A 55,174-nucleotide genomic window follows, 5' to 3' on the forward strand; every position below is an offset into this window, starting at 1 on the left:
TGCCTTTGCCACGATCGGCTATCGATTGGAGCAGGAGCTGGGCGTGCTGACGTTTGCTGAGCCTGCGGTGGCGGACCCGGCGGTACGGGAGTTTCTGCTGCAGCGGGACATGGCCGCTGCGGCGGTATTGATGAAGGAGATTGTGGGCCCGGACTTTCGCCTGACGCGGTTTACCCGGTGCAATGGCCGTCCTGTGGCGCGCAGCAAGGGGGAGGTGGAGCAGATCCTCGGCCTGAGTCCCGCCTATCGGGCCGCGCAGCATGGCTTGGCCTTCGACCGGCGCTTCCTGACCCGGGCCTTGCCCCAGGCCAATCCACTGACGGTGTCGATGTGCGAGCAGATGTGTGCACAGTTGCTGGAGCGTCGTTCAGCGCCTCAGGGGGCTACGGCCCTGGTGCGCCAGTATCTTGAGGCCGCCCCCTCCGGCAGCGCACCGGACCTGCCAAGCATGGCGCGGTTGAGTCGGACCAGCGCGCGTACCCTCAAGCGTCGTTTGCGGGAGGAGGGCACGTCGTACCGGCAATTACAGAGCCAGCACCGCAGCGCTCGAGCCTTGGAGCTATTGGGCAACCCGGCCTTGAGCCTGACGCAGATTGCCGAGCGGCTGGGCTTCAGCGATCTGTCGAGTTTTTCCCAGAGCTTCAAGCGCTGGTTTGGCGTCGCGCCCAGCGCCTATCGCCAAGGGCCGCCGGGATAAAGGCCCCGGGGGCGGCCGCTGTGGCTATAATCGCTGCTCGTTGTATTTCCGCCATCCATGTCGAGACTGTCATGACTATTTCCCTGTACGCCGCTTCCGTTCCTGTCTTCAAGCAAATGCTCAACGCCTTGAGCGATGTACTGCACAAGGCCGAAGCTCACGCCACGGCGAAGAATATCGAACCCAATGCCCTGCTCCAGGCGCGCCTGTATCCGGACATGTTCCCGCTGGTGCGTCAGGTGCAGATCGCCGTGGACTTCGCCAAGGGCGTATCGGCTCGCCTGGCCGAGGTCGAGCTGCCCAAGTACGACGATACTGAAGTCACCTTCGCCGACCTGCAGGCGCTGATTGCCAAGGTCCTGGCCTTTATCGAAGGCATCCAGCCTTCGCAGATCGATGGCAAGGAAGGCATCGAGATCGTCACCCGTCCGGGCACTCCGAAAGAGAAGCGCTTCAGTGGCCAGTCCTACCTGCTGACCTACGGCCTGCCGCAGTTCTTCTTCCACGTCACCACCACCTACGCGATCCTGCGTCACAACGGTGTGGAAGTGGGCAAGCGCGACTACATGGGCGCGTTTTAAGGCGTCCTGCTGAAGAGCGGCACGACCCTTTCAGCGCGCATAAAAAAGCCCGCCCAGGTTGACCCTGGCCGGGCTTTTTAGTGGCCGTGAATCAGGCTGAGGCTTGCGCCTTGTCTTCCTGGGCCATGCACGCGGCGGCGGTGAAGAGCACGTCGGTGGAGGAGTTCAGCGCAGTTTCCGCCGAGTCCTGCAGCACGCCGATGATGAAGCCCACGGCCACCACTTGCATGGCGATTTCGCTGGGGATGCCGAACAGGCTGCAGGCCAGTGGAATCAGCAGCAGCGAGCCACCGGCGACACCGGAAGCGCCGCAAGCGCAGATCGCTGCCACCACACTGAGGAGCACGGCGGTCGGCAGGTCGACGGCGATGCCCAGGGTGTGCACGGCGGCCAGGGTCAGCACGGTGATGGTGATCGCCGCGCCGGCCATGTTGATGGTGGCGCCCAGGGGGATGGACACCGAATAGGTATCTTCATGCAGGCCCAGGCGCTTGCTCAGCTCCAGGTTGACTGGAATGTTGGCCGCCGAACTGCGGGTGAAGAACGCGGTGATGCCGCTCTCGCGCAGGCAGGTCAGTACCAGCGGGAAGGGGTTGCGGCGGATCTTCCAGAACACGATCAGCGGGTTCATCACCAGGGCCACGAACAGCATGCAGCCGATCAGTACCGCCAGCAGGTGCAGGTAGCCCAGCAGCGCAGCGAAGCCGGATGTGGCCAGGGTCGAGGCCACCAGGCCGAAAATCCCCAGGGGGGCGAAGCGGATCACTACACGTACGATGACGGTGACCCCGTTGGACAGGTCGTCGAGCACCGTGCGGGTGGTCTGGCCGGCGTGGCGGATGGCCACGCCCATGCCGATGGCCCAGGCCAGGATACCGATGAAGTTGGCGTTCATCAGGGCGCTGACCGGGTTGTCCACCACACTCAGCAGCAGGCTCTGCAGCACTTCGCTGATGCCGCCGGGAGCGGTGATGGCGACGTCCTGGGTCGACAGCACCAGGGCGGAGGGGAACAGGCTGCTGGCGATGACGGCTACCACGGCGGCAGCGAAGGTGCCCAGCAGGTAGAGCACCAGGATCGGCCGGATATGGGTTTCCTGGCCGTGCTTGTGGTTGGCGATTGAGGCCATCACCAGCACGAACACCAGGATCGGCGCCACGGCCTTGAGCGCCGAGACGAAGACCTTGCCGATAAAGGTGGTGGACTTCGCGGCCTCGGGTGCCAGCAGGGCCAGGGCGATACCGGCAATCAGGCCGATAACGATCTGCGTGACCAGGCTCAGGCGTTTGAGGAATTGCAGAAAGGAAGGGGGGGAAGCGCTCATAGCGGTATCTCTGTTTATTTTAATGTGCAGTGCATGCCGGGTGCCCCGGGCCGGAAGTGGCCCGGCTGCAGCGGCACCCATGGCTGCGGTGGTCAATGGCAACCGGCGATCGGGCGACTTGAGTGGCAGTGCGCGATCAGGCCTGTTTTTGGCAGGGGGCGGACTTTATCACAGCAGCCAGTGCTTCCCGCGTCGATGTGACGATCTGCCACTTGGCGCAACAAGAAAAGCGGCGACGTGGCGGTTGCCCTGACCCGTACTCACTCTGTTAATATTCGTCACCCCCTTTTCCTATCCAGTCAGCGGGCCCTTCGGGCTATCGCTGCTGTCGCCGTTTCTGGAGTTCTTGATGTTGTTGCCCATCCTGCTGTTGTCGGCTGCGGGTTTTACCGTGCTGACCACGGAATTCATCATCGTCGGCCTGTTGCCGTCGATTGCCCGGGACTTGCAGGTCAGCGTGTCCCAGGCCGGCTTGCTGGTGACCCTGTTCGCATTCACGGTCGCCGCTTTCGGGCCCTTCCTGACCGCCTACTTCGCGCGTTTTCCGCGCAAGCAGCTGTTTATCAGCGTGCTGTTGATGTTTGGCCTGGCCAATACCCTGGCGGCGCTCGCACCGAATATATGGGTGATGTCCCTGGCGCGACTGGTGCCGGCCCTGGGGTTGCCGGTGTTCTGGGCCCTGGCCAGCGAAACGGCAGTGGATATCGTCGGCCCGGACTACGCCGGGCGCGCCATTGCCAAGATCGGCTTCGGCATTGTTTGCGCCACGGTGTTCGGGATTCCCGTGGGCACCCTGATCGCCGATGCCTTTGGCTGGCGCAGCGCCTTTGGCCTGCTCGCTGTGGTGGCCTTCGGCAAGGCCTTGCTGCTGTGGGTCTACCTGCCGACAACCAAGGCGCATAACCAACAGGCGAGCCTGCGTTCGCAGTTTCGCATCCTGCGCAGCCCGCTGATGCAGGGGCATGTGCTGCTGTCGATTCTGGTGTTCAGCGGCATGTTCACTGCCTACACCTACCTGGCGGATATTCTCGAGCGCCTGGCGGGCTTCAACGGCACCGTGGTGGGCTGGTGCCTGATGGGCTTTGGCGCGGTGGGGTTGATCGGAAATTCCCTGGGCGGCCGGGCTGTGGACCGGCATCCGCTGATCGCTTCCATGGTGTTCTGTGGGTTGATGATCGGCGGCATGCTGGCCCTGGTGCCGAGCATTCATTCGACTCTGGGGTTGGCGGCAGCCATGGGGGTCTGGGGCGTGACCCAGGCAGCCCTGTTCCTGGTCAGCCATGTGCGGCTGATCAAGGCGGCGCCGCAAGCGCCGGCGTTCGCTGCGTCGCTGAACATCGCCGGGGCCAACCTGGGGATCGGCCTGGGGGCCATGGTCGGCGGTCGGGTGATCGACACCTTGGGGCTGGGTAGCCTGGGATTTGCAGCGTCCTGCTTCATTGTGCTGTCCATTGCCCTGGCGTTGCTGCTGATGAAGCTCAAGGCGCCGCACGCCTGTCCTTCCTGATCAGTGGTTGATGGGGGTGAACAGTTCCCGTCGGGCCCCTTCGGTAATGGCGACAATGCCGGGGTGCTTGACCTTGCGCTCCACGGAAATGGCGTAGAACGATTCAGTCACGGCATCGGTCTGGCCAATCAGATGCACGCCGTACTGTTGCCGGACCTCATCGGCAATCACGCTGGGGGCGATAAAGATCCCACTGCCGGACTGGCCGAAGGCCTGCATCAGAGCGCTGTCATCGAATTCGCCGATGATGCGCGGTTGCAATTGCTGTTCGGCGAACCAGCGCAGTAGGCGGCTGCGGACCACGGTTTCCTGGCCCGGGATCAGCAGCGGGGCGCCGTGCAGGCCCCGGGGAAAGTCCGCGCCGTGCAATCGCGCCAGTTCCTCGGTGGCGAAGAAACTGACGCCGCATTCTCCGAGTTTCTGGCTGTAGCCCTTGATGTCCAGATGCGAGGGCATGGGGCTGTCGGAGATCACCAGGTCCAGGCGTTGGATGGCCAGGTCTGCCAGCAGGCGCTCTAGTTTGTCTTCGCGACAGGTCAGGCGAATCGGGTCGCTGAGTTCCATGGTGGGCGCGATCAGGCGATAGACGATGGACTTTGGCACCACGTCTGCCACGCCGACGCGGAACTGGATCTGTTGCTCGTCGGGTCTGGCCCGAAGCATGGCTTCGAGTTCACCACCGAGCTGGAACATCTGTTCGGCGTAGGGCAGGGCCTGGCGCCCGGCTTCGCTCAGTTCCAGTTGGCGTCCGACCCGGTGAAACAGCTCGATGCCATAGGTCTGCTCCAGCAGGCTGATCTGGCCGCTGATGGTTTGTGGGGTCAGGTTGAGCTGCTCGCAGGCGCGGACGATGCTGCCGGTCTTGGCTACAACCCAGAAATAATGCAGTTGGCGGTAGTTGAGCATGGTGACTATCAGTTCGTGAAAAACGAAGTATAACTGCTAAAAATACGAATTTTCCTGAAGTATTACTCTCCTTAGAATGCCCCGCTATCGACGGGGCCCCACTTGGCCGCGCCCGTTCTATCGAGGAATACGGTATGTCATTCAAAAAACTGGGTGCAGCGTCGCTGCTGGCACTGTCTATGCTGACCCTGGCGGCTTGCGATCAGGCGGAAAAAAGCGCGCAACAGGTGCTGGACAAGGCGGCCGAGACTGCCAAGCAAGCCATCGACGATACTCACAAGGCTGCAGAGCAAGCGTTGAGTGACGCCACGCAAAGTGTGACCGGCAAGGAAAAACCACAGGAAGACGCGGCGAAGAAGCCGGAGTCGTCCCAGGAAATCTGATCTTTCATACAACCGATTCAGGATTGACCCATGGATTACCTCTTACAACTCGCTGCTAGCCCCACTGCTTGGGTCGCCCTGGCCACCCTGGTGGTGATGGAAATCGTGCTCGGCATCGATAACCTGATCTTTATTTCCATCCTCACCAACAAGTTGCCGGAAAAGCATCGGGCCAAGGCGCGGCGCATTGGTATTGGCATGGCGTTGTTCCTGCGTCTGGCGCTGCTCAGCACCATCGCCTTCATCGTCCAGCTCACCGAGCCGGTGATCGACGTCATGGGGCAGAGCTTCTCCTGGAAGGACATGATCCTGATTGCCGGTGGCCTGTTCCTGGTGTGGAAAGCCACCACGGAGATTCACCACAGCATGACTCCGGAGCCTGAGGCGGACAAAACCCAGGCATCGGGCGTGGCGATCGGCTTTGCTGCTGCGATTGGCCAGATCCTGTTGCTGGACATGGTGTTTTCCATCGACAGCATCATTACTGCCGTGGGCATGACCGAGCACTTGCCGATCATGATCATTGCGGTGGTGGCGTCGGTACTGGTGATGCTGCTGGCTGCCGAGCCGTTGGCCAAGTTCATCAATGACAACCCGACCGTGGTGATGCTGGCCCTGGGCTTCCTGATCATGATCGGCATGACCCTGATCGCCGAAGGTTTCGGCGCCCATGTACCCAAAGGGTATGTGTATGCGGCGATGGCGTTCTCGGCAGCCATTGAAAGCCTGAACATACTGGCTCGTCGGGTCCGTCAGAAGCGTCAGGCGGCGCAAGCCGAGGGCTGATTCGCAACCATGACAAACGGCCGTCTGCACTCCTTGGAGTCAGGCGGCCGTGTTGTTTTCGGCAGGGCGGGAATGTTGATCAGTGGGCAGTGGCTGGGCGCCGGGCGGCTTTTCCAGTCTTGATGTCAGGGGTGGACTGCTGGGGCCGATGATGGTGACGGCGGGTGATGCGTAGCACGCCCCAAAGCATTGCGGCGGCTACGGCCAGCCAGCTCAGGATCAGCATCACTATCGTCGTTGTCAGGCTCATAAGTGCCTCCTTGATGCCCTGTCCAGGGCACACACTCTTACCAATGGTTAGTCTAGTAGTCTCTGTGTTTCAGGCTATTGACCAATAGTCGAGAGTCTTCGAACACTTCGCTCTATGGTTTTCAATTAACTGCCGCCTAACGCTATACCCTCGCCCGTGAGGGCCCTATGATCAAGGCCCCAGCCGGGACCGGGTCGTCCGGCGTTTGAATATAGAGAGCGATGATGGTGCGGGTATTTCCTCGATTTCGAGCGGCGTTGCTGGTCAGCGCCTGTGTCTTGAGCCTGGTCGGTTGTGCCGGCAGCGTGCAACCCGAGATCCAGCGCTTGCCGGAGCGGGTAGAGCTCAACAGCGTGCCGTTTTTCCGTGGAGAGATGTACCAAAGTGGCCCCGGAGCCTTGGCTGGCATGCTGTCGCAACAGGGCATCGTGATTACTCCGGGGTTGTTGGACAAACCCTTGCACCTGCCTGGCGCCGAGGCGCAATTGCAGCAGAACATGCTAAGCCTGGCGCGTGAGTACGGGATGGTGGTCTATCCCCTGGACGATCATCTAGCGTCCCTGCTGACCCAGGTGGCGGCGGGTTATCCGGTACTGGTGCGCTTTACCGAAGGTTCGACGTTCTGGGCTGAGCCGCGTTATGCGGTGTTGGCTGGCTACAACCGGGACAAGCAAACCGTGTTGCTGCGTGGAGCGAAAAGCCGTCGGCAACTGATGAGCTTTCGTGAGTTCGAGTCGTCCTGGAAGAGCGCCGCGAGCTTTGCGGTATTGATTCAGGCGCCCAACCAGTTGCCAGCCAAGGTCGATCGCCAGCGCTGGTTGAAAGCCGCCGATGAACTGGGGCAGGCCGGTCAGGAGCAAGCAGCAGCCAGGGCCAACAAAGCGCTCGATAGCCACTGAAGCCTGCAGACAACAACGGCGCCATTGGGCGCCGTTGTTGTGCTTGAGTATCAGTGCGAGGCCTGAGGGGCTGCAGTCTGGCGGTTCTTGAGGTTCTTATCGGCCTTGTAGCGCAAGGCAACGTCCGGTACCGAGCCGCTCTTGCCGGTTTCTACCCAGTTGCGGATGCGGCTGGCGTCAGCGAAGTGGGTGTACTTGCCGAAGGCATCGAGAATCACCAGGGCTACCGGGCGATTGCCCATGCTGGTGACCAGCACCAGGCAGTGGCCGGCCTGATTGGTGAAGCCGGTCTTGGTGATCTTGATGTCCCATTTCTCCTTGTTGACCAGGTGGTTGGTGTTGCGAAAGCCCAGGGTGTAGTTGGGCTTGCGGAATGCCACGGTCTTTTCCTTGGTGGTACTCAGCTCGCTCAGTAGAGGGTACTTGCGGGCAGCCACCAGCAATTTGCTCAGGTCGCGAGCCGTGGAAACGTTGTGGATCGACAGGCCGGTGGGTTCCACATAGCGGGTGTGGGTCATTCCCAGTGACTTGGCCTTGGCGTTCATCGCGGCGATGAAGGCCGGATAGCCTCCCGGGTAATGATGGGCCAGGCTGGCCGCGGCGCGGTTTTCCGAGGACATCAGGGCAATCAGTAGGGTGTCTCGACGGCTTAGTTCGCTTTTGAGCTTGACCCGGGAGAACACGCCCTTCATTTCTGGGGTGTCGCTGATGTTCATGGAGATGTGTTCGTCCAGCGGCAGCTTGGCGTCCAGAACCACCATGGCGGTCATCAGTTTGGTCACCGAAGCGATGGGCACCACAACGTCCGGATTGCTGGAATAGATGACTTTGTTGGTTTGCAGGTCCAGCAGCAGCGCGCTGCCGGATGCAATATGCAATTGTGAAGTGTCTCTTGGCGCCGCGGTGGTTTCGCTGGCGTCGACGCTGTGCGCGATCAAGGTGCCGGACACAGCAAACAATAAGCTGAGGATGGAGAGACGAATTTTCACGCGGGCGGACTCGATAATAATGGATATGCCGTTTGGCAACGGGCTTTTTCGGAAAAGCGTTACATTTTATGAGTATGGCTGAAGAACTGTCGATTGTTCTTCAGTGGTCAGTCGAAAACCCTTAAAAACCAAGAAAAAACACCGTTTTTTCCTGAGCGCTACTGCGGTTTCAGAATAGGCTGAGTGCGATCCTGAACGCTAAGATTCAGGGGCGATAAAGAGCGCTGTGGTGTTGTAACGTTGGCGCATAAAAAAACCCGCCATTGGCGGGTTTTTGTGCGCTGTCGAAAACTCAGCTGTGCAGCGATTCTGCGGCGTACAGGGTGTTTTCCAGCAGGCAGGCGCGGGTCATGGGGCCTACGCCACCAGGCACTGGAGTGATCCAGCCCGCGCGGGGCAGGGCGGTTTCATAAACCACGTCGCCCACCAGCTTGCCGTCTTCCTGGCGATTGATGCCGACGTCGATGACGATAGCGCCTTCCTTGATCCACTCGCCCTTGACCAGGCCTGGCTTGCCAGCAGCAACGACAACCAGGTCGGCACGGCCGACATGGCCAGCCAGATCCTTGGTGAAGCGGTGAGTGACGGTCACGGTGCAGCCAGCCAGCAGCAACTCCATGGCCATCGGGCGCCCAACGATGTTGGATGCGCCGACCACTACTGCATCCATGCCATACAGGTCGGCACCGGTGCTTTCCAGCAGGGTCATGATGCCTTTGGGAGTGCAGGGGCGTAGCAGGGGAATGCGTTGGGCCAAACGACCGACGTTGTAAGGATGGAAGCCATCCACGTCTTTGTCCGGACGAATGCGTTCTAGTAGTAGAGAGGCATCCAGGTGCTCAGGAAGTGGCAGCTGTAGCAGGACACCGTCGATGTTCGGGTCATCATTGAGGCGATCAATCAAGCCCGCCAGTGCTTCTTGAGTGGTGTCGGCGGGCAAGTCATAGGCTTGTGAAAGGAAGCCGACCTCTTCGCAGTCTTTACGCTTGTGCGAGACATAAACCTGAGAGGCCGGGTCGCTGCCGACCAGAATCACCGCGAGGCCCGGAGTACGCAGGCCTTGCTGGCGACGCTCGGCGACACGTTTGGCGATCTGCTGGCGCAGGCTAGCGGCGATCGCTTTGCCGTCGATTAGTTGTGCAGTCATGACGCGTGATTAACCATCGAGAGGGAGAGAAAAAGAGAACGTATTCTCGCATGTCGGAACGTGAGGGCAAAGGCGCTTGGTCTGCAAATTCCCCTAACTCCTTTAATTAAATGAATTTTTTTCAAAAAAGAGTTGACGACCTAAAGGCTCGCCTATAACATTCGTCGCACTTGTCGGGCACAGCCTAGCACTGGTTAAGAAAGTCGGGCAGAGTTGATGTTTAGCTTATAACGACTGAAAGCAATTAGTTTGTAATCGTTAAAGAATACAGATTAATAAGGCGCCCGTAGCTCAGCTGGATAGAGCATCCGCCTTCTAAGCGGATGGTCGCAGGTTCGAGTCCTGCCGGGTGCGCCATTAGGCAGCTTTGGCACAAGTAACGCAATATGGTGGGCGTAGCTCAGTTGGTAGAGCACAGGATTGTGACTCCTGTTGTCGTGGGTTCGATCCCCATCGTCCACCCCATATTCGAAGAAGGCGCCAGATTAATAGTCTGGCGCCTTTGCTTTAAAAGATTGTTAAGCGGACGTGGTGGAATTGGTAGACACACTGGATTTAGGTTCCAGCGCCGCAAGGTGTAAGAGTTCGAGTCTCTTCGTCCGCACCAATAAAGTAGCTAGTTAATAGCAGATTACGGCGCAGCACCTGAAAAGGGCTGCGCCGTTTTCGTTTTTGGGTCCGATATGTCTAGTGTTTCCACGCACAGTGGGGCGGCTGGGTTGGGCAATGGTTGGCCTTTGGTCGCTGGATGCTGGGATCTTGGCTATTGGTTGGTGTATGTCAGGGAAGCTCTGGCCGGCTCCTTCTATATATAGAAGGGTTGGTGTAGAGGCTCTGGTTGGATTCGTAGTATTTGCTCTCATGGCGAGGCTCAATCCTTTGTCCTCGCCTTCACATTGTCGGCCGTTTTTTACCCGTTTTCAGTAGGGTGACTTCTTGAGTTTGACCCACTAGAATGCATGCCCTTGATTCTGGGGTCGGAAAACGGCCGGCTAACGTCTGTGCAACGAGGAATATCCATGCAAGTTTCTGTTGAAAATACTTCTGCTCTTGAGCGCCGCATGAGCATCACCGTGCCGGCTGAGCGCATCGAGAGCCAGGTCAACAAGCGTCTGCAGCAGACTGCCCAAAAGGCCAAAATTGCGGGCTTCCGTCCTGGCAAGGTTCCAATGAGCGTGATTCGTCAGCGTTATGAGGCTGATGCGCGTCAAGAAGCAGTGGGTGATGTGATCCAGGCTTCCTTCTATGAGGCCGTTGTTGAGCAGAAGCTGAACCCAGCTGGCGCTCCTTCGGTCGAGCCAAAGGTGCTGGAGAAGGGCAAGGATCTGGAATACGTTGCCACTTTCGAAGTCTTCCCAGAGTTCACGGTTGCCGGTTTCGAAAACATCGCCGTTGAGCGTCTGAGCGCTGACGTAGCTGATGCTGATCTGGACAACATGCTGGAGATCCTGCGTAAGCAGAATGTTCGCTTTGAAGTTGTTGATCGCGCTGCGCAGAACGATGATCAACTGAACATCGACTTCGTGGGTAAGGTTGATGGTGAAGCTTTTGCAGGCGGTTCGGCTAAAGGCACTCAGTTGGTACTGGGCTCTGGCCGCATGATCCCTGGCTTCGAAGACGGTCTGGTTGGCGCCAAGGCTGGTGAAGAGCGTGTCCTGAACCTGACCTTCCCTGAGAACTATCAGAACCTGGATCTGGCCAACAAGGCTGCCGAGTTCACCGTGACTGTTAACAGCGTTTCCGAGCCTAAGCTGCCTGAGCTGACTGAAGAGTTCTTTGCTCAATTCGGTATCAAGGAAGCCGGCCTGGAAGGTTTCCGTGCCGAAGTTCGCAAGAACATGGAGCGTGAGCTGCGTCAGGCCATCAAGTCCAAGGTGAAGAATCAGGTAATGGACGGTCTGCTGGCCTCCAACCCGATCGAAGTGCCAAAGGCGCTGCTGGACAACGAAGTTAATCGTCTGCGCGTTCAGGCTGTCCAGCAATTCGGTGGCAACATCAAGCCGGATCAGCTGCCTGCCGAGCTGTTCGAAGAGCAAGCCAAGCGCCGCGTAGTGCTGGGCCTGATCGTTGCTGAAGTTGTTAAGCAATTCGATCTGAAGCCTGATGAAGACCGCGTTCGCGAGCTGATCCAGGAAATGGCTTCGGCTTACCAGGAGCCTGAGCAGGTCGTGTCCTGGTACTACAAGAACGAGCAGCAATTGAACGAAGTCCGTTCGGTTGTGCTGGAAGAACAAGTTGTGGATACTGTTCTGCAGAAAGCTAGCGTGACCGACAAATCGGTCTCTTACGAAGAAGCGGTCAAGCCGGTAGAAGCACCTCAAGCCGACTGATTTTCTTCTCGTTCGAAGCACACACCATAAGCCAGCCTTCGCGCTGGCTTATGCGTATTCAAGACGTGACTATTTGGGAGTGACTGCAGAGCATGTTCCGTAATTCTTATATTCAGCAGAACTCTGATATCCAGGCCGCAGGCGGCCTGGTCCCGATGGTTGTCGAGCAGTCCGCTCGTGGCGAGCGCGCCTACGACATCTACTCGCGCCTCCTCAAGGAGCGAGTGATCTTTCTGGTAGGTCCTGTAGAAGACTACATGGCCAACCTGATTTGTGCGCAACTGCTATTCCTTGAAGCGGAAAACCCGGACAAGGACATCCATCTCTATATCAACTCCCCGGGCGGCTCGGTAACGGCTGGCATGTCGATCTACGACACCATGCAGTTCATCAAGCCTAACGTTTCAACCACCTGTATTGGTCAGGCATGCAGCATGGGTGCCTTCTTGCTGACGGCCGGTGCCCCTGGCAAACGTTTCTGCCTGCCAAACTCCCGAGTGATGATTCACCAGCCCCTGGGCGGTTTCCAAGGCCAAGCGTCGGATATAGAAATCCATGCCAAGGAAATCCTCTTCATCCGTGAGCGTCTCAACACGCTGATGGCCAAGCATAGCGGGCGCACTCTGGAAGAAATCGAGCGCGATACCAATCGTGATAACTTCATGAGCGCCGAAGCAGCGCGTGAGTACGGGTTGATCGATGAAGTAATCAACCAACGCCCCGCTTAAAATAAGCAGCTCAAAATAGGCTTGGTCAGTTGTTCTGATCAGTGGCGGGCTTGAAAAAGCCCGCAATAGCCTTCATCTTGTGTTGCAAGCCTATCGGATTTGGATCGAACGAATGACTGACACCCGCAACGGCGAGGACAACGGCAAACTGCTTTATTGCTCCTTCTGTGGCAAAAGCCAGCATGAAGTACGCAAATTGATTGCCGGCCCCTCGGTCTTTATCTGCGACGAGTGCGTCGACTTGTGCAATGACATCATCCGTGAGGAGGTGCAGGAAGCACAGGCCGAGAGCAGCGCGCATAAATTGCCTTCGCCTAAAGAAATCAGCGGCATCCTTGATCAATACGTGATTGGTCAGGAACGTGCAAAAAAGGTTCTAGCTGTAGCGGTGTACAACCACTACAAGCGCCTGAATCAGCGTGACAAGAAAAGTGACGACGTCGAGCTTGGTAAGAGCAACATCTTGCTGATCGGCCCTACAGGTTCGGGTAAGACGCTGCTGGCGGAAACCCTGGCCCGTCTGTTGAATGTACCGTTCACGATCGCCGACGCAACCACCCTGACCGAAGCTGGTTATGTGGGTGAGGATGTCGAGAACATCATTCAGAAGTTGCTGCAGAAGTGCGATTACGACGTAGAAAAAGCTCAAATGGGCATCGTCTACATCGATGAAATCGATAAGATTTCCCGCAAGTCTGACAACCCTTCGATTACTCGGGATGTTTCCGGTGAAGGCGTTCAGCAAGCCCTGTTGAAGTTGATTGAAGGTACGGTTGCTTCCGTTCCGCCACAAGGTGGTCGCAAGCACCCGCAGCAGGAATTCCTGCAAGTCGATACTCGTAACATCCTGTTCATCTGTGGTGGCGCGTTCTCCGGGCTGGAAAAGGTTATTCAAAACCGCTCTACCCGTGGCGGCATTGGTTTCAATGCTGAAGTGCGTAGCAAGGAAGAGGGCAAGAAGGTTGGTGAGTCCCTGCGTGAAGTCGAGCCTGACGATTTGGTCAAGTTCGGTCTGATCCCGGAGTTCGTTGGCCGTCTGCCAGTCCTGGCGACCCTGGATGAGTTGGATGAAGCTGCATTGATTCAGATCCTCACTGAACCGAAGAATGCCTTGACCAAGCAGTACGCCAAGTTGTTCGAGATGGAAGGTGTTGATCTGGAGTTCCGCACTGACGCCTTGAAGTCAGTCGCCAAGCGGGCACTTGAGCGCAAGACAGGTGCTCGTGGCCTGCGTTCGATTCTCGAAGGTGTTCTGCTCGACACTATGTACGAGATCCCCTCGCAATCCGAGGTGAGTAAAGTAGTGATCGATGAAAGCGTCATTGAAGGCAAGTCCCAGCCACTGTACATCTATGAAAACAGTGAGCCGACGGCCAAGGCGGCGCCAGACGCGTAAGCGTCGCGCTGTTGGATTGAAAGAAGGGGCCTTCGGGCCCCTTTGCTTTTAGCGTCTTAAAGTGCTGTCTTTAAGCTTGTTTTTTTTACAGGCAGCCCCCATCTTGGTTTCAAGCTTACTTCCATCTGTTTACGGCCGTACGGCCGCCGTAGAGGCGAAATCATGAAGACAACCATCGAATTGCCTCTCCTGCCATTGCGTGATGTTGTGGTTTATCCGCACATGGTTATCCCGCTGTTCGTGGGGCGCGAGAAGTCGATCGAAGCCCTCGAGGCAGCGATGACGGGCGACAAGCAGATTCTCTTGCTGGCACAGAGAAACCCTGCTGATGACGATCCCGGTGAAGATGCACTCTATCGCGTAGGTACCATTGCAACTGTCTTGCAGTTGCTCAAGTTGCCTGATGGCACCGTCAAGGTGTTGGTTGAAGGCGAGCAACGCGGCGCTGTCGAACGCTTCAGTGAAGTTGATGGTCATTGCCGTGCCGAAGTCTCCCTGATTGACGAAGTAGATGCTCCTGATCGTGAGTCAGAGGTGTTTGTTCGCAGTCTGCTGTCCCAGTTTGAGCAATATGTGCAACTGGGTAAGAAAGTTCCTGCCGAGGTGTTGTCCTCCCTCAACAGTATCGACGAGCCAAGCCGCCTGGTGGATACCATGGCCGCGCATATGGCGTTGAAGATCGAGCAGAAACAGGAAATCCTCGAGATCATTGATCTGTCTGCTCGGGTCGAGCACGTCCTGGCATTGCTGGACGCCGAGATCGACCTGCTGCAAGTTGAAAAGCGCATTCGTGGCCGCGTCAAAAAGCAAATGGAACGCAGCCAGCGCGAGTACTACCTGAATGAGCAGATGAAGGCCATTCAAAAGGAGCTGGGCGATGGTGACGAGGGTCACAATGAAATCGAAGAGCTGAAAAAGCGCATCGATGCCGCCGGCCTGCCAAAAGATGCGATGACCAAAGCTCAGGCCGAGCTCAACAAGCTCAAGCAGATGTCGCCGATGTCTGCCGAGGCTACGGTGGTTCGCTCCTATATTGATTGGCTGGTTCAAGTGCCTTGGAAGGCCCAGAGCAAGGTGCGTCTCGACCTGGCGCGTGCCGAGGATATTCTCGACGCCGATCACTATGGTCTGGAAGAGGTCAAAGAGCGGATTCTCGAATATCTCGCCGTACAAAAGCGCGTGAAGAAGATTCGTGGTCCGGTGCTGTGCCTCGTCGGTCCTCCTGGGGTAGGTAAGACCTCTCTTGCGGAGTCGATCGCCAATGCGACCAACCGTAAGTTTGTGCGTATGGCGCTGGGTGGCGTACGTGATGAAGCGGAAATCCGTGGGCATCGTCGAACTTACATCGGTTCGATGCCAGGAAGATTGATTCAAAAGATGACAAAGGTTGGCGTTCGCAACCCGCTGTTCCTGCTCGACGAAATCGACAAGATGGGCAGTGATATGCGTGGTGATCCGGCGTCGGCGTTGCTGGAGGTTCTGGACCCTGAGCAGAACCACAACTTCAACGATCATTATCTGGAAGTTGATTACGACTTGTCCGATGTGATGTTTCTTTGCACCTCCAACTCGATGAATATTCCTCCAGCATTGCTGGACCGGATGGAGGTGATTCGTCTGCCTGGCTACACCGAGGACGAGAAGATCAACATCGCGGTCAAGTACCTGTCGCCCAAGCAGATTCAGGCCAATGGACTGAAGAAAGGCGAGCTGGAATTCGACCCCGATGCGATTCGCGACATCATCCGCTACTACACCCGCGAAGCCGGTGTGCGGGGCCTGGAGCGTCAGATCGCCAAGGTCTGCCGCAAGGCGGTGAAAGAGCATGCGATGGAAAAACGCTTCTCTGTTAAGGTCACTTCCGATCTGCTGGAACACTTCCTGGGCGTGCGTAAATTCCGCTACGGCCTGGCCGAGCAGCAGGATCAGATCGGCCAAGTGACCGGCCTGGCCTGGACTCAGGTAGGCGGTGAGTTGCTGACGATCGAAGCCGCTGTGGTTCCAGGCAAGGGTCAGTTGATCAAGACCGGCTCACTGGGCGATGTCATGGTCGAGTCGATCACTGCCGCGCTGACCGTGGTACGCAGTCGTGCCAAGAGCCTGGGTATTCCCTTGGACTTCCACGAGAAGCGCGACACCCACATCCACATGCCGGAAGGGGCTACCCCTAAAGACGGCCCTAGCGCTGGCATAGGCATGTGCACGGCGTTGGTTTCGGCGCTGACCGGCATTCCAGTGCGGGCTGATGTAGCGATGACAGGGGAGATCACCCTACGCGGTCAGGTATTGGCCATCGGCGGGCTAAAAGAGAAATTACTTGCAGCTCATCGGGGTGGAATCAAGACGGTGATCATTCCTGAAGAGAATGTTCGCGATTTGAAAGAAATTCCTGACAATATCAAGCAGGATCTGCAGATTAAACCAGTTAAATGGATTGACGAAGTCCTGCAAATTGCGCTGCAATACGCGCCGGAGCCCTTGCCGGATGTGGCTCCCGAGATAGTTGCAAAGGACGAAAAACGCGAGTCTGACTCTAAGGAAAGAATTAGCACGCATTAGTACGCATTAGCCTGGGGGGCTTCCTTGACAGCTTTTTAGAGCCCTTGTTATAAAGCGGCTCTTAAGTGTCTGTAGGCCATTCAGCACTCGTTTTTGCTTTCACCAAAAAACTTAGAATCATACTCATAGATATGTAAGGGGACTTAGAGTGAACAAGTCGGAACTGATTGATGCTATCGCTGCATCTGCTGATCTCCCGAAAGCTGCTGCTGGCCGTGCGCTGGACGCAGTAATCGAATCCGTTACTGGCGCTCTGAAGGCCGGTGACTCTGTTGTTCTGGTTGGTTTCGGTACTTTCTCCGTAACGGATCGTCCAGCTCGTATCGGTCGCAACCCACAGACCGGTAAGACTCTGGAAATCGCTGCTGCTAAAAAGCCAGGTTTCAAAGCCGGTAAAGCACTGAAAGAAGCCGTAAACTAAGTTTCTTCAGGGTCTTTGCCCATCCGGGTCGGGGTCATGCCTGATCTGGCAGCGGGGCGCCAGTAGGCCGGTGCATCACCGGCCAATGCCGAGGGTCGCAGGTTCAGCTCTCGTCCGCTCCGCCAGTTACGAGAAGGCGCATCCTCGGATGCGCCTTTCTTCTATCCGGACTCTACCCACACTCCACGGTTGCTTAAATTGAAGTACAGCCGTTTCTGGGGGACGCATGCTGCAGAATATCAGGGACAACTCACAAGGCTGGATTGCCAAAACCATCATCGGGGTCATCGTCGCATTGCTGGCGTTGACCGGTTTCGATGCCATTTTCCAGGCCACTACCCATAACCAGGACGCGGCCAAGGTCAACGGCGAGGAAATCACTCAGAACGAGTTGAGCCAGGCCGTCGACATGCAACGTCGTCAACTGATGCAACAGTTGGGCAAAGATTTCGATGCCTCCCTGCTGGATGAGAAGATGCTGCGCGAAGCCGCGTTGAAAGGGCTGATCGACCGCAAACTGTTGCTGCAAGGTGCACAGGATTCCAAGTTTGCCTTCTCCGAGGGCGCGCTGGATCAGGTGATCCTGCAAACGCCGGAATTCCAGGTTGAAGGCAAATTCAGCCCTGAGCGTTTCGATCAGGTGATTCGTCAGTTGGGCTACACCCGTCTGCAATTCCGCCAGATGCTTGCTCAGGAAATGCTGATCGGTCAGGTGCGTGCCGGTCTGGCGGGCAGTGGTTTCGTGACCGATGCTCAGGTACTGGCGTTCGCTCGTCTGGAAAAACAGACTCGAGATTTCGCTTCACTGAGCATCAAGGCTGATCCGGCAGCGATCAAGCTGACCGATGACGAGGTCAAGGCCTATTACGATCAGCACGCCAAGGAGTTCATGACTCCCGACCAAGTGGTGATTGATTACATCGAGCTGAAGAAGGCTGCCTTCTTTGATCAGGTCAGTGTCAAGGACGAGGACCTGCAGGCGCTGTATCAGAAGGAAATCGCCAACCTGTCCGAGCAACGTCGTGCCGCGCACATCCTGATCGAAGTCAACGATAAGGTGAATGAGGCTCAGGCCAAGGCCAAGGTCGAAGAGATCCAGGCGCGTCTGGCCAAAGGCGAAAGCTTCGAGGCACTGGCCAAGGAATTCTCCCAGGATCCAGGCTCGGCTAATAACGGTGGCGACTTGGGCTATGCCGGTCCAGGTGTTTATGACCCAACCTTCGAGAAGGCGCTGTATGCCCTGAATAAGGATCAGGTCTCGGCCCCGGTGCGTACGGACTTCGGTTTCCACCTGATCAAGCTGTTGGGCATCGAAGCACCGGAAGTGCCGAGCTTCGCCAGTCTCAAGGACAAGCTGACCCGCGACTTGAAAACTCAGCAGGTCGAGCAGCGTTTTGTCGAGGCGACCAAGCAGCTGGAGGACTCTTCGTTCGAGGCCTCCGATCTGGCACAACCGGCTCAGGAGCTGAAGCTGACTGTTCACACCTCCGCGCCATTCGGCCGTGACGGTGGCGACGGTATCGCTGCCAACCGTGCAGTGGTGCAAGCAGCGTTCAGCACCGAAGTCCTCGATGAGGGCTCCAACAGCACCGCCATCGAACTGGACCCGGAAACTGTCGTGGTGCTGCGAGCCAAAGAGCATCGCAAACCTGAGCAACTGCCTCTGGAAAGCGTCGCCAGTGCCATTCGCACGCAATTGGCCAAGGAGCACGCCAGTGCTGCGGCCAAGACCAAGGCTGAAGAGCTGATTGCCAGCTTGCGTGATGGCAAGACCGCGCTGAACAAGCCGGTTGATGGCCAGAACTGGAAAGTCGCACAAGCGGTGACCCGTGGTCAGGATGGTATCGATCCAACTGTTCTGCAGGCGTTGTTCCGCATGAGCAAGCCTGAGTCCAAGGACAAACCGACCTTCACTAGCGTGACCCTGCCTAACGGCAATCTGCTGGTGCTGCAGCTCAATGCCGTCAATGAAGCCGCTGCGCCGACCGAGGAAGAGAAGGCTCAATACCGTCGCTTCCTGGCCTCGCGGGTAGGGCAGCAAGATTTTGCTGCCTACCGCAAGCAGCTGGAAAACCAGGCGGACATCAAGCGTTACTAATGCCTGAACCGCAGTGTTGAAAAGACCCCGGCCGCAATGCCGGGGTCTTTTTTTGAGCTCGGATAAACCTCAGGTGCCGGTGGTGTGCCAGCGCTTGCGCGCATGCAGATAGGCCGCCTGATCGTTGTAACCCAGCTGTAGCGCAATCTGCGTCCGGGATTCGCCTTGCAATTCCAGGTGCATTTCCAGCTCGGCGCGGGTCTGGTCCAGCAACTGGCGAAAACTCAGCCCCTGTTCCGCGAGACGTCGCCGCAGCGTGCGTGGGGTTTGATGCAGGTGGGCACAAAGGCTTTCCAGGGTTACTGGATGGCCAGCCGCCAGGGCCTGACGACAGGCCCTGGCCACCTTGGCTGCCCAACCGCTCAGCCGTTGGTGCAGGGCCACCCGCCGATCCAGCTCTTCGCTCAACAGGTCGAGCATGCCGGCGTGGCGGGTCTGCAGTGGCAGTTGCAGGCTTTGCGGGTCGAAGTAGAAACGGTTGGCCCGGCAATCGAATTCGATACGGTCGCCAAACCAATGCTGGTATTGCGCGTGATAGTCGGGACGCGAATGGCTGAAGCAGGCCAGCACGGGCCGAACCGCAAGACCAGTACCACGCCGCAGTTGAGTGATGGACATGACTCCATAGTGTTCGATCAGGTAGCGGCTCAACTCCGCCGAGGTGTCGATATGGATTTCAACACCAGAACCTCGGGCATCCGTCACCCGTTGCACGCGATCGGTGTCCGAGCCTAACGGCGCATAGCGAACCCAGAATGCCATGGACGCGGCAACATCCGGGCAGTAGAGGCTGGCGTGGGCAATAACGTGCCAGTCCTGGGGTGTGAAGCGTTCGAACAGTTTGAGGCCTATGGCCGGCTCCAACGCTGCCGCGGCGCGCCATAGCTGTTCCAGGTGCAGCAGGTTGTAGTCCTGGTGCGAGGCGGTGCTCTGGTCATTGAGGAAGCGTTGCAAGACTTCGCCGAGGCGTCCTCGATGAAAGCGCGGGGCCGCTCGGTTGGCCGGATCTCGCTGGATTCTGTCCATTTCGCGCATAGAGAGGGCTGCCTTGCTGATCTCTAATGGTCGGGCGTTGCCCATAAGGATTAGAGCGAGAATGCCATGAACCACGATCTGATGACCAACAACCCCCTGTTGATCGTTTCGGCGATCTTTGTGTTTTTCATCCTCCTGGAAATAGCTTGTTCAGCCTTTCGCCAACCCCGTGGCCAGCGCCGCGACGTGCTGATCGAGGCGGTGGGCTCAAGCCTGTTGCTTGGCGTGACCTTTCCTCTGGTGATGTGGGCCAGCGGTGCGCTCATGGGCCTGGCACTGCCACAAGCCAAGGGCATGCTGGCGGATACGCCCTGGGTGCTTGGTCTGCTGTTGTTCCTGATCTTCGATGACATGACCCAATACTGGTGGCACCGCCTGACCCATCGTCTCCCCGCGCTGTATGCCCTGCACCGGGCTCACCATTCAGCGCCCTACATGAGCATTCGCATCGTTTATCGCAACAACAGCTTCTATTACCTGCTGATGCCCGGAATCTGGTTCTCCGGGGTGCTGATCTACTTGGGGCTGGCGCCGGTCTATTACGGTTACCTGATTCTCAAGATGACGGTGATCTTCGCCGCACACAGCAGCGTGGCCTGGGACGACAAGCTGTACCGCATCGGTTTTCTCCGGCCACTGATGTGGCTGGTGGAGCGAGTCTTTTCAACGCCTTCGACCCATTCGGCTCACCATGGCCTGAGCGCCGAGGATGGCGTGACCCACTACAAGGGCAACTTCGGTAACTTGCTGTTCCTCTGGGATGTGCTGTTTGGCACCGCGAAGATCACCCGCCGCCGGCCCGTTACCTTCGGTATCGAGCACTTGGCGCCGGTGAGCTGGAAGGAGGAGCTGTTCTGGCCGTTGGTACGCATTCGCAAAGCCCGATCCGCTGCGCACGCAAAAGTGGATACTGCTTTGCAGACTGGCGCTTCGGCTGAAGGCTAGCGACCTGGCAGGCTCCGTTGCCGCGAGAACGCCCGATTGCCAAGGCTTGGGTCGAGGATCAGCGTCTGACTGGAAAGCCCTGGTGCCGGGCGTTCACCGCCACCACCAGGCTGATCAGCAACAGCGCGGCAATCACCCAGGGGAAGATCGCCACTCCTGGCCCTTGCAGCAGCAAGGCGCCACCCAGGCCGCCACCGGCGATCGCCAGGTTCCATAGGGTGACCAGCATCGACTGCGCAGTGTCAGCGTGCTCGCCTGCGGCCTTGGCCAGTGCGGTTTGCAGCAGGGTGGCCATACCGCCGAAGGACAGCCCCCAGATAGCGGTCGCCCCAAAGATCGCTACTGGCCAGTCACCCAGCAGCCCCAGCATCAGGGTTGAGCCGATGAACAGCAGGCAACTGACCAGCACCAGTTGACGCAGCCAGCGATCGATCAGCAGGCCCACCAGCCAGATGCTCAACAATGCGGCCAGGCCAAATACCAGCAACACCCGCTCGATCTGCTCACCAAGCCCGACCGGCTGAAGAAAGGGCGCGATGTAGGTGTAGAGAATGTTGTGTCCCAGTACATAAGCAAAAGTCACGAACAGCACTGGTCGGATCCCCGGCAAGGCCAGGACTCGAGCCAGCGACAAGCGCTTCTGTGCGCGCAGCCCCGGGAAGTCCGGCACCTGAACCAGTACCCAGCCAATTAGCCCCAGGGTCAGCAAGGTCATGACAGCAAAGCTCATGCGCCAGCCCACCAGGTTGCCCAGCCAGGTTCCAGCGGGCATTCCCACCGACAGAGCCACCGGCGCGCCGAGCATGGCCAGCGTGATTGCCCGGCCTTGCAAGTGAGGCGCCACCATGCGGCTGGCATAGCCGGCCAGCAAGGCCCAGAGCAGGCCGGCGAAGACCCCGGCGAAAAAGCGTGCCACCAGAATCAGGCTGTAGTCACTGGAGAGGGCGGTAGCAGTGTTGACCAGGGCAAAGCCGGCGATGGCCAGCAACAGTAAGGGGCGCCGCCGCCAGCCCTGGGTGAGGATGATCAGCGGGATGGCGGCCAGTAGCGAACCCAGGGCATAGAAGGTCACCAGCTGGCCAATCAGTGCAGGTGAGACGCCAAGGTTGGCACTCATTTGTGGCAGCAGCCCAGCCGGCAGGGTCTCGGTCATCAGGGTAATGAAACCGGCGCTGGCGAGAGCCAGCAGGCCGCCGACAGGCAGGCGTTCGCGGGTCTCGGCGGGTGCTTGTAGCAGTTCACAGGCATTGGCGGAGTTGCTCATGGTCGGGCACCGTTGTGCAGGGGCAGAAATGAAGCTCACAGGGTAGGGTTCTGTGCATGGCGGAAAAATAGGCTAAGGTTCCGAACTTATCGGACACAGAAGTCCTTAATCGCAGGAGGCAGAATGGACTGGCTGGGCAGTATCCCGGTGTTCATGCAGGTGGCCGAGACACGTAGCTTTACCGAAGCGGGGCGGCTATTGGGAGTGTCCTCCTCAGCCGTGGGCAAGAGCATCGCGCGGCTTGAGGAGCGTCTGGAGACGCGCCTGTTCCATCGCACCACCCGCAGTATCAGCCTGACCGCCGAGGGGGCCGGGTTCCTCGAGCGCTGCCGCCGGATAGCTACCGAAGCGGAGGCTGCGGAGTTCCAGCTGTGCGATTCCTCCAGTGCGCCTGTAGGTAAGTTGCGGATCAGCGCTCCCCAAGTTCACGGGCTATTGATGCCGGTACTGGCGGAGTTCATGCAGCTCTATCCACAGATCGAGCTGGACGTGGACCTTTCCGATCGCATGGTGGACGTGGTGGAGGAGGGGTTTGATCTGGTAGTGCGCACGGGCAATCCCAAGGACTCCCGGCTCCTGGCTCGACAATTGGGGCGCTTTCACATGGTGCTGGTGGGCAGTCCCGACTATTTCAAGCAGCGCGGCCTGCCGCAATGCCCCCAGCAACTGCGCGAGCACGCCTGCCTGCGGCACACCTTTCACCACACCGGCAAACTTGAGCCGTGGCCGTTCAAGCCCCAGGCCCACTTACCGGAACCGCTGCTGCCGACCCGCTTGACCAGCAGCTCCATCGAGGCTGTGGAACACGCTGCCCGCAGCGGTTTGGGTATCGCCTGTTTGCCGGATTTCATGGTGCAGGCGGCGGTTCGCCGGGGAGCGTTGCAGACAGTGCTCGACGAGTACCTGGAACACAGCGGCACGTTCTGGGTGCTGTGGCCATCGAGCCGGCATGCAGCGGCCAAGCTGAGGGTGTTGATCGAGCACTTGAGCGAGCGACTTTTTCCGGCAAACAACGGTCAGTAAACTTGTGTGAAATTTAAGACACCAATTACCTGCGCGGTGTGGCATTGATCTGTTGCACAATACGCGCCGGAGCGTTTTCCTCAGGATTTTCGATGTTTAGATCATTTCATCTGCGCGCCGCAGCCACGGCATTGCTGCTGTCCGCTGTCGCCGGTTGTTCGACGCACAAGACCGCCATCTACGAGCATGAAAGCTTCGATGATTCCGGCACTTTTTCGCGCAATTACCCGGTCAGCGATACCGCTTCCTGTGAAGCCGCACGCCGGGCTCTGCTGAGCCAGGGCTACATCATCACCAGCAACGACCCGAAGCTGGTCAGTGGCCACAAGAGCTTCCAGCAGACCGGTGAGACCCATCTGGAGATCAGCTTCAATGTGGTCTGTGCCCAGGATGGCAGCGGCGACCAACGTTCGACGGTGTTTGCCAACGCTTTGCAGGACCGTTATGCACTCAAGAAGGTGAACAACTCGGCGAGCCTGGGCGTCGGAGTGCTGGGTTCGGTGTCGATGCCGATCGGTTCCACCGACGACTCCATGGTCAAGGTGGCCAGTGAGACGGTGTCGTCCGCCAAGTTCTATGAGCGCTACTTTGCCCTGGTCGAGCTGTTTTTGCCCCAGGAAGTGAAGAAGGCTGCACATATCGAAGAGAAGCCCAAGGCTGATCTGGGGGTTCCCGAAAACAAGCCCGAGGCGGAACCCAAGCCTGAGTCCAAGCCACAGAGCGAAGTGATCGAGCCGAGTGCTGTGGTCGCACCGCTGGTGCCCGCCAATGAGCCTGAGCCAACGCTCTCCCAGCCCGTGGCTCCACCAGCGGAAGTCGCGCCGATTGTGCCGGCTGCCAGCAGCGAGCTGGCGCCTGCCAATCAAGCCGTCACTGCACCCCCCGCCAGCAGTCTGCCGCCGCCGACCGAGCCGATTCCCGCTCTGCCGGGCAGCGGGCACTGATCGGTTCCAGGGTGCTCGGGCCGACTCTTTAAAGTCGGCCCGATGTTTACATCGCGCTCGCCTTCGACTGCAATCATTGCCGTTGCATGGGTATCCACAGCTTAAATTTCTCACGGGCTGTTACGTTTTAACGACATAAATCTTGACCGGGGGGGTAGTATTTTTTCTGTCATCCCGGCACTTTATGCTGGTCCCGACAGTCATTAGGCACAGGGTTATTCAATCAACGGAAAAGGAGTCCGCCATGGACGAATACCAAGAGGAACTGCTGGAGTATCAAGCTTTTGAGCTCGATCCCCTGGAACCAGCAGAAGACGCCACCGAGCTGTAACGCCGGTGGCGTTTTTTTTAGCCGAATTGTCGGTGGCTGCGCCGGAATTCCCCCGGGGTCTGCCCGTTCCAACGCTTGAAAGCCCGTTGAAATGCCTCGGCTGAGGCAAAGCCCAACAGATAGGCGATCTCGCCGAATGCCAGTTCGGTATCGCGGATATAGGTCATGGCCAGGTCGCGGCGAGTGTCGTTGAGAATCGCTCGAAACTGCGTCCCTTCTTCCGCCAGCTTGCGCCGCAGGGTCCAGGTCGGCAGCTTCAGGCGCATCGCCACTTCTTCCAGGTCCGGCTCACGGCCACCGTTGAGCAGAGGGCCCAACAGCTGAATGATGCGTTCGCGCAGGCTGCGGGTCCGGGTCAACTGTTCCAGTTCTCTTTCACATAGCTGCACCAGATGCCGCCAGGTGCTGGGGCAATGCTCCGGATTGCGCAGGGCCAGGTTGGCCTGGCTCAAGCGCAGCTGGTTCTGTTCAGCACCGAACTGGATGGGCGTTGGGCCGAGCAGGGCATAGGCGTCGTGATAGTCCGGGCGCTCGAACTCGATGTCGATCTGCTCGGCATGAATGGCCTGGCCGCAAAGACTCGACAGCTGCTGAAGCCAGCCGGACATGATCGAGTCCACGACGAAACGGTTGTAGGCGTTGTAGGGGCTGATGGAATAAAAGCGCAGCCAGGCACCGTTGGCGTCTTCGTGAAAGCTCGACTGGCCGCGATAGTTGGAGCCGTACAAGGCCTCGAAACGGGTCAGGCAGCGAGCCGCTTCGCGCACGGTAGGGGCTTGCGCGGCAGTCACCCCAGCAAGGCCCATCTGGCTCAGGCGACTCAGGCGGCCCATGCGCAGGCCCAGTGCCGGGTCACCGGTCAGCTGGATCGCCCCGTGGCCCAGGCGCATGTAGCGGGGGATCGACAAGCGTGCCCCGGCTTCCCCCAGCCTGGCGGCGTCCAGTGCGTATTGTTCCAGCAACGGTGTCGGGTCCAGCCCATGACTGCGTACCGCGTCCACCAGGCTGTGGACGAACCCCACCGAGAGGTCTCCCAGGCGCATCGGCGGCGTCTTCATCGACTACAACCAGATGTTCAGCAAGCGAGCACCCCGGGTGCCCTCGTCGGCAAAGGTCTGGCCATTGCTGTTGATAAAGCTCTGGCCGCTGCTGCGCTGGTCCCAGAACTGGCCACGCAGGAACACGCTGACCCCGGCACTGGCCAGGCTGCTGGGCGGGCGGGCAGTGAGGGTCAGGCGATGCCAGGCCTCGCCTTCGCTGGCTTCCTCGGGCTTGAGGCTGACTTCACTGGGGGTGGCGATGCTCTTGTAACCGCGCCAGGGTTTGTCCCAGCCGTCGCGGCCCATGACAAAGGCCGGGACTGCCACCAATTGAGTGCTCTGCTCATTGAGCTTGCGATAGTTTTCCGGGTACCAGCTGTCGCTGCCGATCAGTACGCCGAGCCGTCCGGCGGGGGTATCGATCACCCGTAGCGCTGTTTCGGTATCGCCCTTCAGGTAGCCGCTTTCGGCATAGGTCGGGTAGATCTGCCGCTGGGGCTGGCCCATGGGCAGGCCATCGCTGCCGAACACCAGGCTGCTGTTGTACAGGGCGCCGCTGCCAATCTGCAGGGTGCCCTGACTGACACTGGGCTCCGGCAGAATGATGGTGCCGGCCACCAGGGTCACCTGGAACTCCTTGGCCAGGCCGCCGAACAGCCACTGATAGTCCTTGGCCATTTTCTTCGCCTTCATGCGCAGATACGCATCGTCCAGGCGACTGTCGCCCCTGGCGCTGATCAGCGCCTTGAGAAACGGCAAGGGGTTGCTCACGGCCAGCCAGTTCATCGCTTCTTTCAAGGAGGTGGCCTGGTACAGCTCGTTCTTTTCACCACTGACCATCAGCCAGGTGCCGATATGCTCCGGTAGCACGACGATGGTCTTGGCGTTGACCAGGCCTTTGTCAGTGGCTTGCTGCAAGTAGGCCGCCAGCTTGCGATGCAGGCGTTCGATGTTCTGGTAGTCGGTGGGGAACAGTTCAGGCTGAATCGCCAGCAGGTTGCCATTATCGGCTGGCACGCCTTGATCCACCGCGAGCTGGATGCGCAGGTCCGACAGGTAGTGCGCCTCTGGACGGTCGCGAGTCCAGATTGCGTAGCGGGTGGCGGCTGCAAGCAGGGCCAGAGTGAGGGTGATGTAGAGAAGTTTGCGCATGGGGAAACAGTCAGCGGCCGTGTGCAGGAGTCGTCGACTAGGGTAGGGCCCGGGCCGACGCTTGCCAAGGGGCGCTGTGCGTTTGGATCAATAAGTTGTCAGTTACGGTCATTGAGCGCCGGATACTGTGCTCTTAGTCTGTGGAGCACTACCGATGGAAGACGCAGAGCTTCCACATTTTCCGTGATTGCCCGATCTGGAGTGACACCATGGCTGCCGCACCTTACCCGCACTTGCTGGCCCCCCTCGACCTGGGGTTCACCACCCTGCGCAACCGCACCCTGATGGGGTCCATGCACACCGGTCTGGAAGAGAAGCCCGGCGGTTTCGAGCGCATGGCGGCGTATTTTGCCGAGCGTGCCCGCGGCGGCGTGGGCCTGATGGTCACCGGCGGTATCGGTCCCAACGACGAGGGCGGGGTGTATTCCGGCGCTGCCAAGCTGACCACCGAGGAAGAGGCCCTCAAGCACCAGATCGTCACTCGTGCGGTGCACGAGGCGGGCGGCAAGATCTGCATGCAGATTCTCCACGCCGGGCGTTATGCCTACAGCCCCAAGCAGGTCGCCCCCAGCGCGATCCAGGCGCCGATCAACCCGTTCAAGCCCAAGGAGCTGGACGAGGAAGGCATCGAGAAGCAGATCCGCGACTTCGTCACCTGCTCGACCCTGGCCCAGAAAGCCGAGTACGACGGCGTCGAAATCATGGGCTCGGAAGGTTATTTCATTAACCAGTTCCTGGCGGCCCACACCAACCACCGCACCGACCGCTGGGGCGGCAGCTACGAAAACCGCATGCGCCTGCCAGTGGAAATCGTTCGCCGGGTGCGTGAGGCGGTCGGTCCGAACTTCATCATCATCTTCCGCCTGTCGATGCTCGACCTGGTGGAAGGCGGCAGCACCTGGGAAGAAATCGTGCAGCTGGCCCAGGCCATCGAACAGGCCGGCGCCACCATCATCAATACCGGGATCGGCTGGCACGAAGCGCGAATTCCCACCATCGCCACCAAGGTGCCTCGCGCCGCATTCAGCAAAGTCACGGCCAAGCTGCGCGGTTCGGTGAGCATTCCGCTGATCACCACCAACCGCATCAACACCCCGGAAATCGCTGAGCAGATCCTCGCCGAGGGCGATGCCGACATGGTTTCCATGGCTCGGCCGTTCCTCGCCGATCCGGACTTCGTCAATAAAGCCGCCGCCGGTCGCGCCGACGAGATCAACACCTGCATCGGCTGTAACCAGGCGTGCCTGGACCATACCTTCGGCGGCAAGCTCACCAGTTGCCTGGTCAACCCCCGTGCCTGCCACGAGACCGAGCTGAACTACCTGCCGGTCACGCAGATCAAGAAGATTGCCGTAGTGGGGGCCGGCCCGGCGGGCCTGTCCGCCGCTACCGTGGCCGCTGAACGTGGCCATCAGGTGACCCTGTTCGACTCCGCCAGCGAGATCGGTGGCCAGTTCAACATCGCCAAGCGGGTGCCGGGCAAGGAGGAGTTCTATGAAACCCTGCGTTACTTCAAGCGCAAGCTGCAGACCAGCCATGTCGAGCTGTGCCTGAACACCCGGGTGGATGTGGAGCAACTGGTGGCCGGCGGTTTTGACGAAATCATCCTGGCCACCGGTATCGCCCCGCGTGTGCCGGCGATCCCCGGGGTGGAGCATCCCAAGGTCCTGAGCTACCTGGATGTGTTGCTGGAGCGCAAGCCGGTCGGCAAGAGCGTGGCAGTGATCGGTGCCGGTGGCATTGGCTTCGACGTTTCCGAGTTCCTGGTGCACCAGGGCGTGGCCACCAGCCAGGACCGTGAAGCGTTCTGGAAGGAATGGGGCATCGACACCCAGCTCGAAGCCCGTGGCGGCGTAGCGGGAATCAAGGCTGAGCCCCATGCACCGGCCCGTCAGGTGTTCCTGCTGCAGCGCAAGAAAACCAAGGTTGGCGACGGCCTGGGCAAGACCACCGGCTGGATTCACCGCACCGGGTTGAAGAACAAGCAGGTACAGATGCTCAACAGCGTCGAATACCTGAAGATCGACGACGTCGGTCTGCATATCCGCATTGGCGAGGCAGGAGAACCCCAGGTGCTGCCGGTCGACAACATCGTCATCTGCGCCGGTCAGGACCCGCTGCGTGAGCTGCAGGACGGCCTGCTGGCCGCAGGGCAGAATGTGCACTTGATCGGCGGCGCCGATGTGGCCGCGGAGCTCGACGCCAAGCGTGCCATCAATCAGGGCTCGCGCCTGGCGGCACAGCTGTAACGGCGTCAGCGACACGCAGCGGGCAAAGAGGCGCACTGGTAGACTGCGCCTCTTTGCATGTTGAACCTGATGCTGATGTCCTTTCCCGATTCCTTCGATTGGCTGCCCCAGGCACCGCTGCAACGGCTGGACCTGGACTGGCTGTCTCAAGCCGGGGTCGAGGTGGCGGTGCTGCGCCTGGACCTGATCGATCCACTGATCAGCGGCAACAAGTGGTTCAAGCTGACCGAACACCTGGCAGCCGCACGCCAGTGTGGTGCCGCCGGCATCATCAGCCTGGGCGGTGCCCATTCCAATCATCTGCACGCCCTGGCCGCTGCCGGTCGACGTTTTGCCTTCCCCACGGTCGGGCTGTTGCGCGGCCATCCACAAGACACCCCGACCGTGCGCGACCTGCAGCGTTTCGGCATGCAGGTGCACTGGCTGGGTTACGCCGGTTACCGGGGGCGCCATGCCCCCGGTTTCTGGGCGCCTTGGCAGGCGCAGTACCCCGAGCTGTATCCGGTGCCCGAGGGGGGCGGTGGCCTGGCGGGCGCTTCAGGCTGCCGGCCGTTGCTACAACAGGTGCAGCAACAGTTACCGGCCTTGGGCTGGAGCGACTATCACGGTTGGTGGCTGGCCGTCGGTACTGGCACCACCCTGGCTGGGTTGGTGCTGGCGGAGGCTGGCGTGCACCCGGTGTATGGCGCACTGGCGGTGCCTGCGGATCACGGGGTGGCGCAGCAGGTTGCGGATATTTTGCAGGAGGCCGGGCTGAACAGTGGCCGTTATGAGCTGCTGGACAGCAGTCGTGGCGGTTTTGCCAAGGTCGACGCAGAGTTGCGGGAGTTCATCCAACTGAGTGAGCGATACAGCGGCTTGCCATTGGAACCGCTGTACACCGGCAAGGCCCTGCTGGCCTTGCAGGCGCAGGTCCTGGCCGGGCGCTTTGCCGCGGGTAGCCGGTTGATCTTCGTGCATACCGGCGGCTTGCAAGGCCGCCGTGGATTCGCCGATCAGGCCTGATCCGGTTTGCGCCACATGCGTTGCAGGGTGTTATCGCGCATCACGTAGTGGTGATAGAGCCCGGCCAGGGCATGCAGTCCGATCAGCCAGTAGCCGAAGGTACCCAGCAGTTCGTGCCAGACCTGGAGTTGTTTGGCCAGGTTTTTGTCCTCTGCCACCAGCAGCGGCAGATCGAAACCGTAGAACATCACTTGATGGCCCTTGGCGCTGGTGGTCAGCCAACCGAGCAGCGGCATGGCGATCATGAACAGGTAGAGCGCCCAGTGCATGAGCGTCGCCAGCAGCCGTTGCCACTGGGGCGGGTTGGGCACGATCTTCGGTGCGACGCCCTGGGTGCGCGCGAACAGGCGCAGCCAGACCAGAACGAACACCGTCAGGCCGAGCATGAAGTGGGCTTCGACAATCAGCGTGCGAGCGCCGCTGCCCTTGGGAAAGATGCCGCGAAATTCGATACAGGCGTAAACCACCGCCAAGAGCACCAGCATCAACCAGTGCAGGGTGATCGTCATGCTGCTGTAGCGAGACTCAGTGTTTTTCCAGGGCATACGGGACATCCTCGGTCATCAGGTCTGAAGCCTCCGTTCTTGAATGACGGAGTGCTGTAACTGTAATCCGCTATCCGAGGGTTTGCCTGAGTCGACAGGGGCTTTTATCGCCCTTGCGAGGGCCCTGGCGGGGCAATGCCCGATAAAAAAACGGCGGTGCCAGGAGCGCCGCCGTTTGGTTGTGGAGCTGGGGTCTGATCAGTGGCTCTGGGGCATCTCTCCTCGGGCCAGGCGCTGGTTGATGTCGGCGATGACCTGAGGCAGATCGGCAATGGTGTCGATCATGTAGTGCGGGCGCGAAGCCTCGAACAGTTTATGGATGCGCTTGCGCTCGCTGGCCAGGGTGTCGCTGGCCAGGGCACGGAAGCCGTCATAGCTCAGGCCCAGGGCGTTGCCCGAGCAGATCAGGGCCACGGTCCACATGCCGGCGCGACGGCCTTCGAGAATCCCTGGCACGGTGTCGTCGATCTTCACGCAGGCGGCAACATCATCGATGCCCAGGGCGATCACATTGGCCAGGGCCTGGGCCGGCCAGGGGCGACCGTTGGGCACTTCGTCGGTGGCCACTACATGGTCGGCGACGTAGCCGTTGCTGGCGGCCAGGGCCACCACCTTGTCCATCACCTGCTTGGGGTAGCCGGAGCAGGAGCCGATCTTGATGCCTTGCTCGCGCAGCTTGGCAATCACTTCCAGGGCGCCGGGAATCAGTGCCGAATGCTCGGCGATTTTCTCGATCTGCAATGGCATGAAGCGCTCGTAGATGGCTGTGACGTCGGCATCGGTGGGTGTACGGCCGAAGACTTTACGGTAGCGCTCGGCCACCTCCGGCAGGTCGCACAGGGTGCGGATATGGTCCCACTTACCCATGCCCATGGGGCCGCGGGCTTCTTCGATAGACACCTGCACATCGAATTCGGCAAAGGCTTCGACAAAGATCTGCGTCGGAGCGAAGGAGCCGAAGTCCACCACGGTGCCGGCCCAGTCGAGGATCGCTGCTTGCAACTGAGAAGGGTTGCTGTAGTTCATGGTTTCAATGCCTGTGTAGGAGCGAGTTTGCTCGCGGAAAAAGGTTCGGGATCGCAGCGCCTGTTTCGCGAGCAAGCTCGCTGTTGCAGGCACGGCGGGGAGTCAGATGTTCTGGACTTCCATTTCCTGCAGTACCTCGGCGATGGCGGCGACGGCGGCCTGCATGCCGCGGCGGTCGACGTGACCGATGCAGCCCACGCGGAAGGTTTCGACTTGGGTCAGCTTGCCCGGGTAGAGGATGTAGCCCTTGGCCTTGACCCGTTCATAGAAGTCCTTGAACTGGTAACGCGGGTCTTGCGGGGCATGGAAGGTGACGATGATCGGCGCCTGGATTGCTTCCGGCAGAAAGCTGCGCAAGCCCAAGTTCCCCATGCCTTCCAGCAGTGTCCGACAGTTGTCGGCGTAGCGCGCATGGCGTGCCGGCAGGCCGCCTTCTTCGTTGTACTGCAGCAGGGCTTCATGTAACGCAGCGACCACGTGGGTCGGCGGGGTGAAGCGCCACTGGCCGGTCTTGGCCATGTAGCTGTGCTGGTCGTGCAAGTCCATGGCCAGGGAATGGGCGTTGCCCGCCGCCTGGGCCAGGGACTCCTTGCGGGCGAAGACAAAACCCATGCCGGGCACGCCTTCCAGGCATTTACCGGAGGCGGCGATCAATGCGTCGAAGGGGATTTCCCGGGCATCGATGGGCAGGGCGCCAAAGGAGCTCATGGCATCGATGATCAGGCGTTTGCCGTGGCGGGCCACGACCTGGGCGATCTCCGGCAGCGGGTTGAGGATGCCGGTGCTGGTTTCGCAGTGGATCAGGGCCACGTGGCTGATGCGGTGGTCGGCCTGGAGCAGGCGCTCGACGTCGGCGGCGGTGGTGGGTTCGTCCTCGGCGGTTTCAAAGGTGCTGAAGTCGCGGCCGAGCACTTCGCAGATTTTCGCCAGGCGCTTGCCGTAGGCACCGTTGATCAGCACCAGGACCTTGCCGTTGCGGGGCACCAGGGTGCCGATGGCGGCTTCCACGGCGAAGGTTCCGCTGCCTTGCAGGGGGACACAGTGGTGGCTGTCGGCGCCGTTGACGATGGCCAGCAGTTGCTGGCACAGGCTGGCTGTCAGTTGGTTGAAGCGCTCATCCCATGAACCCCAGTCCACCAGCATCGCCTGGCGGGTGCGGGCGGATGTGGTCAGGGGCCCGGGGGTAAGCAGGATTGGCTCGGCGATGCTCATGCTGTGTCCTCGAAAATGATGGGATGAAGCTACGGGGACTAAATTGCAGTTTGCCTTGTCATCAATCAAATTGTTTGTTGTTATGCCAGCCATCAGTGAGGCCGATAGCTATGAACCTGTTTCAACTCCGCGCATTCGACGCCGTGGCCCGTGAAGGCAGCTTCACCCGGGCCGCCGGGCGGCTGTTTATCAGCCAGCCGGCGGTGACCGGGCATATCAAGGCCCTGGAAGAGCATTACCAGATCACCCTGCTGCGGCGCACTGCGCGCCGGGTGGAGCTGACCGAGGAAGGCATCAAGCTGGCGGCCATCACCCGGGCCATGTTCGGCCTGGCCGAAGAGGCCCAGGCCATGCTCGAGGCCAACCGGCAATTGCTGACCGGGCGCCTGGAAGTGGCGGCGGATGGCCCGCACATGGTGATGCCGATGCTGGCCAGCCTGCGGGCGAAGTATCCGGGGGTGACGGTCAACCTGCGCCTGGGCAATGCCCAGGAAACCCTGGCGGCGCTGCTGTCGGAACACGCCGACGTGGCGGTGCTGACCGAAGTCGAGCCGCGCAAGGGCCTGCACCTGCAAAGCCTGGGTGAGTCGCGGATGTGTGCCCTGGTGCCCCAGGGGCATCCCTGGCTGGAGCTGCCCGAAGGTATTGCCATCGAACAACTGGATCAGGTGATCATGGTGCTGCGCGAACCCAGTTCCATCACCCGGCGCACCTTTGATGAGGCTTGCGTGTTGGCCAGGGTCCAGCCCCGCGTGCTGCTGGAACTGGACAGCCGCGAGGCGGTGACCGAAGCGGTGGCGGCGCAGTTGGGGGTCGGGATCGTCAGTTCAGTGGAAGTGGGGCACGACCCGCGGGTGTGCACGGTGCCGATTCGTGGCGCTGGCCTGATCAACCGGCACATGCTCGGTTGCATGGAACGGCGCCGTGACCTGCGCTTGATCCAGGCGTTTTTCGCCCTGGCTCCTGCCTGAGCGCCCCGTAGCAACTGGCCGAGGGATCGCCTTCGCCGGCAAGCCGGCGCCTACGGAGCGGTGGGGGAGGCCAGGCTTTCGCGTACCAGATCGAGAAAGGTCGCGACGATCCGCCGTGAACTCTGCTCGCGCAGGCACACCAGGGTTTCGGTCATGCGCCGCTGGCAGTCGATGATCGGCAGGGCGCAGACCCGGGAGTCGGCGCCGAACTCCGCCGCCGAGACCACCCCCACGCCAATCCCCACCACTACCGCTTCTCGCGCGGCTTCCCGGCCCTCCACCTGGATGGTCGGGCGAATCCGCAGGCCGGCCCGGTTCATTTCCTCTTCCAGGGTCTGCCGGGTTACCGAGCCGACTTCCCGCAGCACCAGGGGCGTGTCGTCCAGGTCGGCCAGGCAGATGGACTGGCGATCGGCCCACGGATGATTGCGCGAGACAAAGGCCACCATCGGGTCGTTGCGCAGGGTCAAGGACAGCAGGCGCTCGTCATCCACCTCCCGTCCCAGCAGGGCCAGGTCGGCCTGGTAGTTGAACAGACGCAGCAGGGATTCATCGGTGTTGCCGGTCTCGATCTTCACATTGATCCCGGGGTACAGCTCGCAGAACCGGGCGATCTGCGGCAGCACATGCACCGGGGCATCCACCGCCAGTACCAGGCTGCCGGTCTGCAAGGCCTGGGAATCCTGCAACAGTTCCTTGGCTTCGGCCTCCACCACGAACAGGCGCTGGGTGATGGCCAGCAGGCGTTCTCCCAGATCCGTGAGGCGTACCGAGCGTTTGTTGCGATGGAACAGGATGACGCCGAAGCGCTCTTCGAGCTTGCGCACCTGATCGGAAATCGCCGGCTGGGTGAGAAACAGGCGTTCGGCAGCCTTGGTGAAGTTGCCGTGCACGGCCACCGCATGAAAGGCCTTCAACTGTGCGTGGGAAACCGACATGGGCAGACCCTCTTACAAGCTGGGCTTATATTTGAAATACGATAAATCGATTTCACTTATTAGTTGGTAATTGCTTCCATCTTTCAAGGCCCGGGTGACCCGTCAGTCGACCCGTACCCGGCCCTGATGCCTGTGCGTGCACCTCCAAGTCCCGAAACAGGGAAAGCAACAGGACTCATCTGACCAGCAGTGCCTGCCTCAAGGGCTCTGCTGCAGTGCTCAACAATAAAAAACACAGGCGTTTGCTCCTCATTCTGCCGGCACACTCACCCTGAGGTCAGAACCACAATGAATAAGCACAACGGCACCATCAAACGTTGGCGCGTGCAGATTTTCGCCATCACCTGGATCGCCTACGCGGCGTTCTACTTCACCCGCAAAGCCTTTTCCGTCGCCAAACTGGGGATCGCCGACGATCCCGACTTCACCCTCGACAAGATGGCCATGGCCAACCTCGATGCCATCTACCTGGCGGCCTACGCCGTGGGCCAGTTCACCTGGGGGATCTTCGCCGACCGTTTCGGCCCGCGGGTGGTGGTGCTGGGCGGCCTGCTGATCTCCGCGGCCGCGGCCCTGGTCATGGGCAGCTTCGCCACCTTGCCGGTGTTCGCCACGTGCATGCTGATCCAGGGGCTGGCGCAGTCCACCGGTTGGTCCGGGCTGTGCAAGAACATGGGCAGTTTCTTTCCTGCCCGGGAGCGTGGCCGGGTCCTGGGACTATGGAGTTCCTGCTACGCCTTTGGCGGGCTGGTGGCGTCGCCCTTTGCCGGCTGGTGGGCCTATACCCTGATCGGCACCTGGCATGCGGCGTTCATCTCCAGCGCAGTGGTGGTGGGGCTGACGGCGGTGCTGTTTTTCATCTTCCAGCGCAACACCCCGCAGGATGTGGGTTTGCCGGCGGTGGAGCCATTGGCGCCACAGAGTGCCGAGGAGGAGGCCGCCGAGCGCCGCCTGAGTGTCTGGGAGCCGTTGCGGGAGATCCTGCGCAATCGCACGGTGCTGGTGCTCGGCCTGTCGTACTTCCTGCTCAAACCGGCGCGCTACGCGATTCTGCTGTGGGGACCGGTGATCGTTTATGAGCAGATGCCGTCGGTGGGCAAGGTGGGGGCGGCGATCGTGCCCACCACCTTCGAGCTGGCCGGGCTGCTGGGGCCGATCATGATCGGCCTGGCCTCGGACAAGCTGTTCGGTGCCCGGCGCATGCCGGCCTGTGTCCTCAGCCTCTTGGCGCTGACGGTGTCCCTGGCGCTGTTCATGGGGGCGCTGCACACCGGCAGCGTGCTGCTGGTGATGCTGCTGCTGTTTTTCATGGGGCTGACCCTGTACGGGCCGGACTCGATGATCAGCGGCGCGGCGGCCATTGATTTCGGTTCGGCCAAGGCCGGGGCCACGGCCGCAGGCTTCGTCAATGGCTGCGGCTCGGTGGGGGCAGTACTGGGGGGCTTGTTGCCGGGCTATTTCGACACGGTGACGGTGTTCATCGTGTTTGCCGGCTGTGCCCTGGTCTCGGCGCTGTTGCTCATGCCGTTCTGGAACAGCCGACCCCATGGGAGCGAGCCGGTGCGCGGGCTCGTTCCCAATGGACCGTTGTTGATCAAGCCGTTGCGTTCCTGACTTTTCTGCCCCTTCGCCGGCAAGCCGGCTCCTACGAAGTGTTGTAGGCGCTGGCTTGCCAGCGCACCCACTTGCCGTTTTTTTCCTGGAGACTCACCCATGCGACCTTTCTGGCTGGAACAGGCCCTGCAACAGGAAACCCTGGACCCCTGTCCGCCTCTGCAGGGCGATACCACCTGCGAGGTGGCCATTGTCGGCGGCGGCTACACCGGTTTGTGGACCGCCATCATGCTCAAGGAGCAGAACCCCGGGCTGGATGTGCTGCTGATCGAGGCGGATATCTGCGGCGCCGGTGCCAGTGGGCGCAATGGCGGCTGTGCGCTGTCCTGGTCGGCCAAGTACTTCACCCTGGAGCGTCTGTTCGGCATCGAGGAGGCGGTGCGCCTAGTCAAGGAGTCCGAGCGCAGCATCCACGCCATCGGCGCATTCTGCGAGCGCTATGGAGTGGAGGCTCACTATCGCCTCGACGGTACCTTGTACACCGCCACCAACCAGGCCCAGGTCGGTTCTACCGACGGGGTGATCGCTGCCCTGGAACGCCGGGGCATCAATTCCTTCGAGAAGCGCCCCTTGGCCGATGTGCAGCGCATGGCCGGTTCCAGCCAGCACCTGGAAGGCTGGTACTCGCCGGCCGCCGCCAGTGTGCAGCCGGGGTTGCTGGTGCGTGGCTTGCGTCGGGTGGCCTTGCAATTGGGGGTCAGAATCCATGAGCACAGCGCCATGACCGGGTTGGAAGAAGGGCGCCCGGCGCGGTTGCGCACCCCTTTGGGACAGATCCGTGCCCAGCGTGTGGTGTTGGCGATGAACGCCTGGATGGCCCGGGCCTTTCCGCAGTTCGAACGCAGTGTGGCGATTGTTTCCAGTGACATGCTGATCACCGAGCCGCGTCCGCAACTGCTGCAGCAGATCGGCTTGACCAGCGGGGTGACGGTGCTGGATTCGCGGATCTTCGTGCACTACTACCACAACACTCCCGACGGCCGGATCATGCTCGGCAAGGGCGGCAACACCTTTGCCTACGGTGGGCGCATGTTGCCGGTGTTCGACCAGCCGTCGCCCTATGCCGGGTTGCTGCACAAGAGCCTGGGGCAGTTCTTCCCGGCCTTTGCCGAGGTGCCGGTGGCCGCGACCTGGAACGGTCCGTCGGATCGCTCGGTCACCGGGTTGCCCTTCTTCGGCCAGATGAGCCGCGCCGGCAACCTCTTCTATGGGTTCGGCTATTCCGGCAGCGGCGTGGGCCCCTGTCATATGGGAGGGCAGATTCTCGCATCCCTGGTCCAGGGCCTGGACAATCCCTGGACCCGTTCGCCCCTGGTCAACGGTCCCTTGGGTTACTTCCCCCCGGAGCCGATCCGCTACCTGGGCTCGCTCATGGTGCGCAACGCCATTCGCCGCAAGGAGCGGGCCGAGGATCATGGGCGTCGGCCGCGGCATCTGGATGTGCGTCTGGCGCGTTTCGCTGCGGCCGCTGGCAAGGCCGACAAGGGCTGAAGCCTGGCGGGGTAGGGCCGGTCGCTGACTTTTTGGTCGATCAGGGCCCTGAGGACGTATAAACTTGCCCATCGCGTCGGCCAAATCCAACTCGACGCCATAGATCAAGAGAGTGAGTAATGGGCGCACAGTGGAAGGTTAAACACAAAGAAGCGGCAGCCAACGCCAAGGGCAAGATCTTCGGCAAGCTGGTGAAAGAGATCACCATTGCCGCACGTAACGGCGCTGACGTCGCCACCAACGCCCACCTGCGGCTGGTGGTCGAACAGGCCAAGAAGGCCTCGATGCCCCGCGAGACCCTTGAGCGCGCCATCAAGAAAGGTTCGGGCCAACTGGGCGAAACCGTGCAGTACCACCGCGTGACCTACGAAGGTTTTGCCCCGCACCAGGTGCCGCTGATCGTTGAATGCGTGACCGATAACATCAACCGTACCGTGGCGGAAATCCGTGTGGCCTTCCGCAAGGGCCAACTGGGTGCTTCGGGCTCGGTGTCCTGGGATTTCAATCACGTGGGCATGATCGAAGCCTCGCCGGACAGCCCGGACGCTGATCCGGAACTGGCCGCCATCGAGGCCGGTGCTCAGGATTTCGAACCGGGTGAAGAGGGCGCAACCCTGTTCCTGACCGAGCCTGCGGACCTGGATGCCGTACAAAAGGCATTGCCCGAGCAAGGTTTCACCGTGTTGTCGGCCAAGCTGGGCTATCAGCCGAAGAACCCGGTGAGCGGCCTGAGCGATGAGCAGATGGCTGAAGTCGAGGCCTTCCTCGAAGGCCTGGACAACCATGACGACGTGCAGGACATGTTCGTCGGCCTGGCGGGTTAAGACCGCGATTCGCCGGCCAGCCGGCTCCTGCAAACCTCTGTAGGAGCCGGCTGGCCGGCGAAGCTGTTTTAAAGCCCCGCTAATTCCTCACAGACCTGGGCAAAGTCCGGTCGTGCCAGCACCTCTGGCTGACAGCAGCGCTGCACCAGCGCCGCCAGTTTCTGCCGCTGTTCCAGGCTCAGCGAGCCATCCCCGCGCTCCAGCAATTCTTCCAGCAAGACACCGAAGGCCCGTACTTCCAGGCGTTGCAGCGCCCGGCTCTCTGGGGTGTCGTCCTTGGCATGGAAGGACGCCGCGCCAAAATCCCCCAGCAGGCAGTCGCCTTGTTCATTCCACAGGGTGTTGTGGCCGTAGAGGTCGCCGTGGGTAATGCCCTGGGCATGCAGGTGGGCACCCACCGCAGCGATGCCGCGGGCGATTCGCAGAATCACGCCGGCACGGTAGTGCGCGTTATCCGGGTAGATATCCCGGGAGCAGGAATCCAGGCTCGGCAGCGCCGCAAGGTTGCGGTAGCTGGGGTCGATCAGTTGCATCACCAGTCCGTTCTGGCCCTGGGGATGCTCGACGATGCGGCCCTCGACCCGGATCAGGTTCGGATGCAACCCGGCACTGATACAGGCGTTCATTTCATGCAGCGGCGAGCCATCGCTGGTCATCTCGCCCTTGTACAGCTTGACCGCCGCCGCGCGGGCCGGCTCTCCCGTCGGCTGCCACCACGCTTGGTGAATCACCCCGGAGGCGCCTTCGCCCAGGCGTTGCTCCAGGCGCAGTTCGTGCCAGGGGATGGTGCGGGTGGACTCCAGGGCCTGGGCGTCGGCCTCGGATTCCAGTGGATTGCCGGCATAGGCCAGCCAGGTCAGGCGCGGCAGGGCCAGGAGGAACGGCGGCAGCTCGGTCAGGCGGTTGGCGGCGATCCGCAGCAGCTCCAGGTTGTGGCACTGGCCCAGGCTCTGGGGCAGGGCGGTCAGGCGGTTGCCGGCCAGCATGAGCTTTTGTAGCAGCGGGCGCTGGCCCAGCTCTTCGGGCAGTTCACTGATGCGGTTGTCGGTGAGGATCAGCCAGCGCAACTGCGGCGGCAGGGCGGCGGCCGGCACCCGTTCGATGCGGTTGGCCTTGAAGCCGATCATGCTCAGTTGCGCGCAATGGCCGAGGCAGGCCGGTAGTTCACTGAACTGGTTGTCCGAGCAGAACAGGATGCGCAGGTGGGTGAGCCGGTGCAGGTCGTCGGGCAGGCTGCTCAGTGCATTGCCGCTGAGGTTGAGGATTTCCAGCGAGTCGGCCAGATCGAAGATCTCCCGGGGGAACTCGGTCAGTCCGCAGGACAGGTCCAGGCGCTTGATTCCGGCCAGCTGGCCGGCCCGCAGTTGAGCAAGGGTATCCATGAACAGCGTCAGTACTCGAAAGAAGAAAAAGGCGGGCAGAATAAAGCAGTTCGGTGGTTTTGGCTGCCTGAGCGGCCATTGGATGAGTGCTATTGGGTTTCCAGCAACCTGAAGGTCAACGCGCCCGCTCCCTGTACGTAGTCGGCAATCAGGGTAAGGTCGGTCTTGCGGCCTTTGGACCACAGCTTGCAGGCCACTCTCATGACGGATGGCTCGGTGTCCAGCGGGTAAAGGTCCAGGGCGACCCGGCCGCTGCGGTCCGGCTGGAATGCCCGATCATAGGGCGCAAGGGCCAGGTTCACGGCCTGTTCTCCCGAGCTGTCCAGCTCTTCGAGGATTTCTGCATAAATGGCCGGGCTTACGCCAAATGCCGCCAATACCGTTGGCTGGGCATTTTCAATAGAGCGCAAGAGCGCCGCTGCCAGTCGATAAATCTCTTTGCGGTCAAATTCTTGCATCTTGCAGTGCTTCAGCTAACCGGCGAAATGCCGCGGGGTGCCTGGGGTTCCTGGCTTCAGCCAGCATCGACTCCAGGCTGTGGTGCTCCAAGGTGTATTTTACCGATCCGGTGGCGGCTCTGCCCAGCGGGTTTTCCAGGTCGAAGTCGCTCTCCAGGGTTGCAAGCAAGTAGGCGCCCTGGCGGCTCCATTGGTTGAAACGCATGACGTGGCGGTCATCCAGAATCACCGCGCCTTCCTGCTTGTCATCCGAGAAATGGAAAGCCAACTGCGAAGGGGGCAGGTTTTGCTGTGCCGCAAGGCGTTTCCTGTACTTGAGCACGGACGTCAGGCGGGCCCCAGGGGCCAGGCTGAAGCCACTGCCGACCCGTTGCCGGTCAAGGAAGTAGCACTTGAACAGCACCTCCAGGGTTCGCTGGTGGTAGCGCGTCGTGCAGATTTTTTCATACTGGTGAAAGTCCTGGGGCTCGCCGACCCGCTCATAGCCTTTGGCCGCCAGTTCGGCTGCCGAGAAACTCTCCAGGCCAAATAGCCGGGAGTGCTTGAGGGTTGAATCTTGCAGGTGCAGGCACACCAGCTCGCAAAAGCTGATCGAACTCATGTGGCTACTCGCTCAAGCGGGTGCTCGGGACCGATTACCTGCAATTGCCCGAGGCGGCTGCGGGTGCGCGCCAGGTCGATGGCGTGGCCGCCGAGACACTCGTGCAGCGGGCGCTGGCCGATCAGCAGCAGGCGTTTGTCCTGGTCGTAGAGCACGTCGATCAGGTTGATGAAGCGTTGCTGGGCGGCGATCGAGCATTCTCCCAGCTCCGGCAGTTCGTCGATGATCCAGGTGTCGAAGTGGCGACTCAGTTCCAGGTAGTCCATGACGGCCGTGGGCTGTTCGCACACATCGTTGAATTCAAAACGGATGCTGCGCTGCTGGATCTGGCGCACGGTCAATTGCCGGGCGCCTACTGTCAGTTGCGCCGCTGCGGCATGGCGCTCGGGCAGTTCCAGGGCCTGGCGCTGGGCCGGGGTGCCGGGCCACACATAGTGACCCTGGGTGAAGAGCTGCTGATCGTGGGAGCGGGCCTGGCTCCGGTAGTCGTGGGGGCCTCCCACCTCCATCACCTGCATGCGCCCGTTGATCAGTTCGATCACCGGCTTGAAGCGGGCGTGGTATAGCGGGTTGGGCAGCAGGCCCTCGGGGGCGTAGTTGGAAGTCAGTAACAGCGTGATGCCGCGGTTGAACAGGGCCTTGAACAGCCGGGTGATCAGCATCGCATCGCCAATGTCATGGACATGGAACTCATCGAAGCACAGCACTCGGCACTGGTTGAGCAGTTCATCCAGGGTGGTTTCCAGAGCGTCGGCCTGCTGCTGATGGCGGAACATGCCCTGGTGCAACCGGGCGAAGAAGTCGTGGAAGTGCAGGCGCTGTTTTTCGGCGATGGGCAAGGCGCGGAAGAAGCCGTCCAGCAACCAGCTCTTGCCCCGGCCGACGGCGCCGTACAGGTACAGGCTCTGGGCCTTGCCGGAGGATTGCGTCAGGTCCTCGGCCTGCCGGGCCATGCAGTCGATCACCCGCAATTGGCTGTGGCTGAGGGTGTATCCCAGGTCCCGGGCCTTGTGGCGAAAGTAGTCATGGATCACACCACCGGCACCGTTCGGGCGGCGCAAGGCTCGGGCGAACAGGCGTCGCCAGGGTGATTGAGTCTGTGCAGGTGTTGGCGGTAAAGCGGCCAATGGTGGTTACCCCGATGATTCCAGGCCGCCTACCTTAAAAGCGGCGCGACAATTTAACCAATAGAAAACCCAACAGCCAGTGATCTCGAAAAGGCATGGCGGCGATAGACGGTCATTCACACCGGGCAGGCCGATTAATACGCTAACTGGCAGTTTCGCCCGCGGTTGCTAACCTGATTTCAGCGAATGCTCCTCATAAGGATTGAGGCCTTGAATGGATATAAGGGTTTGGCAGTCATGAGCGCGTTGCTCAGCGCGACGGCAGGGGCCGCGGATTTGCAGGTGCAGGTCCGGGTCGATGTGCAGCGTGGCTGCCAGTTGGTGGGTCAGCAGCGGGAGGCCGGTGTCGAGCAACTCGGTACCCTGGACTTTGGCAGTACTGCGCGCCTGAACGATCCGGCGGGGCCTTTGGCTGCGGCATGGGTCAGTGGTCGTCTGCCACGCCTGGAGTGCAATCCCGATACCCCTTATCAGATGCGCATCGACGGCGGCCTGCATGGCGGTGTCGGCGAGGTGCGTTACCTGGCCAGCAACAGTGCGTTGGGCAAACCCATTCCTTATCGCCTCTACCAAGACTCGGCCCGGCGCATTGCGTTGCCGGTGAATGTCCCGGTCAGTGGACGGGTGCCGGACTCCGGCACTGTGGATCTGCCCCTGTACGGGCGCATTGAACCTCTGGCCGAGATTCCCCGGGCCGGGGGCTATTCCGATGTATTGAAGGTGACCCTGACCTGGTGAGGTCGGGGGTATGACAGCTGCCACGGGGGACCCGGGCAGAGCAGGGACAGCCGTTCAGGTTGAACGGCTCACGTGGGAGTCCTGATGGAACCGGGATGGGTGCAATGAAAGGCAGGACCTGGACGATCGTCGCCCTGGGCTCGCTGTGTCTGCTGGTTGATGATGCCCAGGCGGCGATCAGCGGGCAGATCCAGGCGCGCCTGGTGATCACTGCCAGTTGTCAGGTGAGCAGTGGCGGCAGCGCGCCCTCCACGAACCCCATCAGCAACCTGGGCATGCTCGACTTCGGGCAGCAGGGGCCGACCTGGGTCAACCCCATCAAGGCCAGCCTCACCGACAGTGCCGAAGGCCAGTTGCAGGTGGCCTGCAATCCCTCGGTCACCGGTTTCACCGTGACCATCAATGGCGGCCTCAACGGCGACGGTACAACCCGGCGTTTGAGCAACGGACGCCAGACCATTCCCTATCGATTGTTTGTCGATGCATCCGGTAGCGACAGCTACAGCATCGGCCAGCAGCGCAATTTCGCAGTGAGCAGCGGCAGGCGGATTCCCATTCCGGTGTTCGGCTCTGTGGTCGCGAATACCCGCGCGGTTCCGGCAGGGGTCTACACCGACACCCTGACCATCACGCTGGATTGGTAACTCACGAGAGGACGCACATCATGCACGCGCTTGTATCCAGGATTGGCTGGCCCTTGTTGGGACTGGTCATGGTTTCCACGGCCAACGCCGCCACTACGGTCACCGGTCAGATCAGCTCAACCCTGATCCTCACCAGCAGTTGCCAGGTCAACGGGGTGGGCGGCAGCACCGGTCTGAACTTCGGCGCCTTGAACTTCGGCACCACCAACAGCCTGTTTACGACGGCCACTGGCCAGGTGCTGGGGGGCGGTGGCGGGGCTTTGTCGATTCTCTGCTCCAGCGGCACCACACCCAGCCTGACCATCCAGGGCGGCAACAATGACGGTATGTCCTCGGGTGGCACCCGGGCGTTGTACGACGGGGTGGCCAACTATGTGCCCTACGACCTGTACACCGACTCCGGCCACTCGCAGATCGTGGCGATCAATGGGGTGATCAACCTGGCGCCGAGCACCGGGGTCGCGCAGACCGTGAACCTCTATGGCCAGGCCGTGGGCAAGGCCGGGCTGCCGGCCGGCACCTACACCGATACGGTGTCCGTGCAGCTGACCTTCTGATGCCATGGCCAGCCAAGGTCTTGCGCTGTTTGCCCTGATCTGCGCCAGTGCCTGGCCGGCGTGGATCTGGGCGGCCACCAGCCAGAACTTCCAGGTCAGTGCCACCATCACCGCCGGTTGTCTGGTGGTGGGCGGTGTCAGCAACTACGGCAGCCTGTCCTTCGGCAGCCAGTCGGCGCTGTCCACCAGCACCGTGCGAGTGGCGTTGATCGGGGGCGTGCAATTGCAGTGCACACCGGGAGTGGCCCTGAACATGATCGTGGACGGCGGCCAGTACAACAACAGCGGGCGACATATGCAGCTCAATAGCGGCAGTGCCCGGGTGGCCTATCAGTTGTTTCGCGATGCGGCGTACAGCCAGAGCCTGGGCATAGGCCAGAGCGTGGCCGTGGCTTACAGCGATGCCAATAACATCAGCCTGCCGATTTACGGGCAGGTGCAGTTGCCGGGCAATCAGCCTGGGGGGACTTACAGCGATGTGCTGCAGGTGCAGCTGTCGTGGTGATGGGGCGAGTCGACAACCAGTCGGCAGGCGGACAAGGAGTAGCAGTATGCATTTACCTTTGCGGGGCCTTTGGGCCACCGGTTACCTGATACTGGCCGGAGTGTTGTCCGGCGTGCCCAGGGTCCAGGCCGCCAGCTCGGTGCTGATCTGGCCGATCGATCCGGTTCTGGAGGCGGATCAGCAAGCCAGTGCACTGTGGCTGGAAAACCGCGGTACTGAAACCGCCAACCTGCAGATCCGGGTGTTTGCCTGGAGCCAGAGCGGTTTTGCCGACCAGTACCAGAACCAGCGCGACGTCATCGGCAGCCCGCCGGTGGCGAAGATCGAACCCGGGCAGAAGCAACTGGTGCGCCTGACCCGAACCCGTGAGGTGCCGCCGGGGCAGGAGCTGGCGTACCGGATCATCATCGACGAGATTCCTTCGGCCAAGCCCATCACCCCGGAAGAGGGGGCCAAGAGTGCGGCGGCGATCCGTTTCCAGATGCGTTACTCGGTGCCGTTGTTCGCCTATGGCGCCGGGCTCTGGAGCAAGGAAGACACTTCCCGCCCTCGCGATCCCAAGGGCGCCGGTGTACCGGACCTGAGCTGGCGCAAAGTGGCGGTGGACGGCCAGACGTTTTTCGAGCTGCGTAACCAGGGGGCCGTGCACGCACGCCTGACCGATGTGGCGTTCAAGCAGGGCGGGCAGACCCGGCCGCTGGCGCCGGGCTTGCTCGGTTACGTGCTGCCCGGGGCGGTCATGCGCTGGCCGGTGACGGCCCCCCTGACAATGGATTCGACCCTGCAACTGCGGGTCAATGGCGCGCCGCAGGTGCAGAGTCTGGCGCCTGCGCACTGATCCACTGCAGTCATGCAAGCGCCTGCCAGGTGGCGCTCGGAAGAGGTACGGACGGATGCGAGCGCGGTGACGCATCCGCCTTGGGATGGAGATGTCCATAAATGGACTTGAACCCGCCATGAGCCAGGACGCTGCTCGTTGTTTGCGCTGCTGGAAAGGACTGATGGCTGGCCTGTGCGGTCTGATGCTGGCGCCTTTTTGCCAAGCTGGCGAGCTGCCGCCACCGCCCAGCAGCCTGGAGTCGCTGGCCGATGCGCAGTTGTTTCTGGAACTGGTGATCAATCAGATGAACACAGGGAAGGTGGTGGCGGTGGAGCAGCGTGCCGGACGATTGTTCATGCCGGTGCAGACGCTGCGGGAAACCGGCATCAAGCTGCCGGAGGGGCTGGGCAGCGAAGTCGATCTGGACAGCCTGCCGGGCCTGCACAGCGACTACGACAGTCAGGGCCAGCGCCTGCTGATTGATGTGCCGCCGGATTGGCTGCCGGAGCAGTTCATCGGCAGTCGCCAGGCCTATCCAAGGACACCGGCCCTGAGCAGCTTCGGCGCGCTGCTCAACTACGATCTGTACCTCAATGACACCGATGAAGGCGGCACCTACCTGGCGGCCTGGAATGAAGTGCGGCTGTTCGACACCTGGGGCACCTTGTCCAATACCGGGCAGTACCGGCGGACCTTGTCTGGCGTTGCCAGCAGCTCGTTGAACAATGGGTATCGGCGTTATGACACCACCTGGCGTTTTTCCGATGAAGAACGCCTGCTGACCTATGAGGCGGGTGACGTGGTGAGCAGCGCCTTGCCCTGGAGCAGTTCGGTGCGTCTGGGTGGGGTCCAGCTGTCTCGGGATTTCGCCGTGCGCCCGGACCTGGTGACCTATCCCTTGCCGCAGTTTGCCGGTGAAGCGGCGGTGCCATCCTCCCTGGACCTGTTCATCAATGGCTACAAGTCCAGCAGCAGCGAGGTGCAACCGGGGCCTTACACCCTGACCAACATTCCCTTTATCAACGGGGCTGGGGAGGCGGTGGTGGTGACCACGGACGCCCTGGGGCGGCAAGTGTCGACCACGGTGCCGTTCTACGTTACCAGCAGCCTGCTGCAGAAGGGGCTGACGGATTTCTCGGTGGCCGCAGGGAACCTGCGTCGAGACTACACCCTGCGTGATTTTGGCTACGGCCCGGGTGCCACCTCCGGCAGCCTGCGCCATGGCCTGAGCGACAGCCTGACCCTGGAAGCGCATGCCGAGGCCTCGGACTCCCTGACGCTGGGCGGGGTGGGCGGCAATATGCGCCTGGGCAACTTCGGCGTGCTCAACACGGCGCTCAGCCAGAGCCGTTTTGACGGCAGCGGCGGTCAGCAGTTCAGCTTCGGCTACCAGTACAACAACCAGCGTTTCAGCCTGGCGTACCAGCGCATGCAACGTCGTGACCAGTATGCCGACCTGACGGTGGTCGACAGCCCCTACATCAGCCTCAGCCAGCGCAGCGAGCAACTGACCCTGAGCCTCAACCTGGATCGCTACGGCAGCCTGGGGGCCGGCTACTTCGATGTGCGGGCCGCTGACTCGAGCCGCACTCGGTTGTTGAACCTGACCTGGAGCAAGCCGCTGTGGCACAACAGCAGCTTCTACCTGTCGGCCAACCGGGAGATCGGCGACAGCCAGTGGGCGATGCAGGCGCAGCTGGTGATTCCCTTCGACTTGCACGGCAGCCTGAGCCTGAGCAACGAACGCAGCAAGACGGGGGAAAACCGCCAGCGGGTCAATTTCAGTCGTTCGGTGCCCCTGGAGGGCGGGGTTGGCTACAACCTGGGTTATGCCACGGGCAGCGGCGCCGACTATCGCCAGGCGGATGTCACCTGGCGCCTGCAGTCGGTGCGCCTGCAGGCGGGGGTCTATGGCACCCGCGATGCCGAGACCCGCTGGGCCGATGCCAGTGGCTCGCTGGTGTGGATGGACCGCCAGGTGTTCGCTGCCAACCAGATCGACGATGCCTTCGTGGTGGTCAGCACCGATGGTTACCAGGACATCCCGGTGCGCTATGAAAACCAGTTGGTGGGGCAGACCGACAAGAGCGGACACTTGCTGGTGCCCTGGAGCAGTGCCTATTACCGGGGCAAGTACGAGATCGATCCGTTGAACCTGCCGGCCAACGTCCAGACGCCGAATGTGGAGCAGCGAGTGGCGGTGCGTCGTGGCAGCGGCTATTTGCTGGAGTTTCCACTGACCCGGATCATCGCCGCCAGCGTGGTGCTGGTGGACGCCCAGCAACGGGAACTGCCCCTGGGCAGCACCGTGACCCATGAGCAGAGTGGGGCTCGGGCGGTGGTCGGCTGGGATGGGCTGGTGTATCTGGAGAATCTTTCGCAACACAACAGCCTGCAAGTCGGCCTGGCTGATGGCCAGAGCTGCCGTGCGCAGTTCGACATGGATCTGCAACAGCAGCAGGTGCCGTTGATCGGCCCGCTGGTCTGCCAGTAGTTGTGGCGTCACGAGGCAAGGGAGTGCTGAGGGTGGACAGGTTCAAGGGATGGCGACAGGCAATAGTGGGGCTGCTGGCGAGTCTGCTGACGCTGCAGGCCCAGGCGCTGTGCAACGCCGTCAGCACCGCACCGGCGGGGTTCGGCACTGTCAGCTCGATCCTGGTGCGTACCACTTCGCAGCCGGCTTCCACCACCAATGCGGGCTTGAGCTGCACTGGCTCGCTGTTGAGCCTGCTGGCCAGCAACGACCACTTCTACGCCACCATCACGTCCAGCACCAGCGGCATGGTCGGCCCCACGGGCGATGTCATCGGCTACACCCTGTACGCCAACAACAGCACCAGCTATCCGATCACTCGGGGCGTGCAGTTCGACTTCGCGCGCAACTCGATCATCGACCTCCTGGGCTTGCTGGGCAGCCCCACCGTGGCCAAGACCGTGCCCATCTACATGGGGACCATCACCGGCAGCAACGTAGCGGCAGGTGTCTACACCGAGAACCTGAGCATCTTCTGGAGCTGGAACTATTGCGCCGGGATCGGCGCACTGGGGGTCTGCCTGGGACGGGACATCGGCAGCGGCACCCAGGCGCTCACGGTGAACATGACGGTGTCCAACGATTGCGTGATCACCGCGCCGAACATCAGTTTCGGCAGCGCGCCGGTGGTCAGTGCCTTCGCCACGGTCACCGGGCAGACCATCAACCTGTCCTGCACCAAGGGCAGTGCCTATACCGTGGGCTTGAGCGACGGCCAGCAACCCGTGAGCGCGGGAGGGCGACGGCGGATGATTTCCGGCAGCAACTACCTGGCCTACGACATTTTCAAAAGTGCCGGCAACACCCGTTGGGGCAGCGTTGGCAGTGCCCGACGCTCCAGCACCGATGCCGAAGTGAACCCGGGCAATGGCCTGGGTACCGGCAGCCAGATCTTCAACTACAACGCCAGGATCTACACCGACCAGAACACGCCGCCCGCGGGCACCTACATCGACAACGTGGTGCTGGACGTGGGGTTCTGAAGGCCTACAAGGGTATTTCCACCGGGCCGACCATGGCGTAGTTGTAGCCCCCGCCGGACCAGTACTGTGCCTGCAACGGGCCGTCACGGCGGCTACCACGGGGTAGCAGGGTGTTCTGCGGTCCTGGCGGGCGGATGTAGAAGCTGACTTTGCGCCCCTCGCGATCCTGGTACAGAACCATTGCCGCCGGCCCTTGTTCGGTACTGAGCAGGCGCCCGCTGACCGCTTTGAAGCCAGCGTCGTGCAGGTCCGGCAGCGGGCTGGCCTGGGTGAAGTAGCGATCCAGCCAGGCTTGCATGGCACCGTTGTCCTGGACCTTGAAGTCCGCCGGCAGGATGCCTTGCTCGGCGAACAGGCGATACGCCTGGAGGGCATCGGTCATCGGCAGCACGCTGTTGCCGGCCAGGGTCAGCTCCCGGGCCTGCCAGCCGCTCAGACCGCCAACCCCGACCGCCACCAGCAGTGCCGCGGCACTGGCCAAGCGCCGCAAGCCCCGCTGCTGGTGGCGCGTACGGATCAGCGTCGGCTCCAGCGCCGGGTTGGGCGCTTGCAGCAGGGCGCCACCGAGGGCGGCCCGCAGGTGCTGGGCATCCTGCTGCCAGGCCTGGACCTGAGCTGCCGTCTGCGGATGGTTGGCCAGGTAACTGTCCAGCACCCGGCGGTCCGCTTCGCTGAGCTGGTGATCGACGTAGGCGTGCAGGTCGCTGTCGCTGGGGGGCAGGCTGATCATTTGAGTATCCGTAGAGAGGGGCTGCTGATTTCGCCGTCGCTGAGTTGGCGCAGCGCCTGGCGGGCCCTGGACAGGCGCGACATCACGGTGCCGACGGGGACCTGGAGGATCTCTGCCACTTCCTTGTAGCTCAAGCCCTCCACCGAGACCCAGAGCAGCAGGACGCGTTGCTCGGCGTTCAGGCGGTCGAAAGCGGCCAGGGTCGACTGGGCGACTACGGTGCGCTCCACCGAAGGCTGGGCGTCGTCACGGCCGGTAAAGAATTCGAGCATGCGTGCGTAACGCCGGGAGCGTCGGTGGGCATCAAGAAACTGCCGGTAGAGGATGGAAAACAGCCAGGCTCGCAGATCGCCTTCGGGGCGTTTATGGGCCCGACTCGACAAGGCGCGCTCCAGGCAGGACTGCACCAGATCGTCGGCGCTGCTGGGCTGGCGCGTCAGGGACAGGGCAAAGCGCCTGAGGCGGGGGAGCAGCAGGCGTAGCTGTTCGTCGAAATCGTTCATGAAGTCCTGCAGGTGCTGGGCCAGTCACTAGGCTTGGGACTAGGAAGACGCGCTGCCTCGCAGGTTATTCCACAGACGCGCAAATAAATATCGGGCTGTGGAATAACCGGCACCGGGCTGCGTCTGACAGGTCCTGGTCCCTTGCGGCCCCGCGTACTGGAGATGTCCATGGTTGCCCCATCCTCGCCACCCGATCGTCCGCCCTTGAGTGCTGTCAGCCTGACCTTGCGCCTGGGGGCCATTGCCTGGGTGGTGGCCGCCGCTGCCGCGGCGCTGGCCTACGTCCACGGCAACTTCGACCCGCAACGCCTGACTCCCAAGGCCCTGGTGGATGTGCTGGAGACCAATAACGGCGTGCATCCGGGGTTTCGCCGCAACCACGCCAAGGGCGTGTGTGTCATCGGTTACTTCCAGAGCAGTGGCGAGGCCCGGGCCTACTCCACGGCACAGGTGTTCAGCGAGGCGCAAACGCCGGTGGTGGGGCGTTTTGCCCTGCCCAGCGGCAACCCCTATGCGCCGGACAGCAGCGTGCCGATCCGCAGCCTGGCGTTGCGTTTCCTCCAGGCCAACGGCCAGCAGTGGCGCACGGGAATGAACAGCATGCCGGTGTTTCCGGTGGGCACTCCCGAGGCGTTCTATCAACTGCAGCAGGCCAGTTCCCCTGATCCGGCCACGGGCAAGCCGGACCCGACCAGGGTGCCGGCGTTCTTTGCCGCTCACCCGGAGGCTGGGCCCTTTCTGCAATGGGTCAAGAGCGCCAAGCCTTCAGCCAGCTACGCCAGTGAAAGCTACAACGGGATCAACGCGTTCTACCTGGTGGATGGCAGCGGCAAGCGCCAGGCGGTGCGCTGGGGCGTGGTCCCCGAGACCGGTGAGGCGCCAGCCCCGGGCAGTGCTCCGCAAGGCGCGGACTACCTGGAACAAGACCTGACGCAGCGCCTGGCTCAAGGGCCGTTGCGCTGGCGTTTGCAGATCACCCTGGCGGCGCCCGATGACCCTACCCATGACGCCAGCAAGGCCTGGCCCGCAGAGCGTCCGGTGATCAATGCCGGGACCCTGGTGCTGCAAGGCACCCAGCCGCAGAACAGTGGCCAGTGCCGGGACATCAATTACGACCCGCTGATTCTGCCCAATGGCATCCAGGCCTCCGATGATCCCCTGCTGGCAGCACGCTCTGCTGCCTACGCCAGTTCCTACCTGCGTCGCACCAGCGAAGTCAGTCAATTGCCCTCCGCCCAGGAACCGCGTCCATGAATAGCCACCCTCAACACTTCGCCCCGCTGGCGCGCCTGCTGCACTGGCTGATGGCGCTGATGATCATTGCCATGCTGTTTATCGGTGCCGGCATGGTGACCTCGGTGTCCGCCCGTCATGAGTGGCTGATCCACCTGCACAAGCCGTTGGGCATCGCCATTCTGCTGTTGGCGGCGGTGCGCCTGTTTGTGCGTTTTTCCACTCGACAACCGCCGCTGCCGGCAGACTTGCCGGGCTGGCAGGTGTTGGCGGCCAAAGCCTCCCATGTGCTGCTGTACGCCCTGATGCTGGGCTTGCCGGTACTGGGCTGGGCCATGATTTCGGCGGCCGGGGACCCGGTGATGCTGAGCGGTTCGTTGCAGTTGCCGGCGATCCTGCCGGCCAATGCCCAGGTGTTCGCTCTGTTGCGCAAGGCCCATGGCTACCTGGCTTATCTGCTGTTCCTGACGGTGTTGCTGCATCTGGCGGCGGCACTGTTCCATGGCTGGGTCCGCCGAGACGGGGTATTGCAGAGCATGCTGCGGGGGCGGGTTTGAGTCCCCCTTGAGCAAGCCTGCTGTGTCGTTCAAATGGCACAGCGAGCCTCGGTCCGAGCTTTCCCGGGGTTCAGGCTCCACAGCCAATAGACCAGTGCCAGGCTGTTGATAGCGGCTCCCAACAGGCAGACCCCGATCCAGCCGGCCCAGGCGTAGGTGGCGGTGGCGGCAATCGAGCCGCCGGCGCTGCCCAGGGAGTAGAACAGCATGTAACCGGCGGCCAAGCGGCTCTGGGCTTGCGGGCGCACGCTGTAGATCAGGCTCTGGCTGGTGACGTGGACGGCCTGCAAGCCCAGGTCGAAGGTGATGACTCCCAGTAGCAGTGCCCACAGGGACGATTGGGTAAAGGCGATGGGCAGCCAGGACAGCAACATCAACGCCAGGGCCAGGCCGCTGGTCCACTGTGCCAGGCCGCGATCCGCCCAGTGCCCGGCCCGTGCCGCGCCCAGGGCGCCGGCGGCCCCGGCCAGGCCGAACAGGCCGATTTCGGTGTGAGACAGCGACAGCGGCGGGGCGCTCAGAGGCAGTACCAGCGGGGTCCACAAGACGGTGCCCGCGGCGAAGATCAACATCGCCAGCACTGCACGGTCGCGCAGCACTTTTTCTTCCCTGAACAGTTGCAGCAGCGAGCCGAGCAATTGCCCGTAGCGTTGCACTGCGGGTGGCTGTTCAACTCTGGGCAGCACTCTCCACAGGGTCAGGGCCACCAGCAGGGTCAAGCCGGCCGACAACAGATAGACCGAACGCCAGCCGGCCAGATCGGCCATGGTTCCGGCCACGGTGCGGGCCAGCAGAATGCCCACCACGATGCCGCTGGTCACCATGCCGACCACCCGTCCACGCTGGGCTGTGGGTGCCAGGTTCGCGGCATAGGCCACCAGAACCTGGGTCACCACCGCCAGCAGGCCGGTACTGGCCATGCCCAATAGCAGCCAGGTGCTGTTGGGGGCCAGGGCCACCATTAGCAAGGCCAGCACTGAAAGCAGAGTCTGGGTGACGATCAGTCGCCGGCGGTTGAGCAGGTCGCCCAAAGGCACCAGCAACAGCAGCCCCAGGCCGTAGCCCACCTGGGTCAGGGTGATGATGATGCCCACCGTGGCCGGCGGCAGTTCGAAGGTTCGGGCCATGGCGTCCAGAAGCGGCTGGGCGTAGTAAACGTTGCCCACCGCCAGGCCACAGGCGATGGCGAACAGCAGCACCACCCGTGGTGAAAGAATCGAGGGGGCAGGAGGGGAAGGATCGCGTGACATGTCGGGCTCCGTATCTGGTTTCGTTATAAAACCAGTTGTACGGTAGAGATCGAGGTTTTATATTGCAACCACTTTTCTGTGGCCCGAACGGAGACTGCCCAGCATGGTTAAACGCACCAGCCTGCAAGATGCCGAGTGCCCGGTGGCCCGCTCACTGGATGCCATCGGTGATTGGTGGTCGTTGCTGATTGTGCGGGATGCCTTTGACGGCATCCGTCGCTTTGGCGAGTTCCAGCGCAACCTTGGCATGGCCAAGAACATTCTTGCCGCACGTTTGCGCACCCTGGTGGAACACGGGGTTTTTGAAGTGGTGCCGGCCTCTGATGGCAGTGCCTACCAGGAGTACGTGCTGACGCCAAAGGGCAAGGGGCTGTTTCCCCTGATCATCGGCTTGCGCCAATGGGGCGAGGCGTTTTTCTACGAGGAGGGCGAGGCGCATTCGCGAATGGTCGACCGGGAAACCGGGCAACCGTTACGTGCGCTGGAACTGCGTGCGGCGGATGGGCGCTTGCTGGGGCCGGAGGATTGCCGACGGGTGCCGGCTGGCGCCGATGAGTGACGACTGCGCAAATGCTCGCGCAGTCGTCAGTCGGGTTCAGCGCAGGTGGTCCACTAGGTCGGCGAGGGTGCTCATGACATCCTTGCCCAGCTGCATGGAGCGCTTGCCGGACCAGCCGGTGACGGGGTTGGGGTTATCGTCGTGGTCCTTGAAAGGCATCTCCAGGGTCAGCGCCAGGCAGTCGTATTTCTCCCCGACGGCATTGCAGGCCAGGGTCATGTTGGCCTCTCCGGGGTTGTCCCGGGCGTAGCCGTGGGTAGTCTGGAAGTCTCGGGTCTGGCGCTTCAAGTGGCTGCGAAAATGCTCTTCGAGTCGCGCCAGGCGTGGTGTGTAGCCCGGGTTGCCCTCGCAGCCGGCGGTGAAGACGTGAGGAATTTCTTCATCGCCGTGCACATCAAGAAACAGGTCGACGCCGTACTTTTCCATCTGCTGCTGGACGAACAGCACTTCCGGGCTCAGTTCCTGGCTGGCGTTCTGCCAGGCGCGATTCAGGTCCTGGCCCTTGGCGTTGGTGCGCAGGTGGCCGTGGAACGCGCCGTCCGGGTTCATGTTGGGCACCAGGTACAGATCGGCCTTGGCCAGCAGCGAGTTGAGCTCCGGGTCATCCCGGTGCTGCAGGCGTTCGATTACGCCTTCCATGAACCATTCGGCCATGTGCTCGCCGGGATGCTGTTGGGCAATGATCCAGATCTTGTGCTGTCCTTCCTTGCCGCTGCCCTTGCGCAGAAGCTGGATATCCCGGCCTTCGACGCTTTTGCCCACTGCCAGCAGTTCGGTGTCGGCCTTGCTCAGGGCTTGATCGATCAGCCAGTCGTGGCGCCCGCGACTGTAGGGCTCGAAGTAGGCGAACCAGGCGTGAGTCTGGGTGGCCTCCAGATTGAAACGCAGGGCGTCACCTTCGAAGATCGTCGGTACGCGAAACCAGTTCACATGGTCATAGGAAGCGACGGCCTGGTAGCCGGTCCAGGCTTTGTTGTAGGAGGACTGGCTGGCGTTGGTCAGGCGGAACCAATGTTCCTGGCCGACATGCAGGCCACTGACCTTGAAGTGAAACCACTGGAAGTGCGGACTCTGGGTATCCGGGCGGATGGCCAGCAGTGCCTGCAGCGGATTGCTGATGTCCAGCACGTTGATATTGCCGCTGTCGAAGTCGGCAGTAATTTGAAACGAAGTGTGATTACCCACGGTCATGGTCGGTCCCTGTATAGGATTGTTATGACCGCTACTCTACACACTGAGGGGGGTAATAGAAGGGGGGCGTCGTCCTTGACGCAGAAGCAGCTTAGTGGCTATGCGATTGATTCTCAAGCGCTACTTTTGTCTTTCCAGGCCATTTAGCACGGCTGCTATCTTGCAAAAGGACATTCTTTTGCTATCATCGCCG

The 55,174-nt window shown here is 61.3% G+C and carries 52 protein-coding genes and 3 tRNA genes (1 of these 55 only partly in view); 34 read left to right on the forward strand and 21 right to left on the reverse strand.

What is annotated here, in order from left to right; translation table 11 throughout:
• Together Q8O96_RS23580 and Q8O96_RS23585 are read left to right on the forward strand one after the other, a co-directional pair.
• On the forward strand, positions 1 to 697 hold the 3' portion of the coding sequence (locus Q8O96_RS23580) for an AraC family transcriptional regulator (protein WP_305949516.1). The gene continues 332 nt to the left of window position 1, outside the view; only the last 697 of its 1,029 coding nucleotides appear in the window; the start codon falls outside the window, past its left edge; the stop codon is at positions 695 to 697.
• A gap of 71 nt (positions 698 to 768) precedes the next feature.
• A complete protein-coding gene (locus Q8O96_RS23585) occupies positions 769 to 1,278 on the forward strand; it encodes a DUF1993 family protein (RefSeq protein ID WP_102864642.1) in 510 nt (169 codons plus the stop codon).
• 91 nt (positions 1,279 to 1,369) lie between these two features.
• Here the strand turns inward: Q8O96_RS23585 and sstT are convergent, their stop codons facing one another.
• Complete coding sequence (gene sstT / locus Q8O96_RS23590) at positions 1,370 to 2,602, reverse strand: serine/threonine transporter SstT (RefSeq protein ID WP_102864643.1); 1,233 nt, start codon at positions 2,600 to 2,602, stop codon at positions 1,370 to 1,372.
• 349 nt (positions 2,603 to 2,951) lie between these two features.
• Here sstT and Q8O96_RS23595 point away from each other — a divergent pair, with 349 nt between their 5' ends.
• A complete protein-coding gene (locus Q8O96_RS23595; protein WP_102864644.1) occupies positions 2,952 to 4,109 on the forward strand; it encodes an MFS transporter in 1,158 nt (385 codons plus the stop codon).
• Here the strand turns inward: Q8O96_RS23595 and nhaR are convergent, their stop codons facing one another.
• Positions 4,110 to 5,015, reverse strand: coding sequence for a transcriptional activator NhaR (gene nhaR / locus Q8O96_RS23600; RefSeq protein ID WP_102864645.1), 906 nt, complete (start codon positions 5,013 to 5,015; stop codon positions 4,110 to 4,112). It lies immediately after the preceding gene.
• A gap of 134 nt (positions 5,016 to 5,149) precedes the next feature.
• On the opposite strand from nhaR, the gene Q8O96_RS23605 reads away from it, so the two are divergent.
• Positions 5,150 to 5,398: a hypothetical protein gene (locus Q8O96_RS23605; RefSeq protein ID WP_102864646.1), complete on the forward strand. Its 249-nt coding sequence runs from the start codon at positions 5,150 to 5,152 to the stop codon at positions 5,396 to 5,398.
• Between the two features lie 30 nt (positions 5,399 to 5,428).
• On the forward strand, positions 5,429 to 6,184 hold the full coding sequence (locus tag Q8O96_RS23610; RefSeq protein ID WP_102864647.1) for a TerC family protein: 756 nt from the start codon (positions 5,429 to 5,431) through the stop codon (positions 6,182 to 6,184).
• 79 nt (positions 6,185 to 6,263) lie between these two features.
• On the opposite strand, the gene Q8O96_RS23615 is transcribed toward Q8O96_RS23610, so the two are convergent.
• Positions 6,264 to 6,434, reverse strand: coding sequence for a hypothetical protein (locus tag Q8O96_RS23615; protein WP_162884075.1), 171 nt, complete (start codon positions 6,432 to 6,434; stop codon positions 6,264 to 6,266).
• A 224-nt stretch (positions 6,435 to 6,658) separates the two neighbouring features.
• Here Q8O96_RS23615 and Q8O96_RS23620 point away from each other — a divergent pair, with 224 nt between their 5' ends.
• Positions 6,659 to 7,333 carry a peptidase C39 family protein gene (locus Q8O96_RS23620; RefSeq protein ID WP_305949675.1) on the forward strand — a complete coding sequence of 225 codons (675 nt, stop codon included), beginning with the start codon at positions 6,659 to 6,661 and terminating at the stop codon, positions 7,331 to 7,333.
• A gap of 50 nt (positions 7,334 to 7,383) precedes the next feature.
• On the opposite strand, the gene pbpG is transcribed toward Q8O96_RS23620, so the two are convergent.
• Positions 7,384 to 8,322 carry a D-alanyl-D-alanine endopeptidase gene (gene pbpG / locus Q8O96_RS23625; RefSeq protein WP_102864648.1) on the reverse strand — a complete coding sequence of 313 codons (939 nt, stop codon included), beginning with the start codon at positions 8,320 to 8,322 and terminating at the stop codon, positions 7,384 to 7,386.
• Between the two features lie 292 nt (positions 8,323 to 8,614).
• A complete protein-coding gene (gene folD / locus Q8O96_RS23630; protein WP_102864649.1) occupies positions 8,615 to 9,469 on the reverse strand; it encodes a bifunctional methylenetetrahydrofolate dehydrogenase/methenyltetrahydrofolate cyclohydrolase FolD in 855 nt (284 codons plus the stop codon).
• A gap of 280 nt (positions 9,470 to 9,749) precedes the next feature.
• Here folD and Q8O96_RS23635 point away from each other — a divergent pair.
• The 9 genes from Q8O96_RS23635 to Q8O96_RS23675 all read left to right on the forward strand — a co-directional run bounded on the left by Q8O96_RS23635 (position 9,750) and on the right by Q8O96_RS23675 (position 19,001).
• A tRNA-Arg gene (locus Q8O96_RS23635) sits at positions 9,750 to 9,826 on the forward strand.
• Between the two features lie 32 nt (positions 9,827 to 9,858).
• Positions 9,859 to 9,934 (forward strand) — tRNA-His (locus tag Q8O96_RS23640).
• A 57-nt stretch (positions 9,935 to 9,991) separates the two neighbouring features.
• A tRNA-Leu gene (locus tag Q8O96_RS23645) sits at positions 9,992 to 10,076 on the forward strand.
• Between the two features lie 412 nt (positions 10,077 to 10,488).
• A complete protein-coding gene (gene tig / locus Q8O96_RS23650) occupies positions 10,489 to 11,799 on the forward strand; it encodes a trigger factor (protein WP_102864650.1) in 1,311 nt (436 codons plus the stop codon).
• A gap of 92 nt (positions 11,800 to 11,891) precedes the next feature.
• Positions 11,892 to 12,527, forward strand: coding sequence for an ATP-dependent Clp endopeptidase proteolytic subunit ClpP (clpP, locus tag Q8O96_RS23655; RefSeq protein WP_011062274.1), 636 nt, complete (start codon positions 11,892 to 11,894; stop codon positions 12,525 to 12,527).
• Positions 12,528 to 12,639: 112 nt separating this feature from the next.
• Positions 12,640 to 13,923 carry an ATP-dependent Clp protease ATP-binding subunit ClpX gene (gene clpX / locus Q8O96_RS23660; protein WP_102864651.1) on the forward strand — a complete coding sequence of 428 codons (1,284 nt, stop codon included), beginning with the start codon at positions 12,640 to 12,642 and terminating at the stop codon, positions 13,921 to 13,923.
• A gap of 162 nt (positions 13,924 to 14,085) precedes the next feature.
• Positions 14,086 to 16,482 (forward strand): endopeptidase La, encoded by a 2,397-nt coding sequence (gene lon / locus Q8O96_RS23665; RefSeq protein ID WP_102864652.1) that lies wholly within the window; start codon positions 14,086 to 14,088, stop codon positions 16,480 to 16,482.
• Between the two features lie 148 nt (positions 16,483 to 16,630).
• Entirely contained in the window at positions 16,631 to 16,903 is a 273-nt protein-coding gene (locus Q8O96_RS23670) for an HU family DNA-binding protein (RefSeq protein WP_011062271.1), read from the forward strand.
• A gap of 226 nt (positions 16,904 to 17,129) precedes the next feature.
• Positions 17,130 to 19,001, forward strand: a complete 1,872-nt coding sequence (locus Q8O96_RS23675) for a SurA N-terminal domain-containing protein (protein ID WP_102864653.1) — start codon at positions 17,130 to 17,132, stop codon at positions 18,999 to 19,001.
• 69 nt (positions 19,002 to 19,070) lie between these two features.
• On the opposite strand, the gene Q8O96_RS23680 is transcribed toward Q8O96_RS23675, so the two are convergent.
• Complete coding sequence (locus Q8O96_RS23680; protein WP_102864654.1) at positions 19,071 to 20,036, reverse strand: AraC family transcriptional regulator ligand-binding domain-containing protein; 966 nt, start codon at positions 20,034 to 20,036, stop codon at positions 19,071 to 19,073.
• Positions 20,037 to 20,102: 66 nt separating this feature from the next.
• Here Q8O96_RS23680 and Q8O96_RS23685 point away from each other — a divergent pair, with 66 nt between their 5' ends.
• Entirely contained in the window at positions 20,103 to 20,981 is an 879-nt protein-coding gene (locus tag Q8O96_RS23685) for a sterol desaturase family protein (protein ID WP_207166249.1), read from the forward strand.
• A 58-nt stretch (positions 20,982 to 21,039) separates the two neighbouring features.
• Here the strand turns inward: Q8O96_RS23685 and Q8O96_RS23690 are convergent, their stop codons facing one another.
• Positions 21,040 to 22,245, reverse strand: a complete 1,206-nt coding sequence (locus Q8O96_RS23690) for an MFS transporter (RefSeq protein WP_305949517.1) — start codon at positions 22,243 to 22,245, stop codon at positions 21,040 to 21,042.
• A gap of 123 nt (positions 22,246 to 22,368) precedes the next feature.
• On the opposite strand from Q8O96_RS23690, the gene Q8O96_RS23695 reads away from it, so the two are divergent.
• Together Q8O96_RS23695 and Q8O96_RS23700 are read left to right on the forward strand one after the other, a co-directional pair.
• Positions 22,369 to 23,268 (forward strand): LysR family transcriptional regulator, encoded by a 900-nt coding sequence (locus tag Q8O96_RS23695; protein ID WP_102864657.1) that lies wholly within the window; start codon positions 22,369 to 22,371, stop codon positions 23,266 to 23,268.
• 92 nt (positions 23,269 to 23,360) lie between these two features.
• The gene (locus Q8O96_RS23700) at positions 23,361 to 24,212 is read left to right on the forward strand and encodes a DUF2242 domain-containing protein (protein WP_207166247.1); all 852 of its coding nucleotides are present in this window, start codon (positions 23,361 to 23,363) and stop codon (positions 24,210 to 24,212) included.
• Between the two features lie 348 nt (positions 24,213 to 24,560).
• On the opposite strand, the gene Q8O96_RS23705 is transcribed toward Q8O96_RS23700, so the two are convergent.
• Together Q8O96_RS23705 and Q8O96_RS23710 are read right to left on the reverse strand one after the other, a co-directional pair.
• A complete protein-coding gene (locus Q8O96_RS23705) occupies positions 24,561 to 25,601 on the reverse strand; it encodes an AraC family transcriptional regulator (RefSeq protein WP_102864660.1) in 1,041 nt (346 codons plus the stop codon).
• 3 nt (positions 25,602 to 25,604) lie between these two features.
• Positions 25,605 to 26,735, reverse strand: a complete 1,131-nt coding sequence (locus Q8O96_RS23710) for a carbon-nitrogen hydrolase family protein (RefSeq protein ID WP_102864661.1) — start codon at positions 26,733 to 26,735, stop codon at positions 25,605 to 25,607.
• A gap of 209 nt (positions 26,736 to 26,944) precedes the next feature.
• Here Q8O96_RS23710 and Q8O96_RS23715 point away from each other — a divergent pair, with 209 nt between their 5' ends.
• Together Q8O96_RS23715 and Q8O96_RS23720 are read left to right on the forward strand one after the other, a co-directional pair.
• Positions 26,945 to 28,984: an NADPH-dependent 2,4-dienoyl-CoA reductase gene (locus Q8O96_RS23715; RefSeq protein ID WP_305949518.1), complete on the forward strand. Its 2,040-nt coding sequence runs from the start codon at positions 26,945 to 26,947 to the stop codon at positions 28,982 to 28,984.
• 75 nt (positions 28,985 to 29,059) lie between these two features.
• A complete protein-coding gene (locus tag Q8O96_RS23720) occupies positions 29,060 to 29,989 on the forward strand; it encodes a 1-aminocyclopropane-1-carboxylate deaminase/D-cysteine desulfhydrase (protein ID WP_305949676.1) in 930 nt (309 codons plus the stop codon).
• On the opposite strand, the gene Q8O96_RS23725 is transcribed toward Q8O96_RS23720, so the two are convergent.
• From Q8O96_RS23725 to Q8O96_RS23735, 3 genes are all read right to left on the reverse strand, one after another.
• Complete coding sequence (locus Q8O96_RS23725; RefSeq protein WP_305949519.1) at positions 29,980 to 30,534, reverse strand: cytochrome b; 555 nt, start codon at positions 30,532 to 30,534, stop codon at positions 29,980 to 29,982. The genes Q8O96_RS23720 and Q8O96_RS23725 overlap by 10 nt on opposite strands.
• Before the next feature lie 198 nt (positions 30,535 to 30,732).
• Positions 30,733 to 31,560: a phosphonoacetaldehyde hydrolase gene (gene phnX, locus Q8O96_RS23730; protein WP_110652855.1), complete on the reverse strand. Its 828-nt coding sequence runs from the start codon at positions 31,558 to 31,560 to the stop codon at positions 30,733 to 30,735.
• A gap of 102 nt (positions 31,561 to 31,662) precedes the next feature.
• Positions 31,663 to 32,772, reverse strand: a complete 1,110-nt coding sequence (locus Q8O96_RS23735) for a 2-aminoethylphosphonate--pyruvate transaminase (protein WP_115580521.1) — start codon at positions 32,770 to 32,772, stop codon at positions 31,663 to 31,665.
• Positions 32,773 to 32,882: 110 nt separating this feature from the next.
• On the opposite strand from Q8O96_RS23735, the gene Q8O96_RS23740 reads away from it, so the two are divergent.
• Positions 32,883 to 33,743, forward strand: a complete 861-nt coding sequence (locus Q8O96_RS23740) for a LysR substrate-binding domain-containing protein (RefSeq protein WP_102864666.1) — start codon at positions 32,883 to 32,885, stop codon at positions 33,741 to 33,743.
• A 50-nt stretch (positions 33,744 to 33,793) separates the two neighbouring features.
• Here the strand turns inward: Q8O96_RS23740 and Q8O96_RS23745 are convergent, their stop codons facing one another.
• Positions 33,794 to 34,681 carry a LysR substrate-binding domain-containing protein gene (locus Q8O96_RS23745; RefSeq protein ID WP_102864667.1) on the reverse strand — a complete coding sequence of 296 codons (888 nt, stop codon included), beginning with the start codon at positions 34,679 to 34,681 and terminating at the stop codon, positions 33,794 to 33,796.
• 189 nt (positions 34,682 to 34,870) lie between these two features.
• On the opposite strand from Q8O96_RS23745, the gene Q8O96_RS23750 reads away from it, so the two are divergent.
• From Q8O96_RS23750 to Q8O96_RS23760, 3 genes are all read left to right on the forward strand, one after another.
• Positions 34,871 to 36,295, forward strand: a complete 1,425-nt coding sequence (locus Q8O96_RS23750; protein ID WP_258009286.1) for an MFS transporter — start codon at positions 34,871 to 34,873, stop codon at positions 36,293 to 36,295.
• Between the two features lie 99 nt (positions 36,296 to 36,394).
• On the forward strand, positions 36,395 to 37,786 hold the full coding sequence (locus tag Q8O96_RS23755) for an FAD-dependent oxidoreductase (RefSeq protein WP_115580520.1): 1,392 nt from the start codon (positions 36,395 to 36,397) through the stop codon (positions 37,784 to 37,786).
• Between the two features lie 119 nt (positions 37,787 to 37,905).
• Positions 37,906 to 38,610, forward strand: a complete 705-nt coding sequence (locus tag Q8O96_RS23760; protein WP_060840179.1) for a YebC/PmpR family DNA-binding transcriptional regulator — start codon at positions 37,906 to 37,908, stop codon at positions 38,608 to 38,610.
• A gap of 68 nt (positions 38,611 to 38,678) precedes the next feature.
• On the opposite strand, the gene Q8O96_RS23765 is transcribed toward Q8O96_RS23760, so the two are convergent.
• The 4 genes from Q8O96_RS23765 to zapE all read right to left on the reverse strand — a co-directional run bounded on the left by Q8O96_RS23765 (position 38,679) and on the right by zapE (position 42,178).
• Entirely contained in the window at positions 38,679 to 39,992 is a 1,314-nt protein-coding gene (locus tag Q8O96_RS23765; protein WP_305949520.1) for a leucine-rich repeat-containing protein kinase family protein, read from the reverse strand.
• An 89-nt stretch (positions 39,993 to 40,081) separates the two neighbouring features.
• Positions 40,082 to 40,450 carry a hypothetical protein gene (locus Q8O96_RS23770; RefSeq protein WP_305949521.1) on the reverse strand — a complete coding sequence of 123 codons (369 nt, stop codon included), beginning with the start codon at positions 40,448 to 40,450 and terminating at the stop codon, positions 40,082 to 40,084.
• Positions 40,437 to 41,051, reverse strand: coding sequence for a hypothetical protein (locus tag Q8O96_RS23775; RefSeq protein ID WP_115580517.1), 615 nt, complete (start codon positions 41,049 to 41,051; stop codon positions 40,437 to 40,439). Before Q8O96_RS23775 ends, Q8O96_RS23770 begins: the two co-directional genes overlap by 14 nt.
• Positions 41,048 to 42,178 carry a cell division protein ZapE gene (gene zapE / locus Q8O96_RS23780; RefSeq protein WP_371826202.1) on the reverse strand — a complete coding sequence of 377 codons (1,131 nt, stop codon included), beginning with the start codon at positions 42,176 to 42,178 and terminating at the stop codon, positions 41,048 to 41,050. The genes Q8O96_RS23775 and zapE overlap by 4 nt, the downstream gene beginning before the upstream one ends.
• A 237-nt stretch (positions 42,179 to 42,415) precedes the next feature.
• Here zapE and Q8O96_RS23785 point away from each other — a divergent pair, with 237 nt between their 5' ends.
• The 7 genes from Q8O96_RS23785 to Q8O96_RS23815 all read left to right on the forward strand — a co-directional run bounded on the left by Q8O96_RS23785 (position 42,416) and on the right by Q8O96_RS23815 (position 48,958).
• Positions 42,416 to 42,916: a spore coat U domain-containing protein gene (locus Q8O96_RS23785; RefSeq protein ID WP_102864675.1), complete on the forward strand. Its 501-nt coding sequence runs from the start codon at positions 42,416 to 42,418 to the stop codon at positions 42,914 to 42,916.
• A 104-nt stretch (positions 42,917 to 43,020) separates the two neighbouring features.
• Positions 43,021 to 43,560, forward strand: coding sequence for a spore coat U domain-containing protein (locus tag Q8O96_RS23790; protein WP_102864969.1), 540 nt, complete (start codon positions 43,021 to 43,023; stop codon positions 43,558 to 43,560).
• Positions 43,561 to 43,580: 20 nt separating this feature from the next.
• Entirely contained in the window at positions 43,581 to 44,117 is a 537-nt protein-coding gene (locus Q8O96_RS23795; protein WP_102864676.1) for a spore coat protein U domain-containing protein, read from the forward strand.
• Between the two features lie 4 nt (positions 44,118 to 44,121).
• Positions 44,122 to 44,622 (forward strand): spore coat U domain-containing protein, encoded by a 501-nt coding sequence (locus Q8O96_RS23800; RefSeq protein ID WP_305949522.1) that lies wholly within the window; start codon positions 44,122 to 44,124, stop codon positions 44,620 to 44,622.
• Positions 44,623 to 44,668: 46 nt separating this feature from the next.
• On the forward strand, positions 44,669 to 45,460 hold the full coding sequence (locus tag Q8O96_RS23805; protein ID WP_102864678.1) for a molecular chaperone: 792 nt from the start codon (positions 44,669 to 44,671) through the stop codon (positions 45,458 to 45,460).
• Positions 45,461 to 45,578: 118 nt separating this feature from the next.
• A complete protein-coding gene (locus Q8O96_RS23810; RefSeq protein ID WP_250330051.1) occupies positions 45,579 to 47,936 on the forward strand; it encodes a fimbria/pilus outer membrane usher protein in 2,358 nt (785 codons plus the stop codon).
• Positions 47,937 to 47,968: 32 nt separating this feature from the next.
• Positions 47,969 to 48,958, forward strand: a complete 990-nt coding sequence (locus Q8O96_RS23815; RefSeq protein WP_115580514.1) for a spore coat U domain-containing protein — start codon at positions 47,969 to 47,971, stop codon at positions 48,956 to 48,958.
• A gap of 4 nt (positions 48,959 to 48,962) precedes the next feature.
• Here Q8O96_RS23815 and Q8O96_RS23820 read toward each other — a convergent pair whose 3' ends face one another.
• Complete coding sequence (locus Q8O96_RS23820) at positions 48,963 to 49,688, reverse strand: anti-sigma factor (RefSeq protein ID WP_207166238.1); 726 nt, start codon at positions 49,686 to 49,688, stop codon at positions 48,963 to 48,965.
• Positions 49,685 to 50,191 (reverse strand): RNA polymerase sigma factor, encoded by a 507-nt coding sequence (locus Q8O96_RS23825; RefSeq protein WP_305949523.1) that lies wholly within the window; start codon positions 50,189 to 50,191, stop codon positions 49,685 to 49,687. The genes Q8O96_RS23820 and Q8O96_RS23825 overlap by 4 nt, the downstream gene beginning before the upstream one ends.
• A 168-nt stretch (positions 50,192 to 50,359) precedes the next feature.
• On the opposite strand from Q8O96_RS23825, the gene Q8O96_RS23830 reads away from it, so the two are divergent.
• Both Q8O96_RS23830 and Q8O96_RS23835 read left to right on the forward strand, forming a co-directional pair.
• Positions 50,360 to 51,445, forward strand: coding sequence for a catalase family peroxidase (locus tag Q8O96_RS23830; RefSeq protein WP_115580512.1), 1,086 nt, complete (start codon positions 50,360 to 50,362; stop codon positions 51,443 to 51,445).
• Complete coding sequence (locus Q8O96_RS23835; RefSeq protein WP_102864684.1) at positions 51,442 to 51,981, forward strand: cytochrome b; 540 nt, start codon at positions 51,442 to 51,444, stop codon at positions 51,979 to 51,981. The genes Q8O96_RS23830 and Q8O96_RS23835 overlap by 4 nt, the downstream gene beginning before the upstream one ends.
• 29 nt (positions 51,982 to 52,010) lie before the next feature.
• Here the strand turns inward: Q8O96_RS23835 and Q8O96_RS23840 are convergent, their stop codons facing one another.
• Complete coding sequence (locus tag Q8O96_RS23840) at positions 52,011 to 53,231, reverse strand: MFS transporter (RefSeq protein ID WP_305949524.1); 1,221 nt, start codon at positions 53,229 to 53,231, stop codon at positions 52,011 to 52,013.
• 103 nt (positions 53,232 to 53,334) lie between these two features.
• On the opposite strand from Q8O96_RS23840, the gene Q8O96_RS23845 reads away from it, so the two are divergent.
• The gene (locus Q8O96_RS23845) at positions 53,335 to 53,790 is read left to right on the forward strand and encodes a helix-turn-helix domain-containing protein (RefSeq protein ID WP_102864686.1); all 456 of its coding nucleotides are present in this window, start codon (positions 53,335 to 53,337) and stop codon (positions 53,788 to 53,790) included.
• A 36-nt stretch (positions 53,791 to 53,826) separates the two neighbouring features.
• Here Q8O96_RS23845 and Q8O96_RS23850 read toward each other — a convergent pair whose 3' ends face one another.
• Entirely contained in the window at positions 53,827 to 54,981 is a 1,155-nt protein-coding gene (locus Q8O96_RS23850; RefSeq protein ID WP_305949525.1) for a M14-type cytosolic carboxypeptidase, read from the reverse strand.
• Between the last annotated feature and the right edge of the window lie 193 nt (positions 54,982 to 55,174).

This window comes from Pseudomonas sp. LPH60 (genome assembly GCF_030718165.1).
Classification (GTDB): domain Bacteria; phylum Pseudomonadota; class Gammaproteobacteria; order Pseudomonadales; family Pseudomonadaceae; genus Aquipseudomonas; species Aquipseudomonas danubii.

Bases quoted from the DNA above. Each gene is read 5' to 3' on its own strand.
- Q8O96_RS23585 (WP_102864642.1), top strand. From the start codon at position 769: ATGACTATTTCCCTGTACGCCGCTTCCGTTCCTGTCTTCAAGCAAATG.
- sstT (WP_102864643.1), bottom strand. From the start codon at position 2,602: ATGAGCGCTTCCCCCCCTTCCTTTCTGCAATTCCTCAAACGCCTGAGC.
- Q8O96_RS23595 (WP_102864644.1), top strand. From the start codon at position 2,952: ATGTTGTTGCCCATCCTGCTGTTGTCGGCTGCGGGTTTTACCGTGCTG.
- nhaR (WP_102864645.1), bottom strand. From the start codon at position 5,015: ATGCTCAACTACCGCCAACTGCATTATTTCTGGGTTGTAGCCAAGACC.
- Q8O96_RS23605 (WP_102864646.1), top strand. From the start codon at position 5,150: ATGTCATTCAAAAAACTGGGTGCAGCGTCGCTGCTGGCACTGTCTATG.
- Q8O96_RS23610 (WP_102864647.1), top strand. From the start codon at position 5,429: ATGGATTACCTCTTACAACTCGCTGCTAGCCCCACTGCTTGGGTCGCC.
- Q8O96_RS23615 (WP_162884075.1), bottom strand. From the start codon at position 6,434: ATGAGCCTGACAACGACGATAGTGATGCTGATCCTGAGCTGGCTGGCC.
- Q8O96_RS23620 (WP_305949675.1), top strand. From the start codon at position 6,659: ATGGTGCGGGTATTTCCTCGATTTCGAGCGGCGTTGCTGGTCAGCGCC.
- folD (WP_102864649.1), bottom strand. From the start codon at position 9,469: ATGACTGCACAACTAATCGACGGCAAAGCGATCGCCGCTAGCCTGCGC.
- tig (WP_102864650.1), top strand. From the start codon at position 10,489: ATGCAAGTTTCTGTTGAAAATACTTCTGCTCTTGAGCGCCGCATGAGC.
- clpP (WP_011062274.1), top strand. From the start codon at position 11,892: ATGTTCCGTAATTCTTATATTCAGCAGAACTCTGATATCCAGGCCGCA.
- clpX (WP_102864651.1), top strand. From the start codon at position 12,640: ATGACTGACACCCGCAACGGCGAGGACAACGGCAAACTGCTTTATTGC.
- lon (WP_102864652.1), top strand. From the start codon at position 14,086: ATGAAGACAACCATCGAATTGCCTCTCCTGCCATTGCGTGATGTTGTG.
- Q8O96_RS23675 (WP_102864653.1), top strand. From the start codon at position 17,130: ATGCTGCAGAATATCAGGGACAACTCACAAGGCTGGATTGCCAAAACC.
- Q8O96_RS23680 (WP_102864654.1), bottom strand. From the start codon at position 20,036: ATGCGCGAAATGGACAGAATCCAGCGAGATCCGGCCAACCGAGCGGCC.
- Q8O96_RS23685 (WP_207166249.1), top strand. From the start codon at position 20,103: ATGAACCACGATCTGATGACCAACAACCCCCTGTTGATCGTTTCGGCG.
- Q8O96_RS23690 (WP_305949517.1), bottom strand. From the start codon at position 22,245: ATGAGCAACTCCGCCAATGCCTGTGAACTGCTACAAGCACCCGCCGAG.
- Q8O96_RS23695 (WP_102864657.1), top strand. From the start codon at position 22,369: ATGGACTGGCTGGGCAGTATCCCGGTGTTCATGCAGGTGGCCGAGACA.
- Q8O96_RS23700 (WP_207166247.1), top strand. From the start codon at position 23,361: ATGTTTAGATCATTTCATCTGCGCGCCGCAGCCACGGCATTGCTGCTG.
- Q8O96_RS23705 (WP_102864660.1), bottom strand. From the start codon at position 25,601: ATGAAGACGCCGCCGATGCGCCTGGGAGACCTCTCGGTGGGGTTCGTC.
- Q8O96_RS23710 (WP_102864661.1), bottom strand. From the start codon at position 26,735: ATGCGCAAACTTCTCTACATCACCCTCACTCTGGCCCTGCTTGCAGCC.
- Q8O96_RS23715 (WP_305949518.1), top strand. From the start codon at position 26,945: ATGGCTGCCGCACCTTACCCGCACTTGCTGGCCCCCCTCGACCTGGGG.
- Q8O96_RS23720 (WP_305949676.1), top strand. From the start codon at position 29,060: ATGTCCTTTCCCGATTCCTTCGATTGGCTGCCCCAGGCACCGCTGCAA.
- Q8O96_RS23725 (WP_305949519.1), bottom strand. From the start codon at position 30,534: ATGCCCTGGAAAAACACTGAGTCTCGCTACAGCAGCATGACGATCACC.
- phnX (WP_110652855.1), bottom strand. From the start codon at position 31,560: ATGAACTACAGCAACCCTTCTCAGTTGCAAGCAGCGATCCTCGACTGG.
- Q8O96_RS23735 (WP_115580521.1), bottom strand. From the start codon at position 32,772: ATGAGCATCGCCGAGCCAATCCTGCTTACCCCCGGGCCCCTGACCACA.
- Q8O96_RS23740 (WP_102864666.1), top strand. From the start codon at position 32,883: ATGAACCTGTTTCAACTCCGCGCATTCGACGCCGTGGCCCGTGAAGGC.
- Q8O96_RS23745 (WP_102864667.1), bottom strand. From the start codon at position 34,681: ATGTCGGTTTCCCACGCACAGTTGAAGGCCTTTCATGCGGTGGCCGTG.
- Q8O96_RS23755 (WP_115580520.1), top strand. From the start codon at position 36,395: ATGCGACCTTTCTGGCTGGAACAGGCCCTGCAACAGGAAACCCTGGAC.
- Q8O96_RS23760 (WP_060840179.1), top strand. From the start codon at position 37,906: ATGGGCGCACAGTGGAAGGTTAAACACAAAGAAGCGGCAGCCAACGCC.
- Q8O96_RS23765 (WP_305949520.1), bottom strand. From the start codon at position 39,992: ATGGATACCCTTGCTCAACTGCGGGCCGGCCAGCTGGCCGGAATCAAG.
- Q8O96_RS23770 (WP_305949521.1), bottom strand. From the start codon at position 40,450: ATGCAAGAATTTGACCGCAAAGAGATTTATCGACTGGCAGCGGCGCTC.
- Q8O96_RS23775 (WP_115580517.1), bottom strand. From the start codon at position 41,051: ATGAGTTCGATCAGCTTTTGCGAGCTGGTGTGCCTGCACCTGCAAGAT.
- Q8O96_RS23785 (WP_102864675.1), top strand. From the start codon at position 42,416: ATGAGCGCGTTGCTCAGCGCGACGGCAGGGGCCGCGGATTTGCAGGTG.
- Q8O96_RS23790 (WP_102864969.1), top strand. From the start codon at position 43,021: ATGAAAGGCAGGACCTGGACGATCGTCGCCCTGGGCTCGCTGTGTCTG.
- Q8O96_RS23795 (WP_102864676.1), top strand. From the start codon at position 43,581: ATGCACGCGCTTGTATCCAGGATTGGCTGGCCCTTGTTGGGACTGGTC.
- Q8O96_RS23800 (WP_305949522.1), top strand. From the start codon at position 44,122: ATGGCCAGCCAAGGTCTTGCGCTGTTTGCCCTGATCTGCGCCAGTGCC.
- Q8O96_RS23805 (WP_102864678.1), top strand. From the start codon at position 44,669: ATGCATTTACCTTTGCGGGGCCTTTGGGCCACCGGTTACCTGATACTG.
- Q8O96_RS23810 (WP_250330051.1), top strand. From the start codon at position 45,579: ATGAGCCAGGACGCTGCTCGTTGTTTGCGCTGCTGGAAAGGACTGATG.
- Q8O96_RS23820 (WP_207166238.1), bottom strand. From the start codon at position 49,688: ATGATCAGCCTGCCCCCCAGCGACAGCGACCTGCACGCCTACGTCGAT.
- Q8O96_RS23825 (WP_305949523.1), bottom strand. From the start codon at position 50,191: ATGAACGATTTCGACGAACAGCTACGCCTGCTGCTCCCCCGCCTCAGG.
- Q8O96_RS23830 (WP_115580512.1), top strand. From the start codon at position 50,360: ATGGTTGCCCCATCCTCGCCACCCGATCGTCCGCCCTTGAGTGCTGTC.
- Q8O96_RS23835 (WP_102864684.1), top strand. From the start codon at position 51,442: ATGAATAGCCACCCTCAACACTTCGCCCCGCTGGCGCGCCTGCTGCAC.
- Q8O96_RS23840 (WP_305949524.1), bottom strand. From the start codon at position 53,231: ATGTCACGCGATCCTTCCCCTCCTGCCCCCTCGATTCTTTCACCACGG.
- Q8O96_RS23845 (WP_102864686.1), top strand. From the start codon at position 53,335: ATGGTTAAACGCACCAGCCTGCAAGATGCCGAGTGCCCGGTGGCCCGC.
- Q8O96_RS23850 (WP_305949525.1), bottom strand. From the start codon at position 54,981: ATGACCGTGGGTAATCACACTTCGTTTCAAATTACTGCCGACTTCGAC.